Source organism: Methylobacterium oryzihabitans, assembly GCF_004004555.2.
GTDB classification, from domain to species: domain Bacteria; phylum Pseudomonadota; class Alphaproteobacteria; order Rhizobiales; family Beijerinckiaceae; genus Methylobacterium; species Methylobacterium oryzihabitans.
This window is the reverse complement of record NZ_SACP01000039.1, coordinates 1-55,394: the sequence shown is the minus strand read 5'-3', so window position 1 is coordinate 55,394 and position 55,394 is coordinate 1. Positions and strand designations below refer to the sequence as shown.

General features: G+C 72.9%; 48 protein-coding genes and 1 other RNA gene. 22 read left to right on the top strand and 27 right to left on the bottom strand.

Annotation, left to right across the window (positions count from 1 at the left end; translation table 11 throughout):
* Positions 1–439: 439 nt before the first annotated feature.
* The 3 genes from EOE48_RS25695 (at position 440) to EOE48_RS25685 (ending at position 3,194) form a co-directional block, all read left to right on the top strand.
* Positions 440–1,429, top strand: a complete 990-nt coding sequence (locus EOE48_RS25695; RefSeq protein WP_187371551.1) for a helix-turn-helix transcriptional regulator — start codon at positions 440–442, stop codon at positions 1,427–1,429.
* Between the two features lie 139 nt (positions 1,430–1,568).
* Positions 1,569–2,519 carry a ring-cleaving dioxygenase gene (locus EOE48_RS25690; RefSeq protein ID WP_127733728.1) on the top strand — a complete coding sequence of 317 codons (951 nt, stop codon included), beginning with the start codon at positions 1,569–1,571 and terminating at the stop codon, positions 2,517–2,519.
* 45 nt (positions 2,520–2,564) lie between these two features.
* Positions 2,565–3,194, top strand: coding sequence for an alpha/beta hydrolase (locus tag EOE48_RS25685; RefSeq protein ID WP_127733727.1), 630 nt, complete (start codon positions 2,565–2,567; stop codon positions 3,192–3,194).
* 179 nt (positions 3,195–3,373) lie between these two features.
* On the opposite strand, the gene EOE48_RS25680 is transcribed toward EOE48_RS25685, so the two are convergent.
* From EOE48_RS25680 to alaS, 16 genes are all read right to left on the bottom strand, one after another.
* Positions 3,374–5,029 carry an inorganic phosphate transporter gene (locus EOE48_RS25680; RefSeq protein WP_127733726.1) on the bottom strand — a complete coding sequence of 552 codons (1,656 nt, stop codon included), beginning with the start codon at positions 5,027–5,029 and terminating at the stop codon, positions 3,374–3,376.
* 270 nt (positions 5,030–5,299) lie between these two features.
* The gene (locus tag EOE48_RS25675) at positions 5,300–5,959 is read right to left on the bottom strand and encodes a flavin reductase family protein (protein ID WP_127733725.1); all 660 of its coding nucleotides are present in this window, start codon (positions 5,957–5,959) and stop codon (positions 5,300–5,302) included.
* 26 nt (positions 5,960–5,985) lie between these two features.
* Complete coding sequence (gene truA / locus EOE48_RS25670) at positions 5,986–6,762, bottom strand: tRNA pseudouridine(38-40) synthase TruA (protein ID WP_127733724.1); 777 nt, start codon at positions 6,760–6,762, stop codon at positions 5,986–5,988.
* 3 nt (positions 6,763–6,765) lie between these two features.
* On the bottom strand, positions 6,766–7,698 hold the full coding sequence (fmt, locus tag EOE48_RS25665; protein WP_127733723.1) for a methionyl-tRNA formyltransferase: 933 nt from the start codon (positions 7,696–7,698) through the stop codon (positions 6,766–6,768).
* 9 nt (positions 7,699–7,707) lie between these two features.
* Positions 7,708–8,229, bottom strand: coding sequence for a peptide deformylase (gene def / locus EOE48_RS25660; protein ID WP_127733722.1), 522 nt, complete (start codon positions 8,227–8,229; stop codon positions 7,708–7,710).
* 310 nt (positions 8,230–8,539) lie between these two features.
* Positions 8,540–9,145: a recombination mediator RecR gene (recR, locus tag EOE48_RS25655; RefSeq protein WP_127733721.1), complete on the bottom strand. Its 606-nt coding sequence runs from the start codon at positions 9,143–9,145 to the stop codon at positions 8,540–8,542.
* A 73-nt stretch (positions 9,146–9,218) separates the two neighbouring features.
* On the bottom strand, positions 9,219–9,542 hold the full coding sequence (locus EOE48_RS25650) for a YbaB/EbfC family nucleoid-associated protein (protein WP_127733720.1): 324 nt from the start codon (positions 9,540–9,542) through the stop codon (positions 9,219–9,221).
* A 75-nt stretch (positions 9,543–9,617) separates the two neighbouring features.
* Positions 9,618–11,456 carry a DNA polymerase III subunit gamma/tau gene (locus tag EOE48_RS25645; protein WP_127733719.1) on the bottom strand — a complete coding sequence of 613 codons (1,839 nt, stop codon included), beginning with the start codon at positions 11,454–11,456 and terminating at the stop codon, positions 9,618–9,620.
* 45 nt (positions 11,457–11,501) lie between these two features.
* An RNA gene (gene ffs / locus EOE48_RS25640) (signal recognition particle sRNA small type) lies at positions 11,502–11,598 on the bottom strand.
* Between the two features lie 229 nt (positions 11,599–11,827).
* The gene (gene rfbA, locus EOE48_RS25635; protein ID WP_127733718.1) at positions 11,828–12,718 is read right to left on the bottom strand and encodes a glucose-1-phosphate thymidylyltransferase RfbA; all 891 of its coding nucleotides are present in this window, start codon (positions 12,716–12,718) and stop codon (positions 11,828–11,830) included.
* Positions 12,715–13,626, bottom strand: coding sequence for a dTDP-4-dehydrorhamnose reductase (gene rfbD / locus EOE48_RS25630; RefSeq protein ID WP_127733717.1), 912 nt, complete (start codon positions 13,624–13,626; stop codon positions 12,715–12,717). The genes rfbA and rfbD overlap by 4 nt, the downstream gene beginning before the upstream one ends.
* Before the next feature lie 7 nt (positions 13,627–13,633).
* Complete coding sequence (gene rfbB, locus EOE48_RS25625) at positions 13,634–14,683, bottom strand: dTDP-glucose 4,6-dehydratase (protein WP_127733716.1); 1,050 nt, start codon at positions 14,681–14,683, stop codon at positions 13,634–13,636.
* 26 nt (positions 14,684–14,709) lie between these two features.
* Positions 14,710–15,264 (bottom strand): dTDP-4-dehydrorhamnose 3,5-epimerase, encoded by a 555-nt coding sequence (rfbC, locus tag EOE48_RS25620; RefSeq protein WP_127733715.1) that lies wholly within the window; start codon positions 15,262–15,264, stop codon positions 14,710–14,712.
* 233 nt (positions 15,265–15,497) lie between these two features.
* Positions 15,498–16,838 carry a tetratricopeptide repeat protein gene (locus tag EOE48_RS25615; protein ID WP_127733714.1) on the bottom strand — a complete coding sequence of 447 codons (1,341 nt, stop codon included), beginning with the start codon at positions 16,836–16,838 and terminating at the stop codon, positions 15,498–15,500.
* 218 nt (positions 16,839–17,056) lie between these two features.
* Positions 17,057–18,310, bottom strand: coding sequence for a hypothetical protein (locus EOE48_RS25610; protein ID WP_127733713.1), 1,254 nt, complete (start codon positions 18,308–18,310; stop codon positions 17,057–17,059).
* A 338-nt stretch (positions 18,311–18,648) separates the two neighbouring features.
* Positions 18,649–21,312 carry an alanine--tRNA ligase gene (alaS, locus tag EOE48_RS25605; protein ID WP_127733712.1) on the bottom strand — a complete coding sequence of 888 codons (2,664 nt, stop codon included), beginning with the start codon at positions 21,310–21,312 and terminating at the stop codon, positions 18,649–18,651.
* A gap of 411 nt (positions 21,313–21,723) precedes the next feature.
* Between alaS and EOE48_RS25600 the strand changes: the two genes are divergently transcribed.
* From EOE48_RS25600 to EOE48_RS25560, 9 genes are all read left to right on the top strand, one after another.
* A complete protein-coding gene (locus EOE48_RS25600) occupies positions 21,724–22,119 on the top strand; it encodes an MAPEG family protein (RefSeq protein ID WP_127733711.1) in 396 nt (131 codons plus the stop codon).
* A gap of 450 nt (positions 22,120–22,569) precedes the next feature.
* Positions 22,570–23,541, top strand: a complete 972-nt coding sequence (locus EOE48_RS25595; RefSeq protein ID WP_127733710.1) for an NAD-dependent epimerase/dehydratase family protein — start codon at positions 22,570–22,572, stop codon at positions 23,539–23,541.
* Positions 23,538–24,299, top strand: coding sequence for an SDR family oxidoreductase (locus EOE48_RS25590; RefSeq protein WP_127733709.1), 762 nt, complete (start codon positions 23,538–23,540; stop codon positions 24,297–24,299). Before EOE48_RS25595 ends, EOE48_RS25590 begins: the two co-directional genes overlap by 4 nt.
* A gap of 8 nt (positions 24,300–24,307) precedes the next feature.
* Complete coding sequence (locus EOE48_RS25585) at positions 24,308–25,696, top strand: NAD(P)-binding domain-containing protein (RefSeq protein WP_127733708.1); 1,389 nt, start codon at positions 24,308–24,310, stop codon at positions 25,694–25,696.
* 106 nt (positions 25,697–25,802) lie between these two features.
* Complete coding sequence (locus EOE48_RS25580; RefSeq protein ID WP_246154876.1) at positions 25,803–27,377, top strand: ABC transporter substrate-binding protein; 1,575 nt, start codon at positions 25,803–25,805, stop codon at positions 27,375–27,377.
* A gap of 8 nt (positions 27,378–27,385) precedes the next feature.
* On the top strand, positions 27,386–28,450 hold the full coding sequence (locus EOE48_RS25575; RefSeq protein ID WP_127733707.1) for an ABC transporter permease: 1,065 nt from the start codon (positions 27,386–27,388) through the stop codon (positions 28,448–28,450).
* 7 nt (positions 28,451–28,457) lie between these two features.
* A complete protein-coding gene (locus tag EOE48_RS25570; protein WP_127733706.1) occupies positions 28,458–29,318 on the top strand; it encodes an ABC transporter permease in 861 nt (286 codons plus the stop codon).
* The gene (nikE, locus tag EOE48_RS25565; RefSeq protein ID WP_127733705.1) at positions 29,315–31,000 is read left to right on the top strand and encodes a nickel ABC transporter ATP-binding protein NikE; all 1,686 of its coding nucleotides are present in this window, start codon (positions 29,315–29,317) and stop codon (positions 30,998–31,000) included. Before EOE48_RS25570 ends, nikE begins: the two co-directional genes overlap by 4 nt.
* Before the next feature lie 34 nt (positions 31,001–31,034).
* The gene (locus EOE48_RS25560; protein ID WP_127733704.1) at positions 31,035–31,961 is read left to right on the top strand and encodes an N-carbamoyl-D-amino-acid hydrolase; all 927 of its coding nucleotides are present in this window, start codon (positions 31,035–31,037) and stop codon (positions 31,959–31,961) included.
* Between the two features lie 289 nt (positions 31,962–32,250).
* Here EOE48_RS25560 and EOE48_RS25555 read toward each other — a convergent pair whose 3' ends face one another.
* A complete protein-coding gene (locus EOE48_RS25555; RefSeq protein WP_127733703.1) occupies positions 32,251–32,907 on the bottom strand; it encodes an aspartate/glutamate racemase family protein in 657 nt (218 codons plus the stop codon).
* A 56-nt stretch (positions 32,908–32,963) separates the two neighbouring features.
* Between EOE48_RS25555 and hydA the strand changes: the two genes are divergently transcribed.
* Both hydA and EOE48_RS25545 read left to right on the top strand, forming a co-directional pair.
* Positions 32,964–34,352 (top strand): dihydropyrimidinase, encoded by a 1,389-nt coding sequence (gene hydA, locus EOE48_RS25550; protein ID WP_127733702.1) that lies wholly within the window; start codon positions 32,964–32,966, stop codon positions 34,350–34,352.
* A 102-nt stretch (positions 34,353–34,454) separates the two neighbouring features.
* Positions 34,455–35,564 (top strand): type II asparaginase, encoded by a 1,110-nt coding sequence (locus EOE48_RS25545; protein WP_127733701.1) that lies wholly within the window; start codon positions 34,455–34,457, stop codon positions 35,562–35,564.
* 109 nt (positions 35,565–35,673) lie between these two features.
* On the opposite strand, the gene EOE48_RS25540 is transcribed toward EOE48_RS25545, so the two are convergent.
* Positions 35,674–36,003: a hypothetical protein gene (locus EOE48_RS25540; protein ID WP_246154874.1), complete on the bottom strand. Its 330-nt coding sequence runs from the start codon at positions 36,001–36,003 to the stop codon at positions 35,674–35,676.
* 149 nt (positions 36,004–36,152) lie between these two features.
* On the opposite strand from EOE48_RS25540, the gene EOE48_RS25535 reads away from it, so the two are divergent.
* Positions 36,153–37,055, top strand: coding sequence for a GGDEF domain-containing response regulator (locus tag EOE48_RS25535; RefSeq protein WP_127733699.1), 903 nt, complete (start codon positions 36,153–36,155; stop codon positions 37,053–37,055).
* Positions 37,056–37,136: 81 nt separating this feature from the next.
* Positions 37,137–38,105, top strand: coding sequence for an extensin-like domain-containing protein (locus EOE48_RS25530; RefSeq protein ID WP_127733698.1), 969 nt, complete (start codon positions 37,137–37,139; stop codon positions 38,103–38,105).
* On the opposite strand, the gene EOE48_RS25525 is transcribed toward EOE48_RS25530, so the two are convergent.
* From EOE48_RS25525 to EOE48_RS25515, 3 genes are all read right to left on the bottom strand, one after another.
* On the bottom strand, positions 38,099–38,533 hold the full coding sequence (locus tag EOE48_RS25525; protein WP_187371550.1) for a hypothetical protein: 435 nt from the start codon (positions 38,531–38,533) through the stop codon (positions 38,099–38,101). The genes EOE48_RS25530 and EOE48_RS25525 overlap by 7 nt on opposite strands.
* 166 nt (positions 38,534–38,699) lie before the next feature.
* A complete protein-coding gene (locus EOE48_RS25520) occupies positions 38,700–38,939 on the bottom strand; it encodes a GCG_CRPN prefix-to-repeats domain-containing protein (RefSeq protein WP_127733697.1) in 240 nt (79 codons plus the stop codon).
* Positions 38,940–39,052: 113 nt separating this feature from the next.
* Entirely contained in the window at positions 39,053–39,811 is a 759-nt protein-coding gene (locus EOE48_RS25515; protein ID WP_127733696.1) for a lysophospholipid acyltransferase family protein, read from the bottom strand.
* Between the two features lie 453 nt (positions 39,812–40,264).
* Here EOE48_RS25515 and mdeB point away from each other — a divergent pair, with 453 nt between their 5' ends.
* Entirely contained in the window at positions 40,265–42,997 is a 2,733-nt protein-coding gene (mdeB, locus tag EOE48_RS25510; RefSeq protein WP_127733695.1) for an alpha-ketoglutarate dehydrogenase, read from the top strand.
* 269 nt (positions 42,998–43,266) lie between these two features.
* On the opposite strand, the gene EOE48_RS25505 is transcribed toward mdeB, so the two are convergent.
* Together EOE48_RS25505 and EOE48_RS25500 are read right to left on the bottom strand one after the other, a co-directional pair.
* Positions 43,267–44,619: an ATP-binding protein gene (locus EOE48_RS25505; RefSeq protein ID WP_127733694.1), complete on the bottom strand. Its 1,353-nt coding sequence runs from the start codon at positions 44,617–44,619 to the stop codon at positions 43,267–43,269.
* A gap of 41 nt (positions 44,620–44,660) precedes the next feature.
* Positions 44,661–45,386 carry a response regulator gene (locus EOE48_RS25500; RefSeq protein WP_127733693.1) on the bottom strand — a complete coding sequence of 242 codons (726 nt, stop codon included), beginning with the start codon at positions 45,384–45,386 and terminating at the stop codon, positions 44,661–44,663.
* A 208-nt stretch (positions 45,387–45,594) separates the two neighbouring features.
* Here EOE48_RS25500 and EOE48_RS25495 point away from each other — a divergent pair, with 208 nt between their 5' ends.
* The 5 genes from EOE48_RS25495 to EOE48_RS25475 all read left to right on the top strand — a co-directional run bounded on the left by EOE48_RS25495 (position 45,595) and on the right by EOE48_RS25475 (position 49,316).
* Positions 45,595–45,900, top strand: a complete 306-nt coding sequence (locus EOE48_RS25495) for an accessory factor UbiK family protein (RefSeq protein WP_127733692.1) — start codon at positions 45,595–45,597, stop codon at positions 45,898–45,900.
* Between the two features lie 332 nt (positions 45,901–46,232).
* Positions 46,233–46,736 (top strand): type III secretion system chaperone family protein, encoded by a 504-nt coding sequence (locus EOE48_RS29645; RefSeq protein WP_210249601.1) that lies wholly within the window; start codon positions 46,233–46,235, stop codon positions 46,734–46,736.
* Between the two features lie 44 nt (positions 46,737–46,780).
* Positions 46,781–47,548: a pyrroline-5-carboxylate reductase gene (proC, locus tag EOE48_RS25485; protein WP_210249602.1), complete on the top strand. Its 768-nt coding sequence runs from the start codon at positions 46,781–46,783 to the stop codon at positions 47,546–47,548.
* Between the two features lie 94 nt (positions 47,549–47,642).
* Complete coding sequence (locus tag EOE48_RS25480) at positions 47,643–48,449, top strand: TetR/AcrR family transcriptional regulator (protein WP_127733689.1); 807 nt, start codon at positions 47,643–47,645, stop codon at positions 48,447–48,449.
* A 288-nt stretch (positions 48,450–48,737) separates the two neighbouring features.
* Entirely contained in the window at positions 48,738–49,316 is a 579-nt protein-coding gene (locus EOE48_RS25475) for a cytochrome b (protein WP_127733688.1), read from the top strand.
* Positions 49,317–49,328: 12 nt separating this feature from the next.
* Here the strand turns inward: EOE48_RS25475 and EOE48_RS25470 are convergent, their stop codons facing one another.
* The 4 genes from EOE48_RS25470 to EOE48_RS25455 all read right to left on the bottom strand — a co-directional run.
* Positions 49,329–50,594, bottom strand: a complete 1,266-nt coding sequence (locus EOE48_RS25470) for a 2-oxo acid dehydrogenase subunit E2 (protein ID WP_127733687.1) — start codon at positions 50,592–50,594, stop codon at positions 49,329–49,331.
* Between the two features lie 390 nt (positions 50,595–50,984).
* Positions 50,985–52,574 (bottom strand): heme biosynthesis protein HemY, encoded by a 1,590-nt coding sequence (locus tag EOE48_RS25465; protein ID WP_127733686.1) that lies wholly within the window; start codon positions 52,572–52,574, stop codon positions 50,985–50,987.
* Between the two features lie 154 nt (positions 52,575–52,728).
* Positions 52,729–54,891 carry a COG4223 family protein gene (locus EOE48_RS25460; RefSeq protein ID WP_127733685.1) on the bottom strand — a complete coding sequence of 721 codons (2,163 nt, stop codon included), beginning with the start codon at positions 54,889–54,891 and terminating at the stop codon, positions 52,729–52,731.
* 122 nt (positions 54,892–55,013) lie between these two features.
* The coding region (locus EOE48_RS25455) for a uroporphyrinogen-III synthase (RefSeq protein WP_187371549.1) at positions 55,014–55,394 on the bottom strand (381 nt) is incomplete at its 5' end.

Here is a 55,394-nt window from a genome sequence, read left to right as displayed (position 1 = left end):
CTGGCGCGGCACCGAGCAGCCCGGCCGGATCCTGATCCGGGATGCCGGCGGCCAGGAGGTGACGATCCCGCTCTCGTGGCGCGGCCTCGCGCCCGCCCTCGACGCCCTCGCCCGGGAGCGCACCTGAGGACGCGTCCTCGCCCCTGCGGGACAGGCCCTCGCGGACCATCCGCACGAAACGCCTCGACGGTGTGGCTGACGCGCGGAGCCCTTCGGCGGCCGCCAGGGAGGCTGCCCCGTGGCCGGCATCGGGGGGATCGCGCCGGCCCCGCGCGGCCGCGGCCGCAGCGCACCACCGCCGCGCGGCCGCGGCAGGCTGCCGCGGAACGCGCATCGGGCGTCGCCGTCCCGGATTCGATGCTGATACGGTGCCCGCTGGAGCAAGACCATGCGCGCACGGCCCGGCGGCATGGCCCATCGAACGGGCGCCGTCTCAGACATGCCGCTACAGGATCGACGCCGCGAAGACATCTGGTTCCCGCAATCCTTCTTCCGGCTCCGCATCGCCTCGGCGCGCCAGATCGACGAAGTCAACGCCTCGGGCGGGATCGCGGTCAACTTCTCCCGGACCGGGAGCGGCGCGGCCGATATCGAGATCGAGGGGACGCAGACCGCGAGCCTGAGCTTCTGGTCGACCCGGTCGTCGAGCGGATTCCTCACGGTCCCGAAGTTCAACGCCGACCTCCTCACGCTTCGCTTCGTCGAGAGCGGGCGGATGATCCGGCGCGACAGCGGCCGGGAGCATCTCGGCAGCGGCGGCTACGCCATGCTGGTGGCGTTCGAGGAGATGCGCAACGAGGAGGCGTCGGGCGACTTCGCGGCGGTCAGCGGGACGATCAGCCGGGCGAGCCTCATGGCGAGCTACGAGGTGCTCGAAGGCGCTCCGCACGGCGCGTTCCCGCAACTGGAGCCGGTCGCGCCGATGGACACCCCGCCGATGCGCGCGCTCCACTTGAGCTTCCGGGCGCTGCAGGCACGCCTCCGGCGGGCCGGCATCCAGAGCGACCTGTTCCGTACCCTGCTCGAGGAGATTCTCAGCTACCAGCTCCTCACCGCCTGGCCCGGGAAGAAGCCGCACCGGGAGGCGAAGCGGGTGTCGCGCCACTCGCACCATCTCGGGCGGGCGCTGGACTACATCGACGGCCACCTGTCGCAGCTGCTCCGGCTCTCCGACATCGCGGCCGCCGCCGGCATCAGCGTCCGGTCGCTCCAGATCAGCTTCCAGGCCGAGCTCGGCCGCACGCCGACGCAGGTCATCGCCGACCGGCGCCTCGACGCCGCGCATCGCGACCTCGCCGGCGGGTCGGACGACGCCGTCGGCGCGGTCGCGCGGCGATGGGGCTTCACCCACATGGGCGATTTCGGCCGGCGCTACCGGGAGCGGTTCGGCTGCACGCCGACGCAGACGCGCCGCGGCCGCGGGTCCTGAGGGCGGCCGCCCCCGGCCCGAGCGCCAGAAACGGAAACGATGCTTTTCGATCGTTTCCGTTTCGCCGGAGCGGGGGACGGCGCACATTCCTCCCAACGACGGCGCACCCGCCGCCGTCCCCCTGGGAAGGATCCTCGCCATGACCCGCCACGGCCTCCACCACGTCACCGCCCTCTCCGGCCCGGCCGCCCGCAACGTCGGCTTCTACACCACGGTGCTCGGCCTGCGGCTGGTCAAGCGGACCGTCAACTTCGACGATCCCGGCACCTGGCACCTCTATTACGGCGACGAGGCCGGACAGCCCGGCACGATCCTGACCTTCTTCCCGATCGCCCACGCGGCGCCGGGCCGGGTCGGGATCGGCGAGACCCAGGAGACCGCGTTCCGGGTGCCGCGTGCCTCGATCGGCTGGTGGACGCACCGCTTCGTCGAGAAGGGCGTGGCGCACGAGGCCCTGGTGCGGGCCTTCGGCGAGCCGGTGCTGCGGTTCCGCGATCCCGACGGGATGATGCTCGCCCTCGTCGGCACCGACGAGGCCGGCGGCGAGCCCGGCTGGACGGCCGGCGGGGTGCCGGAGGAGGCGGCGATCCGCGGCTTCCACGGCGTCACCCTGCTGCTGCGCGAGGCCGAAGCGACCGCCGCGATCCTCACCGACGTGCTCGGCTTTTCCGAGACCGGCCGCGAGGGCTCGGCGATCCGCTACGGCAGCGGCGCGGTCCCGGGCGGGTTCGTGACCCTGCGGGCGGTGGGCGAGTTCCTGCCCGGCCGCACCGGCGCCGGATCGGTCCACCACGTCGCCTTCCGGGCCGCCGACGACGCCGCGCAGGCGGCGATGGTCGAGCGGCTGCGGGAGCGGCACGGGCTGGCGGTGACCGAGCAGCGCGACCGCAACTACTTCCGCTCGGTCTACTTCCGCGAGCCCGGCGGCGTGCTGTTCGAGATCGCCACCGACGCCCCCGGCTTCGCGGTGGACGAGCCCGCCGACAGCCTCGGGCAGGCGCTCAAGCTGCCCGCCGGCCTGGAGCGCCACCGGGCCGAGATCGAGGCGGTGCTGCCGTCCCTCGACGCCCCGGACGTGCGCGCCGCCTGACCCCCACGAGCCGGGTCCCCTCGGGGACCCGGCGGGAGACCGATCATGACCAGCCTGTCCCTGATCCACCGCTTCGTGCCGGCGAGCCGGCCGGGGCGCCCTCCCCTGCTGCTCCTGCACGGCACCGGCGGCGACGAATCCGACCTGCTCGGCCTCGGGCAGACGGTGGCGCCGGGCGCGGCGCTGCTGTCGCCCCGCGGCCCGGTGAGCGAGAACGGGATGCCGCGCTTCTTCCGCCGCCTCGCCGAGGGCGTGTTCGACGAGGACGACATCCGGGTTCGGGCCGACCAGCTCGCCGGGTTCGTCGCCGAGGCGCGGGCCGAGTACGGCCTGCCGGCGCCGGTGGCGGTCGGGTTCTCGAACGGCGCCAACATCGCCGCGGCGCTGCTGCTGCTGCGCCCCGAGACCCTCGCCGGGGCGGTGCTGCTGCGGGCGATGCGGCCCCTCGCCGTGCCGCCGCGGCCCGACCTCGCCGGGCGGCCGGTGCTGATGCTGTCGGGGAGCCTCGACCCGATCGCGTCGGACGCGACCGCGACGGCGCTGGCCGGCGACCTCTCCGCCGCCGGCGCCGCGGTCGAGCACCGCCGGCTGCCGGCCGGGCACGGCCTGTCGCAGGCCGACGTCGCGTTGGCGCGGGCGTGGCTCGACGGGGCGGTGCCGGCCGCTGCGGCCTGATCGCGCGTCGACGCAAGGTTCGGACGTTGTTTTCGGGACCTTGCGTCGTCCTCCATTCAGCGTGATTTTCTTCAGATTCAGGAATTTCGATGAGGCGCAGGGTCCCCTCTCCCACTCGGGAGAGGCGACCCTGCGCTTGAATTTCTATAGTACTTCCAATTGGATCAGGTGCAGAAAACTCAAAACACCTGCCGCAGCGCCGCGTAGAGCAGGCCGGCGAGCAGCATCGCCGCCGGCAGGGTGAGCAGCCACGCGGCGGCGATGTTGCGCACCGTGCGCCATTGCAGCCCCGAGCCGTTCGCCGCCATGGTGCCGGCGACGCCGCTCGACAGGATGTGGGTGGTCGAGACCGGCAGGCCGTAGACCTCGGCGAGGCCGATCGTGCCGGCCGCCACCATCTCGGCCGAGGCGCCCTGCGCGTAGGTCAGGTGCTGCTTGCCGATCCGCTCGCCGACCGTGACCACGATGCGCTTCCAGCCGACCATCGTGCCGAGGCCGAGCGCGAGGGCGACCGACACCTTGACCCAGGTCGGGATGTAGCGGGTGCCGTCGTTGAGGCTGTGCTCGTAGGACTTGAGCGTCTTCGTCTCCGCCTCCGGGAAGGCGCCCTCGCGCCGGGTCAGGATGTGGATCGCGTCCGAGGCGAGGTACATGTCGTTGCGCAGGTTCGGCGTCGCCCCGGCCGGGACGTGGCGGATCGCGCCGTAGCTCGTCACCTGGGTCGCGATGTCGGCCGAGAGGGCGGCGAGGGCGGCGTGGATCTCGGGCTTGTCGAGGTCCTTGCTGCGCAGGGCCTCGCCGACCCGCGTCCGCGCCTGCGCGGCGTCGGGCATCGCGCCGCCGCCGGCGTGGCCGCGGAAGATGCCTTCCGCTTGGCGAGAGACCTGCACGAAGGCGGGCGTGGCCGATTCCTCCATCGTCCGGTTGAGGGCGTAGGCGGTCGGGGCGGCCCCGATCAGGATCAGCATGATGAGGCCCATGCCCTTCTGCCCGTCGTTGCCGCCATGGGCGAACGAGACGCCGGTGCAGGTGAGAATCAGCAGCCCGCGGATCCACAGCGGCGGCGGCGTGTCGCCCTCCGGCGCCCGATACAGCGCCCGGGTGCGGATCAGCGCCTTCATCGCCAGCAGCAGCAGCGCGGCGAAGACGAAGCCCATCAGCGGGCTGACCAGCAGGGCGCGCAGCACGCCGAGCGCCTGCCCCCACTCCACCCCGGAGGTGCCGTGGCCGTCGGGGGAGGCCGCGAGGAGCTGGTTGGCGAGGCCGACCCCGATCACCGAGCCGATCAGGGCATGCGACGACGAGTTCGGCAGGCCGAAGGCCCAGGTGCCGAGGTTCCAGACGATCGCGGCGATCAGCAGCGCGAAGATCATCGCGTAGCCGGCGCCGGACCCGACCTGGAGCACCAGTTCCACCGGCAGCAGCGTGACGACGCTGTAGGCGACCGCTCCCGAGGAGACCATCACGCCGAGGAAGTTGAACAGGCCCGACCACACCACCGCCACCGCCGGCGGCAGGCTGTGGGTGTAGATCACGGTCGCGACCGCGTTGGCGGTGTCGTGGAAGCCGTTCACGAACTCGAAGCCCAGCGCGATCAGCAGCGCGAGGCCCAGCAGCGCGAAGGCGCCGATGGCGAGCGGCGGCTGCCCGGCGGCGTGCATGTCGGAGACGAGGCTGTAGAGGGCGTAGCCGAGGCCGCCGACGAGCAGCAGCACGAAGGCGGCGATGCCGGCCGGGTGGATGCCGTGGTCGAGGCGCGGCCCGCTCCGGCGGGCCTCCGGGGCGGCCGGACCCGGGCCGGTCAGGCCGGCGGTGCCGGAGAGCGTATCGGGCATGAGGACCTCGCGGGATGAGGCGCGACGGGGGAACGCCTCCCCCTCCGGGCGAGGCGGGACGGATCAGTCGAAGGAGGGGAGCCGGATCCGCGCCGTGCCGACGTGCCGCTGCATCGGATCGAACCCTTGAGCCGTGCCGAGTCAACGGGCCAGGCGAGCTGAGCCTTGGCCCGGCCGTTCAAGCGTTTTCATCCGGTTTCGTTCCGTGAATTTTTCATGACACCGCGGAGCGACGACCCAGGGTCAGGCAAGATCTCGCCGGATGCCGGGTCAGCCCTTGGCCGCCATCCACTCCTCGAGGCTCGGCGCCACCATGTCGAAGCGGTCGCGGATGGTGCAGCAGGTCGCGCCGCCGAGGCGGGCGACGGCGTCGAGTTTTTCCGGATCGATCCGCAGGCGCTCGGCGTCGACGAGGTCGGCGTGGTAATGCGCGTGCAGGATCTCGCCGAGCACGATCTGGCGCGAGCGGCCGAGTTCGAGGGTGGTGTGGCGGCGGCACTCGAAGGCGGCGGGCGCCTCGGCGATGCGGGGCGCGGCGATGGCGGTGCCCGGGACCGCGGTCAGCCCGGCCTCGACCAGTTCGTCGGTGCCGGTCGGGAACGCGATGGCGCAGACGTGCATCGCCTCGGCGATGGCCCGGCTGACGATGTTGACGCAGAAGACCTCGGTGAGCCGGATGTTGCTCGCGGTGTCCTTGAACGACAGGTCGGCCCTGGTCTCGACGCCGAGCGCCAGGATCGGCGGGTCGTGCGACAGGCAGTTGAAGAACGAGTACGGCGCCGCGTTGACCCGGCCCTGGAGATCGACCGTGGTCACGAGGGCGATCGGCCGCGGCACGATCGAGCCGATCATCAGCTTGTAGCGGTCCCGCGGCGGCAGGGTGCGGAAATCGAAGGCGACGCCGCCGGCCGGCGGAGGAGAGGTGGTCATCGGGATCCCGGGCTGGTGCTGCTCCGTCAGGGATCCTGCGAGGCGCGTGCCACCTCCGGTTGATCGGGATAATCGACCCCGACCAGGGTCAGGCCGGCCGACGGCGCGAGGGGACCGCAGCGGGCGCGGTCGCGGGAATCGAGCACCGCGCGCACGCCCGCCGGGGTCAGGCGGCGGCCGCCGGCGAGCATCAGGGTGCCGACCATGCCGCGGACCTGATGGTGCAGGAACGAGCGCGCCGCGGTCAGCACCACGATCTCGTCGCCGGACCGGGCGACGTCGAGGCGGTCGAGGGTGCGCCAAGGGCTGTTGGCCTGGCACTCCGCCGCCCGGAAGGCCGAGAAGTCGTGGCGGCCGAGCAGTCCCTGCGCCGCCTCGTGCATCAACGCGGTATCGAGGGCCCAGGGCACGTGCCAGAGCTGCGCGCGGTCGAGGGCCGGCGGGCTGCGGCGGTTGAGGATGCGGTAGCGGTAGTGCCGCTTCACCGCCGAGTGGCGGGCGTCGAAGTCGGGTCCCACCACCTCGGCGGCGACCACCGCCACCGGCTCGGGGCGCAGATGGGCGTTGGCGGCGTCGCGCACCGTGTCGGTGCGCCAGTCGCGGTCGAGATCGAGATGCACGACCTGATGGGTGGCGTGGACCCCGGCATCGGTGCGGCCGGCGCAATGCACCCGCACCGGCGCCGAGACGAAGCGGGCGATCGCCTCCTCCAGCGCCTGCTGCACCGAGCGGTGGGTGGCCTGACGCTGCCAGCCCGCGAAGGCGGTGCCGTCGTACTCCACCACGAGCTTGTAGCGCGGCATGGCTCAGCCGAGGCTCTGCCCCGGCTCCAGGCGCCGGCCGCGCAGGAAGTCGGCGATGGCCATGGCGGGCTTGCCGGCGGGCTGCACCCGCAGGAGGCGTAGCGCCCCCTCCCCGCACGCGACCGTGCCGTCCTCGTCGAGGAGCGTGCCGGGGGCGCCGGAGCCCGCGGCCGGCGCGGCCTTGAGCACCTTCACCCGCTCCGGGCCGCGGCCGAGATCGGCGAGCACGAAGGCGCCGGGGAACGGCGACAGGCCGCGGACGTGGTCGTGCAGGGCTCCCGCCGGCCGCGCCCAGTCGATGCGGGCCTCGTCGTTGGCGATCTTGCGGGCGTATTCGACTCCCGCCTCGGCCTGCGGCGTGAACATCAGGCCGCCGCGCTCCAGGGCGCCGAGGGCCCGCACCATCAGGTCGGCGCCGAGCGGCATCAGCCGGTCGTGCAGTTCGCCGGCGGTCATGTCGGGGGCGATCGCCACCCGCTCCAGCATCGCGACCGGGCCGGTATCGAGGCCGGGCTCCATCCGCATCACCGCGACGCCGGATTCGGCGTCGCCGGCCATCACGGCGCGCTGGATCGGCGCCGCGCCGCGCCAGCGCGGCAGGATCGAGGCGTGCAGGTTGAGGCAGCCGAGGGCCGGGGCGTCGAGGATCGCCGGCGGGAGGATCATGCCGTAGGCGACCACCACCGCCACGTCGGCGCCGTGGGTGCGGAAGGCGGCCGCCGCCTCCTCGGTGCGCAGGGTCGCGGGGGTGAGCACCGGCAGCCCGAACTTTTCCGCCAGCGCCTGGACCGGCGAGGGCCGCAGCGCCATGCCGCGGCCGGCGGGTGCGGGCGCGCGGGTATAGACCGCCACGACCTCGTGGCCGCCGCCGACGATGCCGGCGAGCGTCGGCACCGCGAAATCCGGGGTGCCCATGAACACGACCCTGAGCGCCATGATCGGATCTCAGGCCGCCTCGGGGCCACGCTTGGCGGCCTTGGCGAACTTCTTCACCACGCGGTCGCGCTTGAGCTTCGACAGGTGGTCGATGAACAGCACGCCGTTGAGGTGGTCGATCTCGTGCTGGAGGCAGGTGGCGAGCAGCCCGTCGGCCTCCTGCTCGACGACCTCGTTGTCGAGGGTGCGGAAGCGGACCCGGACGCGGTCGGGGCGGACCACCTCGGCGTAGTATTCGGGGATCGACAGGCAGCCTTCCTCGTAGCCGCGGGTCTCCTCGGAGGCCCAGACGATCTCGGGGTCGATCAGCACCAGGGGGTTGCGGGCGTTCTCGTCCTTCGAGGTGTCGACGGTGACGATGCGGGTCGGCTCGCCGATCTGGATCGCCGCGAGGCCGACGCCGGGGGCGTCGTACATCGTCTCCAGCATGTCGGCGGCGAGCTTCTTCACCTCCCCGGTGATCGTGCCGACCGGCTCCGAGGTCGCGCGCAGGCGCGCGTCCGGCAGGATGACGAGGGGACGGATGGTCATGGGTGTGGAAACCAAGGCGCAGGGGCGCCCGCGGCGCCGTTCATCGTGCCCGCGGAGATAGGGATTCGCGCCGTGACGGTCAAATGAAGGGGGTCAGAACGCCAGGGCAATCGCTTCAGAGCGATTGCCCTGGTTTCCCGCTTGGCCTCAGGCGCCGGCGGCTGCATCCGCAGCCTTGGCTTTCGCTCCGCTCTGTGTTCGAGCGGACATTCGTCCCCTCGAACCCGCTCCGCGGGGGCGCTCTTCGCGCCCGCCATGCAGCGTCGCCCTGCGGGCGACCGCAGGACAATCGCTGAAGCGATTCCCCTGGTCAGAACGCCGTGCGCCGCTGGATCGCCGCCGAGAGGGTGCCCTCGTCGAGGTAGTCGAGTTCGCCGCCGACCGGGACGCCGTGAGCGAGCCGCGTCACCGTCAGGGACAGGTGGGCCAGCAGTTCGGTGACGTAGTGGGCCGTGGTCTGGCCGTCGACGGTGGCGTTGAGCGCCAGGATGACCTCGCGCACGGCCGGATCGCCGGCGCGCTCGACGAGGCGGGCGAGGTTCAGGTGCTCGGGGCGCACGCCGTCGAGGGCCGAGAGCACGCCGCCCAGCACGTGGTAGCGGGCCTTGACGGCGCCGGAGCGTTCCAGGGCCCAGAGGTCGGAGACGTCCTCGACCACGACCAGCATCGTCGGGTCGCGGGTCTCGTCGCGGCAGATGGTGCAGGGATCGGTGGTGTCGACGTTGCCGCATTCGTGGCAGACGACGATGCGCTCCACCGCGACCCGCATCGCGTCGGCGAGGGGGGCGAGCAGGCTCTCGCGCTTCTTGATGAGCTGGAGGGCGGCACGGCGGGCCGAGCGCGGCCCGAGGCCGGGCATGCGGGCGAGAAGCTGGATGAGCCGCTCGATCTCCGGCCCCGCAACGGCGTTCGGCATGGACGTCCCGACAAAGAAGGGGGTCCCGGGGTCTTTACCCCGGGCGGGTGCGGGCGGAGCCCGCCGCCGCAGGCTAGAACGGCAGCTTCATGCCCGGCGGCAGCGGCAGGCCCTTGGTCAGTTCCTCCATCCGCTCCTGGGCGGCGCGCTCGGCCTTGCCCCGGGCATCGTTCATCGCGGCGACGACGAGATCCTCCAGGATCTCCTTCTCGTCGGGGACGATCAGGCCGGGATCGAGACTGACGGAGCGGACCTGTCCCTTGGCGGTCATCGTGACGGTGACCGAGCCGCCGCCGGCGGTGCCGGAGACCTCGACGGTGTCGAGTTCGCTCTGCAGGTCGGCCATCTTCTGCTGCATGGCCTGGGCCTGCTTCATCAGCCCCATGATGTCGCGCATGCGTCGTCCTCGCGTGGTGGTGTCGGAAACCGGGTCGTGTCTCGTGCCCAATGTGGGGCACCGGGGGCGCCGGCGCTACAGGTCCGGTCCGTCCTCGTCGGGTTCGGGCGGCGCATCGCCGGATTCGGCCTCGGCGGCGCGCTCGCGCACGTCGACGATCTGGGCGCCGGGAAAGCCCTTCAGCACCGCCTGGACGAGGGGATGGGCGGCGGCGCCCTGGTGGCTGCGCTCGACGGCGGCGCGGGCGCGGGCGGCGAGCGTCGGCTCGCCCTGCTCCTTCGACAGGGCGACGACCCAGCGCCGGCCGGTCCAGTCGAGCAGCGCCCGGGCGAGGTCGGCGGCGAGCGTCGGGCGCCCGCCCTCGGCGAGGCGGAACTCGACGTGGCCGTCGGCGAAGCGGACGAGGTGGGCGTCGCGCTCGAGGGCGATCTTGAGGGTGATGTCGCGCCTGCTCTCGGCGAAGGCGACGATGTCCTCGAACCGGCCGAGGCGGGGGCCGGCCGGCTCCGCCGGGGGCGGCGCGGGGCGCGGGGCGGGCGCCGGCACCGGCGGCGCCTCGGGCACGGGCGGAGGCGGCGCGGGGCGGGCCGGCGGAAGGGCGCGGGAGGCAGCGGCCCCGCCGCCGGCGCTCACGCGGGCGGGGCCGTCAGCGGGGGGGAGGGTGGACCCTCCGGGCGGCGGGGACGCCCCTCCCCGGGCGCCCTCCTTGAGCTGGCGCAGCACCTCGTCGGGGGTGGGCAGGTCGGCGGCGTAGATGAGGCGCACCAGCGCCATCTCGGCGGCGGCCAGCGGCCGGGGCGCCGCCTGCACCTCGGGGATGGCCTTGAGCAGGATCTGCCACGCCCGCGACAGGGCGCGGACCGAGAGCCGGTCGGCGAAGTCGCCCCCGCGCTGGCGCTCGATCTCGCTCAGCGCCGTGTCGGCGCGGGCGGTGTCGGGGGCGAGCTTGAGGCGGGTGACGAGGTGGGTGAACTCGGCGAGGTCGGAGAGCACCACCGCCGGGTCGGCGCCGGCCTCGTGCTGGGCGCGCAGCTCCGAAAAGCTCGCCGGGGCGTCGCCGCGCATGGCGGCCTCGAACAGGTCGATGACCCGGGCGCGGTCGGCGAGCCCGAGCATGTCGCGCACCGTCCCGGCGCTCACCGTCCCGGCGCCGTGCGCGATGGCCTGATCGAGGAGCGAGAGCGAATCGCGCACCGAGCCCTCGGCGGCGCGGGCGATGGCGGCCAGGGCTTCCGGCTCGACGGCGACGCCCTCGGCGTCGCAGATCTTCTGGAGATGGGCGATCAGCGTCCCGGCCTCGACCCGGCGCAGGTCGAAGCGCTGGCAGCGCGACAGGATGGTGACCGGAACCTTGCGGATCTCGGTGGTGGCGAAGACGAACTTGGCGTGCGGCGGCGGCTCCTCCAGCGTCTTGAGGAAGGCGTTGAACGCCTTCTCGGACAGCATGTGGACCTCGTCGACGATGTAGACCTTGTAGCGGGCCGAGACCGGCGAGTAGCGGATGCCGTCGATGATCTGGCGGACGTCGTCGATGCCGGTATGCGAGGCGGCGTCCATCTCCAGGACGTCGATGTGGCGCGATTCCATGATCGCGGCGCAGTGCAGGCCGAGGCCGGGCATGCGGATGGTCGGACCGGCCTTCGGGTCTTCGGCGAGCGCGTAGTTGAGGCCGCGGGCGAGGATGCGGGCGGTGGTGGTCTTGCCGACGCCGCGCACGCCGGTGAGCATCCAGGCCTGCGGGATGCGGCCGGCCTCGAAGGCGTTGGCGAGGGTGCGCACCATGGCGCCCTGCCCGATCAGGTCGTCGAAGTCCTTCGGGCGGTACTTGCGCGCCAGCACCCGGTAGGGGGTCGCGGAGGGCAAACCGGGGAGACCCGGCTCGTCGGTCGAGGGCGTGCCGGAGGTCTCGTCCATGCGGTCGCGACGGGGCGCGGCGGAGTGCGCGCCGGAGGGTGATGAGGTGGGAGGCTGGACGAAAACCCGCTCGGTCTCGTTAGGGCTGCTTCCTTCCGGACCTGACCCGGTTGGCGAGTGAAACGTCCCTCGCCAACCTCCCGGGCGCTATATGAGCGGCGCCCGCCTGAAACGCAAGCGGGTTCGAGCTTCTTGCTTGGCCTCAGGCGCCGGCAGTCGCGTCCGTGACTTCGGCTTGCGCTCCGCTTACGCGTTCGGGCGGACCTTCGTCCCCCCGAACCCGCTCCGCGGGGCGCTTCTCGCGCCCGCCAAGAGGCGTCGCCCTTCGGGCGACCGCGGGACCATCGCAGACGCGATGGCCCTGCACCGTTTCAGAACGGCTTGTCGCCGACCCGCTCCTCGCGGGCGAGCCGCAGCAGGTTCTGGCCGTAGGCGGTCTTGGAGAACATCTCGCCGCGGGCGACGAGCTGCTCGCGGCCGATGAAGCCCTGGAGGTAGGCGATCTCCTCCAGGCACGCGACCTGGAGCCCCTGCCGGCGCTGGAGCACGCGGACGAACTCGCCGGCTTCCAGCAGGCTGTCGTGGGTGCCGGTGTCGAGCCAGGCGTAGCCGCGCGACATGCACTCGACGTGCAGTTGCCCGCGGTCGAGATAGGCCTGGTTGACGTCGGTGATCTCCAGCTCGCCGCGGGGCGAGGGCTTCACCGCCGCGGCGATGTCGAGCACTTGGTTGTCGTAGAAGTACAGGCCGGTCACCGCCCACGTCGATTCGGGGGTCTTGGGCTTCTCCACCAGCCGCACCGGCTTGCCGGCCCGGTCGAGGGTGACGACGCCGTAGGCCTCGGGGTGGTCGACGTGGTAGGCGAAGACCGTCGCGCCCTCGGCCCGGCCGCGGGCTCGGGCGAGCAGGTCCTGCATGCCGGCGCCGAAGAACAGGTTGTCGCCGAGGATCAGCGACACCGAATCGTCGCCGACGAAGTCGCGGCCGATGATGAAGGCCTGGGCCAGACCCTCGGGCCGGGGCTGGAGCGCGTAGGAGAACTGCACCCCGAACTGCTCGCCGGTGCCGAACAGCCGCTTGTAGTTGTCGAGGTGCTCCGGAGACGAGATCACCAGGATCTCGCGGATGCCGGCGAGCATCAGCACCGAGACCGGGTAGTAGATCATCGGCTTGTCGTAGACCGGCAGGAGCTGCTTGTTGATCGACAGCGTCGCCGGGTGGAGGCGGGTGCCGGACCCGCCGGCGAGTACGATCCCCTTCATCGGGTGGCCTCCTCAGGCGCGTGGGCGGGACCGATGAGCTGGTCCAGGATGTCGTCGAGGGCGCTCCGCCACGGCCGCGGCGACAGGCCGAAGTCGCGGGTGAGCGTCGCGGTGGAGAGTTCGGAATTGGCCGGGCGCTTCGCGGGGGTCGGGAAGGCCGAGGTCGGGATCGGCGTCACCGGCACCGCGCGGGCGCCGCGCGCCGCCGCGCCGTCCATGATCGCCCGGGCGAAGCCGCACCACGTCGTCGCGCCGGCATTGACGCAGTGATAGGTGCCGGTCGGGGCGGACGGATCGGTCGCGAGCCGCAGCGCGACGGCGGCGAGCGCCGCCGCGAGGTCGCCGGCCGAGGTCGGGCAGCCGTGCTGGTCGTCGACCACCGTGAGGCGGTCGCGCTCGCCGGCGAGGCGCAGCATCGTCTTGACGAAGTTGCCGCGGTGCGGGCTGACCACCCAGGCGGTGCGCAGAATCGCGTGGCGCGGGTTGGCGGTGCGCACCGCCATCTCCCCCGCCGCCTTGCTGGCGCCGTAGACGCTGGTCGGGTTGACCGGCGCGTCGGGGGCGCAGGCGCCCTGCCCGGTGCCGTCGAAGACGTAGTCGGTCGAGACGTGGACGAGGGGGATGCCGGCCCTGGCGGTCGCCGCCGCGAGATAGGCCGGCGCCAGGGCGTTGAGCCGCCACGCCGCCCCGACCTCGGTCTCGGCCTTGTCGACCGCGGTATAGGCCGCGGTGTTGACGACCGCCGCCCACGGCTCGGCGGCGACGATTCTCTCCACCGCGGCCTCGTCGGTGATGTCGAGGGCGTCGCGCGCGGGGGCCGAGACGGTGACGCCGTCGGGCCAGGCGTGGCGGGTGAGTTCGGTGCCGACCTGCCCGCCGCCGCCGAGGATGAGGATGCGCTGGCTCATGGCACCCTCACCCGGTCAGGCCGAGGCGCTCGCCGGAATAGCGGCCCTCGCGGATCGGCCGCCACCAGCCCTCGTTGGCGAGGTACCAGCGCACGGTCTCCTCCAGCGCCCCCTCGAAGCTCTTGGTCGGCGTCCAGCCGAGCTCGGCCTCGGCCTTCCCCGGATCGATGGCGTAGCGCCGGTCGTGGCCCGGGCGGTCGGCGACGAACTGGATCAGGCGCTCGTGCGGGCCCTGCTCCGGGCGCACCCGGTCGAAGATCGCGCACAGCGTCCTCACCACGTCGAGGTTGTTGCGCACGGCGCGCCCGCCCAGCAGGTAGGTCTCGCCGACCCGGCCCCGGGTCAGGGCGGCGACGAGGCCGCGGGCGTGATCCTCGACGTGGATCCAGTCGCGCTCGTTCTGGCCGTCGCCGTAGACCGGAAGATTTTTTCCGTCCAGGGCGTTGAGGATCATCAGCGGGATCAGTTTCTCCGGGAAGTGCCGCGGCCCGTAATTGTTCGAGCAGTTGGTCAGCACCACCGGCAGGCCGTAGGTCTCGTGCCAGGCCCGGGCGAGGTGGTCGGAGGCCGCCTTCGAGGCCGAGTAGGGCGAGCGCGGGTCGTAGCGGCTCTCCTCGGTGAAGAAGGCGCCCGGCGGCAGCGAGCCGTAGACCTCGTCGGTGGAGACGTGGTGGAAGCGGAACGCGCCCTTGGCCTCGCCGGAGAGGCCGTTCCAGTAGCCGCGGGCGGCCTCCAGCATCACCTGGGTGCCGACGACGTTGGTCTGCACGAAGGCGGCCGGGCCGGTGATCGAGCGGTCGACGTGGCTCTCGGCGGCGAGGTGCATCACCGCGTCGGGACGGAAGTCGGCGAACAGCCCCGACACCCGCTCGTGGTCGCAGATGTCGGCTTCCTCGAACCGGTGGCGGTCGTTGCCCTTGAGGGGCATCAGCGAGATCGGGTTGGCGGCGTAGGTGAGGGCGTCGAGGGTGAGCACCTCGTGGCCGAGATCCTGGACGAGGTGCAGGACGAGGGCCGAGCCGATGAAGCCGCAGCCCCCGGTGACGATGATGCGCATGCTGGCAGGACTCCGTGGGCGCCGGTTCAGAACAGGGGCGGCAGGTCGGCGAAGCGGGGCGCGACCTTGTCCTTGTCGGACAGGACCGCCGTCTCGGCGGTGACCGGCCAGTCGATGCCGAGATCGGGGTCGTTCCACCGCACGGCGCCGTCGTGCTCGCGGCTGTAGACCCCGCCCGCGACCTTGTAGGCGACCATCGTGTCGGGTTCGAGGGTGCAGAAGCCGTGGCCGAAGCCGACCGGGATGTAGAGCTGGTGGCCGTTCTCGGGGTCGAGCCGCACGGCGACGTGGCGGCCGTAGGTCGGCGAGTCCCTGCGCAGGTCGACCGCGACGTCGAGGATCGCGCCGGCCAGCACGCGGACGAGCTTGGCCTGGGCGAAGGGATGACGCTGGAAGTGCAGGCCGCGCACGGTGCCGACCGGGGCCGAGAACGACTGGTTGTCCTGAACGAACGCCTCGTCGACCCCGGCCGCCGCCATGAGGTCCGCCCGGAAGGTCTCGGCGAACCAGCCGCGGTCGTCGCCGTGCCGCTTGGGCACGACGAGCTTCAGGCCGGGGATCTCAAGGTCGGTGATCTGCATGCGCGGAGCCTCTCTGGCGCCCCCGGTAGCCCCATCGAAGCGCCCTTGTCCAGTGATGCGACAGGCAAACGCTAGGTCGCCCGCGCGCAAGAAGCACAGCCAAAGGCAAAGCTGATTTTTTGCAACGGTCCCGTATGCGGGCCAGGCAAGATGGAATGGACTATGTCCGGACTGTTCGCCTCGCGAAGCCCGACACAAGCAGGCGAAGGCGGCATGGACCTGCCGTCCCAGCCTCACGAGGCCTTGTCGTCGATCTCGAACATGGCCGAATAGAAGGGGCGGCTCGCCATCTTCATCCAGCCGTCGACGATCGATCCCAGATCGAGGGCGACGCCGCCGTGGCGCTTGATGATGGCCGCGTAATACTTCCCGAAGGTGCCGGCTGCGATCAGGAACACCCGCCCGTGATGCGGCTGCGACAGCGTCGCCACGATGTCCCAGAACACGAACGGAAAGTGGGGCCTCGCCGGCTTCTGCACCTTGCCAGCCAGATGAGGCGCATAGTCCTCGCTCGGCACCTTGATGAGGTCGACGTCCGCCACGCCGAACATCTCCCGGATCTTGGCGTCGAGCCCGTCGAGGCAGGAGATCACCGTAAGGGATGTCACCTCACGCATGATCTCCGCCAGCAGACCAGTGCGGTGCAACTGGAGATGCATGTCCTGATTGCACAACGTGACGTGCCGGACGTTCTCCATGACAGCCCTGTTGATACTCAACAGACAAGGGATCGTACGGTCCGCCGCAATCGAATACTCGTAGTCGATCCACTCCCAGTAGGCCACGCCGAGGATGTCGGCCTCCGTGGCGAAATCGAGCAGCCGGTCAGTGAGGCCGAGATACCCGGTCCAGGTCGGATCGAAGGTCTCGCCGAGCAGGAACGTGATCCAGAACCTGCGGTGGTGGGCGTAGAGATGACGGTACGCGGCTTCGTCGCGGTCGTTGACCCGGATGAAGGTCCCCTCGCCGTCGCCGAGGCGGATCAGAGCGAATCCCCGCCGCTCCCTGATCGCGGCGCGGATCGCCTCGGCGACCTCGCGCACCTCCATCCAGTAGTGGCGCTCGCGGATGGACCGGGTGATGTAGCGGGCGCGATCACGGGGGAACTCGCGCAGGTAGGCGCCGAACTCCCTCATCGCCAGGGATTCGCGGCATTCGAGGTCGGTGGACGACGGCAGCGCGTCGAGGACGGCATCGCCCTCGTCCCAGCAGGCGTTCGCGTAATACATGTGCGCCTGGAACAGGCCGTAGCCGTGATGGCCGGGCGCCAGAGCGGCGGCCTGGGAGGCCCGCTTCAGGGCCTCGTCGAGGCGCCGCTGGAAGCGATGAACGACCGCGAGCTCGTAGAAGGCGGGGGCGAAGGACGGGCTCCGCTCGACCAGCCGCCGGAAGATCTCCTCGGCGACTTCGAGGCCGCCGGTCTCCCAGGCAGCCTCCTTGCAATCGACGCCGGCGGACAGCACGACGAGGTCGTCGAAGTCCCGGAGGTCGAGCGCGCGGCTTCGCTCCCGCGCCGCAGACGCGTCGCGCTTCGTGAGGTTGACAAGGTCTTGCAGGCCGGAACTCGACATCATGCACACTTCCCAGCGACCGCCGTGGCGGTCTCGGCTCCCGGTCGGGACGCCGGCTCCAACGGGGCAGTCCGGACGGGGCGCCGCATGGATCCGACCGCGACCGCCACCGACGACAGCCGCTCATCGCTGCCTTGGTCGCACGGGAGTTCCCTCCCGGTTCGATCGCACGATCTCCCTACGCGGTATCCAGACGCAGTTCAACGGATCCGGCCGAACAGTCAGGGGGCGCCGTTCTGAAGCACTGCGCCCTTGAGGATGAGATTGCCATTGTCATCAATGGCGAACTTGACCTCGCCATTCACTTTGTAGCGGAGCCGGTGCGCTGCTGCGTCGTAGAAGAGGCAGCGGTTACCACCCTCGAAACAGATGTCCTGTCCCGCCTTGAGGACGATCCCATGGCCGTCCACCGCCACGTCGGCCCCCTGGAGATCGATCGCCGCATGGCCGTAGGCGCCCGACAATTCCAGTCCGGTGCGGGACGTGGTGAGATCCCGGATCGTCGCCGTCGCATGCCGTGCCCCACGCCCCGCGGTCTGGCCGAAGCCGAGACCGATCGCGCCCGACGCGTCGTCGGCGATGTCGGCGTCCTTGGCGACGTTGCCGCCCTGCGCCGCCTGAATCCACATGCCGAAGTAGTTGGCGTAGATTCCGGCCGGAGCACCAGTCGACAGCACGAGATGCGCCGTGCTGGTCTTGAGGGTATTGCCGTACAGCCAGAGATTGACACAGAAATGCCTGCCGTCGATCGGGCAGTTTTCCGAGTAGTTCGTCAAATCGCTCTCATATCCGACCACGAAGTTCGTTGGGGCACCGGGTCGCAGCACGGTGTTGGTGGTCATCGCCCAGACGTTGCCGGAACCGGGCATCGAGGTGGCGGTGAAGCCGGCCGCGATCTTGGCATCGCATTGGTCGGCACAGCGATACTCCCAGACGACCGAGCCGTCCGTGATCGCCTTGCCGTCGCCCGAGGGACCACCGCCCTTCGCCGCCGAGGTGCCCCCGCGCGCCGCCCGATAGACGTTTCCATTCGCCTTGGCGAGGGTGCCGGCCGCGTAGGCCTTGCGCAGCGACCAGGGCTCCACCCGGGACGGCGTCGCCAGCATGTCGACGAACAGCGGGTACTCCGCGACGTCGCCGGGAGCCGTGGTGGTCGAGCGGATGTAGACCTGCGACCGCTGCCGGTCGCCGTCGCCCGAAAAGTCCCGGTCGAGCGGTTCGAGGGCATGAGCCTGGAACGGTACGTAGGCGATACCGTTCCAGGTCGTGGCGAACACCCCGCTGGCGGGCATGTTGCGGTACAGCGGCAGGACCTCGCCCGGCCGGTCTGCAGCCTCGGGGCGCCCGATCCGGAGCAGATCCGCTCCGACCTCGCGAGACCCGCCCGAAGGCGGAGTGCCGGGATCGAGGGCGCGCGCCGCGGGCCCCGGCGCCAGAACCGCCCCCAGGGCGAGACAGAGGGCCGTCAGTCGCATCGGATCCTCGCGTCGAGTGGCACCGGCCGTCTGGAGGCGGATGATACGGCTTCTGATACCAATGGCCCAAGATGCTGACGCATCGACTTCGATCTCGGGCAAGCCCGAGATCGACAGGGCTCTTGATCCATCTCGAATTTTCGATGCCAAGCCCAGACGTTCAGGACCTTGGGCTTGACGAAAATCCGAGAACGGAACCAAGGGTCGTTTTCAACGACCGTTGGTATGACTGATCGCTTCGCGATATAGAACCCGGCTTCGCTCATGCGTGTGGAGCCTCCGGCTCCATCGCGCGGACTGGCGATACGAAATCCGGAAGCAATCTTCCGGATTTCGTATCACTCCCCCGCCATCGCCGCCTGGATCGCCTCCAGCGCCGCCTCGGCGGCCGCGCCGTCGGGGCCGCCGGCCTGGGCCATGTCGCGGCGGCCGCCGCCGCCCTTGCCGCCGAGGCGCTCGGAGCCGGCGCGCACCAGCGCGACGGCGTCGAAGCGCCCGGTCAGGTCCTCGGTGACGCCGACCACCAGACCCGCCTTGCCGTCCGGCGCCACGCCCACGATCGCGATCACGCCGGAGCCGAGGCGCTTCTTGCCCTCGTCGGCGAGGCTCTTGAGGTCGCGCATCTCGACGCCCTCGACCGTGCGGGCCATGAGCTTGACCCCGCCGACGTCGCGCACCGGGTCCTCGCCCGCGCCGCCCCCGCCCATGGCGAGCTTGCGGCGGGCCTCGGTCAGTTCGCGCTCCAGGCGGCGGCGGTCCTCGATCAGGGCGGCGAGGCGCTCGGGGGCGTCCGCCGCCGGCACCTTGAGCAGGGCCGCGACCTGGGCGAGGCGGCGGCTCTCCTCGGCGGCGTGGCGGCGCGCGCCCTCGGCGGTCATCGCCTCGATGCGGCGCACCCCGGCCCCGACCGCGCTCTCGCCGAGCACCGCGACGGTGCCGATGTCGCCGGTGCGCGCGACGTGGGTGCCGCCGCACAGCTCCACCGAGAAGGTGCGGGGCCTCTCCCCCGCCTCGGCCTCGCCGAGGCCCATCGAGACGACCCGGACCTCGTCGCCGTACTTCTCGCCGAACAGCGCGCGGGCGCCCGACGCGATGGCGTCGTCGACCGCCATCAGCTTGGTCACCACCGGCCGGTTCTGGAGCAGGACGCGGTTGGCGATCGCCTCGACCGCCGCGACCTCGTCCTCGCTCATCGGCTTGGGATGGCTGAAGTCGAAGCGCAGGCGGTCGGGGGAGACCAGCGAGCCCTTCTGGGCGACGTGGTCGCCGAGCACCTGCCGCAGGGCCTCGTGCAGCAGGTGGGTCGCCGAGTGGTTGGCCCGGATCGCGCCGCGGCGGGCGTGGTCGACCTTCAGCTCGATCGCCTGACCGACCGCGAGCCGGCCCTCCTCCACGCTCACGTGATGGACGAAGACGTCGCCGAGCTTCTTCTCGGTGGCGGTCACCCGGACCTTCAGGCCCGGCCCGGCGACGAGGCCGGTATCGCCGACCTGACCGCCCGACTCGCCGTAGAACGGGGTCTGGGTCGCGACGAGCAGGCCCTCCTGGCCGGCCTCCAGCGCCGCGACCTCGGCGCCGCCCGTCACCAGCGCGGCGACGACGGCCTCGGCCTCCTCGGCCTCGTAGCCGAGGAACTCGGTGGCGCCGACGCGCTCGCGCAGGGCGTACCACAGCGTCTCGGTGGCAGCCTCGCCCGAGCCCGACCACGCCGCCCGGGCGGCGGCGCGCTGGCGCTCCATCGCGGCCTTGAACGTCTCGGTGTCGACGCCGATGCCGCGGGACTTCAGCGCGTCCTGGGTCAGGTCGAGGGGGAAGCCGTAGGTGTCGTAGAGGGTGAAGGCGGTCTCGCCGGAGAGGTTCTGGCCCTCCGACAGGTCGCGGGTCTCGGCGTCGAGGATCGACAGGCCGCGCTCCAGGGTGCGGCGGAACCGGGTCTCCTCCAGTCGCAGGGTCTCGGAGATCAGGCTCTCGGCCCGCACCAGCTCGGGGTAGGCCTGCCCCATCTCGCGCACCAGGGTCGGCACGAGGCGGAACATCATCGGGTCGCGGGCGCCGAGGAGCTGGGCGTGGCGCATGGCACGGCGCATGATCCGGCGCAGCACGTAGCCGCGGCCCTCGTTGCTCGGCAGCACGCCGTCGGCGACGAGGAACGACGCGGCGCGCAGGTGGTCGGCGATGACCCGGTAGGAGGCGGTGGACGCGCCCTCCGGCGCCCGCCCGACCCCGTGCGCCACGGCGTCGATGAGGCTGCGAAAGAGGTCGGTGTCGTAGTTGCTCTTCACGCCCTGGAGGATCGCCGCCATGCGCTCCAGGCCCATGCCGGTGTCGATCGAGGGCCGCGGCAGGCCGACCCGGTTGCCCGGCTCGATCTGCTCGTACTGCATGAACACGAGGTTCCAGAATTCGAGGAAGCGGTCGCCGTCCTCGTCCGGGCTGCCGGGCGGGCCGCCCCACAGCTCCGGCCCCTGGTCGATGAAGATCTCCGAGCACGGCCCGCACGGGCCGGTGTCGCCCATCTGCCAGAAGTTGTCGGAGGTCGGGATGCGGATGATGCGGTCGTCGGAGAAGCCCGCGATCTTGCGCCACAGCGCCGCCGCGTCGTCGTCGTCGGCGTAGACCGTGACCAGCAGCCGCTCGGGCGAGAGCCCGAATTCCCTCGTGACGAGGTTCCAGGCCAGTTCGATCGCGTGCGGCTTGAAGTAGTCGCCGAACGAGAAGTTGCCGAGCATCTCGAAGAAGGTGTGGTGGCGCGCCGTGTACCCGACGTTGTCGAGGTCGTTGTGCTTGCCGCCGGCGCGGACGCATTTCTGCGCCGTGGTGGCGCGCTGATAGGGCCGTTTCTCGACGCCGGTGAAGACGTTCTTGAACTGCACCATGCCGGCATTGGTGAACATCAGGGTCGGGTCGTTGCGCGGCACCAGCGGCGACGACGGCACGATCTCGTGCCCCTGCTTGGCGAAGTAGTCCAGGAAGGTGGACCGGATCTCGTTGACGCCACTCATCGGATAACGACTCTGCGGATCTCGGGGGGCTCGGAAAGCCGGGAGCGCGCAAACAGCCCCAAGCGACGCCCGCTGTCTTAGTCACGCGATACTTCCCTGTCGAGGCAGCAGGGCAATCGGGTGAAACCCGATTGTCGATCCCGCGGGCGCGGTGCGCTCTGCGCCCGAAGAGCGCCCCGCGCAGCGGGTCCGGGAGGACGAATGTCCTCTCGGACGCAGAGCGGAGCGAAAGCCAAAGTCACGGCGACACGACGTGTCGCGCGTGACTGCCGGCGCTTGAGGCCAAGCAACAAACCCAGAGCAATCGGGTTCACCCGATTGCTCTGGTCGAGGCAGGGCTTTCGCGGCCCCCCGCGGCCCCTATCTCCGCCGGCATCGCATCGCCCCGACAGACTCCGCGAGAGACCCCGCATGCCCATCGAGATCAGCCTGCTCGCCATCGCGGTGGTGCTCGGCTTCGTTCACATCATGGCCGCATCGGCCGCCGGGTTGCAGCAGCGCGGCGGCCTCGCCTGGGCGGCGAGCAACCGCGAGGCGCAAGCCGCGCCGATGCAGGGCGCCGCCGGCCGGCTCGAGCGGGCCTCGAAGAACTTCTTCGAGACCTTCCCGCTCTTCGCCGCCCTGGTGCTCGCCGCCGCCGCGACCGGCCGGCTCGACACGACCACGGCGCTCGGCGCCCATCTCTACGTCTGGGCCCGGCTCGCCTACCTGCCGATCTACGGCTTCGGCGTCCCGGCGGTGCGCACGCTGGTCTGGGGCGTGGCGATGGTCGGGATCGGGTTCGTGCTCGCCGGGCTGGTGCTGTGACGACGTAAAGTGATGGTGGATGCAAGTAGCTGATCTTGCTGTTAAATTTCTAGCACGGGATCCCCTCTCCCGAGTGGGAGAGGGGTAGGGGTGAGGGTGGCTCGGGTTCAGGATCAAGCACCAACGGGCGAGCCGCGCAACTCAACCGTTCGGGGTCTTTGCGAAATCGTCTCCACCCTCACCCCTGTCCCCTCTCCCACTCGGGAGAGGGAGACCCGCGCCAAGTCGTAGGCCGCCTGCGACGGGTGCAGAACACGACCGCTTTCCCAGGCGACTGTAGGGTCGGCGAAGGGGATCCGTGGAAAGACGACGGAGCCCGTTTCGGACGCCGATGCCCGAGCCCTCGCCGCACCATCCGGCCCGCTTCCTGCATCCGCGGCCCCGGCCGGACCCTCCCGGCACCTGTCGTGGAGAGCCGATGCCCCGCCGATCCGCCGAAGCCGGACTCCGATGAGCGTCGCCATCCTGGGCGGGGCCGGGTTCGTCGGGCTCAACGTGGCGCAGGCGTTGCTCGCGCGCAAAATTCCGGTGCGGCTCCTCGACCGCGCCGCCCCGCCGCCCGCGGCGTTGCGCGCCCTCGGCGCCGCGCCGGACGCGCTGTCGCTGGTCGTCGGCAGCGTCGCCGATCCGGCGGCGCTGGCGGAGGCGATTCCCCATGGCACCGACGCCGTGGTGCTCGCCGCGGCGATCACGCCCGACGCCGCGCGGGAGGCGGCCGATCCCGCCGGCATCCTGGCGGTCAACCTCGATTCCCTGGTCCCGGTCCTCGCCCGCTGCCGCGCGACGGGCGTGCGCCGGGTGGTCAACCTGTCCTCGGCGGCGGCCTACGGCGCGGCCCCCGCCCCCGTCCTCGCCGAGACGGTGCCGGCGGAGCCCGCGACGCTCTACGCGGTGACGAAATTCGCCTCCGAGCGGGTGCTGGCCCGGCTCGCGGCGTTGTGGGGCCTCGACGGCGTCAGCGTGCGGCTGAGCGCGGTGTTCGGCCCGTTCGAGCGGGCGACCGGCCTGCGCGACACGCTGAGCCCGCAGGCGCAGATCGCCGCCTGCGCCGCGGACGGGCGCCCCGCCCTGCTGCCGCGGGAGGGATGGCGCGACTGGCTCTACGCCCCCGATGCCGGCGAGGCGGTGGCGCGGCTGGTGGCCGCGCCGCGCCTCGCCCACCTGCTCTACAACGTGTCGTCGCCGGAGGTCTGGCCGGTGCTCGCCTGGGGCGAGCGGCTCGCGGCGCTGCGCCCGGGCCTCGTCTGCCGGCTGGCCCGGGACGGCGAGGCGCCGACGATCCGGCTGCACGGCGACGCCGACCGCCCGCCGCTCGCGACCGGGCGGCTCGAATCGGACCTCGGCTGGCGCGCCGCCCACGGGCTCGCCTCCTCGGCCGGACATTACGCGGAGTGGTTGCAACGATGGGGCGGGACGGCGTGAGGCTTCCGGGCAAGGTCGCGGTGGTGACCGGCGGGGGCTCGGGCATCGGCGCCGCCACGGCGCGGCTGTTCGCCCGCGAGGGCGCCCGGGTGGCGCTGGTCGACCGCGACGCGGACGGCGCCGAGGCCTGCGCCGCGGCGATCCGGGCCGAGGGCGGCGCGGCCCTGGTGCGGGTCTCGGATGTCGGCGACCCCGACACCTCGCTCGCCGACGCGGCCTTCGTGGCGGAGGCGTTCGGCGGGATCGACGTCGTGGTGACGGCGGCGGGCTTCTCCTGCGGCGGCACCGTCGAGACCACCGCTCCGGCCGACTGGGACGCGGTGTTCCGGGCCAATGTCGGCGGCACCTGGCTGTGGGCGCGGGCGGCGCTGCCGCATCTGCGGGCCCGGGGCGGCGGCAGCCTCGTCACCGTGGCGTCGCAGCTCGCGCTGGCCGGCGGGCGCGGCAACAGCGCCTACATCGCCGCCAAGGGCGCGATCCTGAGCCTGACCCGCACCATGGCGCTGGACTTCGCCCCCGACCGCATCCGGGTCAACGCCCTGGTGCCGGGGGCGATCGAGACCCCGATGCTGGCGCGCAGCTTCCGGCGCAACCCCGACCCGGACGCGGCGCGCGAGGCGTCGCGGGCGCGCCATCCCCTCGGCCGCCTCGGGCTGGCGGAAGAGGTGGCCCGCGCCGCCCTGTTCCTCGCCGGCGACGAATCCTCCTTCACCACCGGCACGACCCTTGCAGTCGACGGCGGCTGGCTCTCAGCATGATCCCGGACATGACCCTCGACGCCCTCAAGGCCCGCATCCGCGACGACCTCGACCGCACCGCCCATCCCCGTGCGCCCTGGCTGGTGCCGCGCGCCGCGCCCGACGGGCGGCCCGCCCACGACGTGGTGGTGGTCGGCGCCGGCCAGTCCGGCCTCGCCGTCGCCCATGGGCTGATGCGGGCGCAGGTGACCAACATCCTGGTCCTCGACCGGGCGCCGGAGGGACTGGAAGGGCCGTGGCTCACCTACGCGCGGATGCGCACCCTGCGCAGCCCGAAGGACTTCACCGGCCCCGATCTCGGCCTGCCGAGCCTGACCTACCAGTCCTGGCACGAGGCGCGCTACGGCGCCGAGAGCTGGGAGCGCCTCGACCTCATCGCCCGCGAGGACTGGGCGGCCTATCTCGCGTTCGTGCGCGAGGTCACGGGCGTGCCGGTGCGGAACGGTGTGGCGGTGACGGGAATCGCGCCGGCCGGCGGCCTGCTCGCCGTCACGACGGAGGGCGGCGGGACGATCCACGCCCGCAAGGTGGTGCTGGCCACCGGCCAGGAGGGCGCCGGGCGCTGGGCAATTCCCGAGGCCCTGCGCGGCCTGCCGCGCGACCGCTTCGCCCAGGCCGCCGAGCCGATCGACTTTGCCGCTCTGGATGGCCGGCGCGTCGCGGTGATCGGCATCGGCGCCTCGGCCCTCGACAACGCCGCGATGGCGCTGGAGGCCGGCGCCGCCTCGGTCACCGTGCTGTGCCGGCGCGCCGAGCCGCAGGTGATCCAGCCGTATCGCTGGCTCACCTTCGCGGGCTTCCTGCGCCATCTCGGCGACCTCGACGACGCCTGGCGCTGGCGCTTCATGCGGGCGGTGCTGGAGCTGCGCGAGGGGTTTCCGCAGGCGACCTGGGACCGCTGCGCCCGCCATTCCGGCTTCCGCTGCCTGAGCGGCGCGCCGGTGCGGGCGGCGGGGGTCGAGAACGACGCCGTGACCCTCGAGACCCCGGCCGGCCCGGTGACGGCGGATTTCGTCATCGCCGGAACCGGAATCGAGATCGACGTCTCCGCCCGGCCCGAACTCGCGGCCTTCGCCCACAACATCGCCAGTTGGGGCGACCGCTACGCCGCCCCGCCGGGCCAGGAGAACCCGCGCCTCGCCGCCTTCCCGTATCTCGGCGACGACTACGCCTTCACCGAGCGCGAGCGCGGCCTGACGCCGTGGATCCGCGACGTGCACCTGTTCGGCATCGCCTCGACGATGAGCCACGGCGCGTCCGGCTCATCGATCAACGCCATGACCACGGCGGTGCCGCGGCTGGTCTTCGGCCTCACCCGCGGGCTGTTCGGCGACGACGTGGAGCGGCTGTGGGCGGAGTTCTCGGCCTACGACGTGCGGCAGGCGGTGATCGGATGACCGCGCTGCCAAGCTGGAACGCCCCTTGCTTAGGGCTCGCCATGATGCGCAGGAAGGATGCAGCGTGACGCCAACCACCCTCACCCGAGCCCTCGCCGCGGCGGCCGTGGCCGCGACGGTCCTCGGCGGCACCGCCCCGGCCCGCGCCCAGAGCCGGGCCGAGACCCTGCGCTACGTCACCGGTGCGACGGTCAACACCCTCGACCCGACCATGCCGGGCACCACCCGCGAGGCGTTCGCGATCAGCCTGAGCACCTACGACCGCCTCGTCACCTTCGGGCGCAAGCAGCTCGACGGCAACTGGGTGTTCGACCTCGACGCGATCCGCGGCGAGTTGGCCGAGCGCTACGAGGTCAGCGCGGACGGGCTCACCCTCACGTTCTTCCTGCGCAAGAACGCCAAATTCCAGGACGGCACCCCGGTCACCGCCGAGGACGTGAAGTGGTCGCTCGACCGGGCGGTGTCGGCGAAGTCGCTCGCGGCGCCGCAGCTCCTCACCGGCTCGCTGACCAGCCCCGACCAGTTCAAGGTCCTGGACGCGCACACGATCCAGGTCACGCTGCCGAAGCCCGACCGGCTGGCGCTGCCGAACCTCGCCACCGTCTACGCCATCATCATCAATTCCAAGGCCGCCAAGGCGCACGCGACGCCGGAGGATCCCTGGGCGCAAGCTTGGCTGAAGGAGAACGCGGCCGGCAGCGGCGCCTACGCCGTCGACGTGTTCAAGCCCGGCGAGCAGGTGGTGCTGCGGCGCAACCCCGACTGGACCGGCGCCGCCCCCGACAAGCCGGCGGGCTTCAAGCGGGTGATCGCCCAGACCATCCCGGACGCCGCCACCCGCGCCAACCTCGTCGAGAAGGGCGATGCCGACATCGTCATCGACCTCCAGGCCAACGACGCCCAGGCGCTCAAGGAGCGCGGCAAGCTGACGGTGACCGCGACGCCGCAATTCAACGCGGTGACCTTCGTGTCCTTCAACACCCGGATGCCGCCCTTCGACAAGCCGGAGGTGCGCCAGGCCATCGCCGCGGCCCTGCCCTACGACGCGCTGTTCAAGGCCGCCCTGTTCGGCCGCGGCAAGCCGCTGTTCGGCGCCACCTGGGGCGAGGGCGACCCGGCGCCGACCTTCCCGGTGGCGCAGCCGGTGAGCCTCGACCTCGCCAAGGCGAAGAAGCTCCTCGCCGAGGCCGGGCTGCCGGACGGCTTCTCGACCACCTTCAGCTTCAATGTCGGGCAGGCGGCCACCGCCGAGCCGATGGCGGCGCTGATCCGCGAATCGCTGGAGAAGATCGGCATCAAGGTCGAGATCCAGAAGCTGCCCGACGCCCAGATGTCGACGCTCGTCAGCGAGAAGAAGGTGCCGTTCTTCACCGAGGGCATCGTCGCGTGGCTGCCCTCGCCGGACTACTTCTACCGCAACTTCTACACCGGCAACCAGCGCTGGAACTACAGCTCGATCGACGACCCGGAGATCAACCGGATCGCCGGCGAGGCGCGGTTCGAGCGCGATCCGGCGAAGTACGCCGACGCGGCGCGGGCGCTGAATCGGCGGGCGCTGGCGCTGATGCCGCAGATCCCGCTGTGGCAGGCCAACCAGGACGCCGTGATGCTCCCGACCGTCGCGGGCTACACCTACCAGTTCCACCGGCAGGTCGATTACCGCGACCTGTCGCGCAAGTAGCCGGCGGCATGGCCGCGTCCCGTCCGGCATCGTCCCGTCCGGCGTCTCCCTGGGCCGGCATCGCCCGGCGCGCCGGGCGCCGGCTCGCCTCGTCGCTGCCGGCCTTGCTTGGGGTCCTGGTGCTGACCTTCCTGCTGATGCGGGTGCTGCCGGGCGACCCGGCGGTGTTCTTCGCCTCCGGCCCCAACGCCGGCAAGGCCGAGATCGAGGAGGTGCGCCGGCAGATGGGTCTCGACCGGCCGGTGCCGGAGCAGCTCGTGCGCTACCTCGGCGACGTCGCGACCGGCCATCTCGGCCGCTCGATGACCACCGGCCAGCCGGTGCTGACCGACCTGCGGCGGCGCCTGCCGGCCTCGCTCGAACTGACCTTCACCGCGCTCGCCATCGCGCTCGCGCTGGCGATTCCGCTGGGCATCGCGGCGGCGCTGCGGCCGGGCTCCCTGGTCGATCACGGCGTGCGCTTCCTGTGCGCGCTCGGGGTCTGCGTGCCGACCTTCGTCTCGGGGCTGCTGCTGATCTACGTGTTCTACTACCTGCTCGGCCTCGCGCCCGATCCGACCGGGCGCATCGACGTGTTCGCCGCGACCCCGCCGGACATCACCGGGTTCCTCCTCGTCGACTTCGCCCTCGTCGGCGATGGGGAGGGCTGGCGCAACGCCGCCTCGCAGCTCGTGCTGCCGGCGCTGACCATGGCGCTGTTCGTGCTGGCGCCGCTCGCCCGCATCACTCGCGCCTCGATGCTGGCGGTGCTCGGCTCGGACTTCATCCGCACCGCCCGCTCGCTGGGCCTGCCGCCGCGCCGGGTGGTCGTCACCTATGCCCTGCGCAACGCGATCCTGCCGGTGCTGACCATCGCGGGCATCGTGTTCTCGACCATGCTCGGCGCCAACGTGCTGGTCGAGAAGGTGTTTTCCTGGCCCGGGGTTGCCTCCTACGCCCTCGACGCGCTGCTCGCCTCGGACTACGCGCCGGTCCAGGGTTTCGTCCTGCTGATGGCGAGCCTGTTCGTGCTCGTGAACCTGACGGTCGACGTGCTCTACGGCCTCGCCGATCCGCGCATCTCGGTCGAGTGAGGCGCCGATGACCACGCTCGCCGCCGGCGCCACCCTGCGCCACGCCGCCTGGATCCTGCGCGGCAACCCGCTCACCGCCGTCGCGGCGGCGGGGGCGCTGATCCTGTGCCTCGTCGCCGCGTTCAGCCCGTGGCTGGTGCCCTACGATCCGGTCGCCTCGGACGTGAGCGTCGCGCTCCAGCCGCCGAGCGCGGCGCACTGGGCCGGCACCGACCAGCTCGGCCGCGACCTGCTCAGCCGGATCGTCGCGGCGACGCGGCTCGACCTCGCCATCGCGCTCTCGGCGGTGCTCTTGTCCTTCGCGGTCGGGGCGGTGATCGGCGCGGTCTGCGGCTATGCCGGCGGCCGGCTCGACCGGGTGGTCGGGCGGGTCGTGGACGTGCTGATGGCGTTTCCGCTCTTCGTCCTCGCCATGGCGCTGGTGGCGGCGCTCGGCAACCGGGTCGAGAACATCGTCGTCGCCACCGCCATCATCAATCTGCCGTTCTACGTCCGCTTCGCCCGGGCCGAGGTCAACGTGCGGCGCGAGGCCGGCTACGTCGAGGCGGCGCGGGCCGGCGGCGAGGGCCACCTCGCGGTGGTGCTGAAGTTCCTGCTGCCCAACGTGCTGCCGGCGATGGCGGTGCAGATCTCGCTCAACCTCGGCTGGGCGATCCTCAACGCCGCCGGCCTGTCGTTCATCGGGCTCGGCGTGCGCCCGCCGACGCCGGAATGGGGCATCCTGGTCGCCGAGGGCGCCCGCTTCATCACTACGGGCAAATGGTGGCTCGTCGCCTTCCCGGGCCTCGCCCTGATGCTCGCCGTGTTGTGCTTCAACCTGCTCGGCGACGGCCTGCGCGACATCCTCGACCCGCGGATGCGGACATGATCCACGCCTCCCCTCCGGCGCCGCCGCTGCTGTCGATCGAGGATCTGCGCGTCGCCTTCGCGACCCGCGCCGGCACCGTCGAGGCCCTGCGCGGCGTCTCGCTCGCGGTGGCGCCGGGCGAGAGCCTCGGCCTCGTCGGCGAATCCGGCTCCGGCAAGTCGGTCACCGCCTTCGCGGCGGCCCGCCTGCTCGACCGGGCCGGGCGCATCACCGGCGGACGCATCCGCTTCCGCGGCCAGGACGTGACCCGGCTCTCCGCCGCCGACCTGCGCGATGCGCAAGGATCGGCGCAAGGCTCGGCGATCGGGATGATCTTCCAGAATCCCCGCGCGGCGCTCAACCCGATCCGCCCGGTCGGGCTCCAGCTCGCCGACGTGCTGCGGGCGAACGGACATTCGCGGGCCGCGGCGCGCGACAAGGCGCTGGCGGCGCTCGAGGCGGTGCGGATCCGCGACGCCGCCCGGCGCCTCGACGCCTACCCGCACGAACTCTCCGGCGGGATGTGCCAGCGGGTGATGATCGCGCTGGCGCTCGCCGCCGAGCCGGCCCTGCTGATCGCCGACGAGCCGACGACCGGCCTCGACGTCACCACCCAGAAGACCGTGATGGACCTCGTCGCCCGGCTCACCGCCGAGCGCGGCATGGCGCTGATCCTCATCACCCACGATCTCGGGCTGGCGGCGCAGTATTGCAGCCGCATCGCCGTGATGGAGGCCGGGCGCCTCGTCGAGGAGGGCGCGCCCGGCGCGCTGTTCTCCTCGCCCCGCCACCCCTACACCGCCCGCCTCGTCGCCGCCTCGCCGACCCCGACCTCGACGCTCGCCGATCTCACCCCCGGGGCGCCCCCTCCCCCGGCGCCGGCGCGCCCGAATCCGCCCGCCGGCACCCCGGCGCTGCTGGAGGTGCAGGGCATCGGCAAGCGCTACGGCGACGCCGCGGCGGTCGAGGACGTGTCGTTCGCGATGCGGGAAGGCGAGAGCCTCGGCCTCGTCGGCGAATCGGGCTCGGGCAAGAGCACCCTGTCGCGGCTGATCTGCCGGCTGATCGACCCGAGCGCCGGCGAGATCCTGTTCGAGGGCGGATCGATCGGCGCCATCCCGGCCCGCGACTTCCACCGCTCGCCCCTGCGGCGGGCGATCCAGATCGTGTTCCAGGACCCGGACGGCAGCCTCAACCCGCGCTTCTCGGCCTTCGACAGCATCGCCCACCCGGTGCGGCGTCTCACGGAACTGCGCGGCGAGGCGTTGCGGCGGCGGGTGATCGAGAGCGCCGGCCGGGCCGGGCTCGGCGCAGACCTGCTCGGGCGCTTTCCCCACCAGCTCTCCGGCGGGCAGAAGGCCCGGGTCGGCATCGCCCGGGCGGTCGCGGTGCGCCCGCGGCTGCTCGTCCTCGACGAGCCGACCGCCGCCCTCGACGTCTCGGTCCAGGCCGGCGTGCTGCGCCTGCTCGACGACCTGCGCCGCGAGGACGGCCTCGCGTTCCTGTTCGTGAGCCACGACCTCAACGTGGTGCGGATGATGTGCGAGCGCACCGTCGTGCTCCAGGCCGGCCGCGTGGTCGAGGCGGGCGACAGCCGCGACCTGTTCCAGGCGCCGCGCACCGCCTACACGCGGGAGTTGCTGGCCGCGATCCCGCACTTCCGGCCCGGAGCCGCCCGTGAACCGGCCGAGCCGGTGGCCTGATGTTTTCCGTTTCGCGTAACCCGAGGACATCCCCATGCGCGTGATCCGCACCGCCGCCGCCCAGCTCGGGCCGATCCAGAAGGCCGAGGACCGCGACAGCGTCGTCGCCCGGATGATCGCCCTGATGGACGAGGCCAAGCGGCAGGACGCCGACTTCATCGTCTATCCCGAGCTCGCCCTGACCACGTTCTTCCCGCGCTGGTACCACGAGGACCGGGCCGAGGCGGACCGCTGGTTCGAGCGCGAGATGCCGGGGCCGGCCACGGCGCCGCTCTTCGCCCGCGCCCGCGAGCATGGCATGGCGCTGTCGTTCGGCTATGCCGAACTCACGCCGGAGGGCCGGCACTTCAACACCTCGATCCTGGTCGACCGCGAGGGGCGGATCGTCGGCAAGTACCGCAAGACCCACCTGCCCGGCCACGCCGAGTACGATCCCGAGCGCACCCACCAGCACCTCGAGAAGCGCTATTTCGAGCCCGGCGACACCGGCTTCCCGGTCTGGCGGATGCTCGGCGGCCTGCTGGGCATGTGCATCTGCAACGACCGGCGCTGGCCCGAGACCTACCGGGTGATGGGGCTCCAGGGCGTCGAGATGGTGGTGCTCGGCTTCAACACGCCCTCGGTGAACGCGCAGCGCAACGGCGAGGGCCTGGAGCAGCGGCTCTTCCACCACCGCCTCTCGGTCCAGGCCGGCGCCTACCAGAACGCGACCTGGGTGGTGGCGGTGGCCAAGGCCGGCAACGAGGACGGCCACCCCCTCACCGGCGGCACGCTGATCGTCGACCCGAACGGATTCATCGTCGCCGAACTGCCGGGCGAGGCGGACGGCGTGATCGTGCATCCCTGCGACCTCGACGAGACCCGGTTCGGCAAGGAGACGATCTTCGACTTCGCCCGCCACCGCCGGATCGAGCATTACGGCCGCATCACCGCCCAGACCGGCGTGATCCTGCCGGAGTGAGCGGGCTGGTGGCCGGCGTCGCTGTCCGTGTACAGAAAGAGTCGCGTCTCCCCTCTCCCGAGTGGGAGAGGGGCCGGGGGTGAGGGTGGCTCGGCTTCAGAACAATACACCCAGCGTTGAACTGCAAAGCTCAACTTTCGGTGCTCTATTCTGCACCCGAGCCACCCTCACCCCTACCCCTCTCCCACTCGGGAGAGGGGATTCCGCGCTTGACTTTACAAGAAATTTTCCTCGGATGCCACTGCGCAAGCGGGGCGAGGAGACCGCGCACGAACCCCGGCGATCATCCTCACCCCACAGCGACCATGCCGAGCGCCATCGCGACCGCCGCCTGGGTCGGGTCGATCACCGGGAGGCCGAGCTCCGCCTCCAGCGGTCCCCGGTGGGCCGCCATGCCGGCGCAGCCCATCACGATCGCCCCGGCCCCGTCGCGGTCGCGCAGCTCGCGCCCGACCGCGATCATCCGGGCGAGGGTGTCGCCGCCGCTCGCGGTCTCGGCCACCGACATCTCCAGCGCCCGCTCGCCGGCGCAGCGCCCGATCACGCCCATCCCGCGCAGGGCGCGCTGGTGGCGCGGGATCGAGCGCCGGCTGATCGCGATGACGCCGAAGCGGTCGGCCCGGGCGAGCGCGGTCAGCACCCCGCATTCGGCGATGCCGAGGACCGGCCGGTCGGTCGCCTCGCGGCAGGCGTGCAGGCCGGGATCGGAGTAGCAGGCGATGACGGTGGCCGCCGCCTGCTCGCGCAACACGAGGTCGCGCAGGGGCAGCGCCACCCGCTCGACATCGGCCTGGCTCTCGATGCCGAACGGCCCCTCGGCGAGGGTCCGGCAGTCGATGGCCGGACCGCCCGGCCGCGCCAGGGGCGCCAGCGCCGCCGCCAGCCCGCGGGTGACCGCGTCGTTGGAATTGGGATTGATGACGAGGATGCGTTGGGGTGCCGGCATGGGGTCTCTCCCGGGTCGTCCGGCCACCCTGCAAGTTCCGGACGAGGAAGCGAACCATGACCGACCCCGCCTTCGACACCGTGATCCGCGGCGGCACCGTCGCCACCGCCACCGACGTGTTCCGCGCCGACCTCGGCATCGCCGGCGGCAAAGTCGCGGCGCTCGGCCTCGACCTGCCGCCGGGGCGCCGGGAGATCGACGCGACCGGCCGGCTGGTGCTCCCGGGCGGCGTCGACAGCCACGCCCATATCGAGCAGCTCTCGGCCAACGGGCTGATGAACGCCGACACCTGGGAGAGCGCCACCCGCTCGGCGGCGCTCGGCGGCACCACCAGCGTCATCGCCTTCGCGGCCCAGCATGTCGGCATGGACCTCGCGCAGGTCGTGGCCGACTACCAGGGGCTGGCCGAACGCGGCTCGCTGATCGACTACGCCTTCCACCTCATCATCGCGGACGCGACCGAGAAGGCGGTGCGGGAGGACATCCCGGCTTTGGTGCGGGCCGGGCACACCTCGCTCAAGGCGTTCATGACCTACGACCGGCTGCAACTCGGCGACGAGGCGCTGCTCGAGGTGATGGCGGCGGCCAAGGAGGCGGGCGCCCTGGTCTGCGTCCACGCCGAGAACCACGGCCTGATCGCCTTCGCGAGCCGCCGCCTGCTGGCGGAGGGCAGGACCACCCCGAAGTATCACGCCGCGAGCCATCCGCGCCTGTCGGAGAGCGAGGCGTTCGAGCGGGTGGTGCGGTTCTCGCAGTATCTCGACCAGCCCGTGATGGTGTTCCACGTCTCGACCCGGGAGGGCGCCGCGATCCTGCGCCGGGCCCGCGGCGAGGGGATCCCGATCCTCGCCGAGACCTGCCCGCAATACCTGTTCCTCACTGAGGCCGACCTCGACCGGCCGGGCCTGGAGGGCGCCAAGTGGATGTGCTCGCCGCCCCTGCGCGAGGCGGGCGACCAGGAGGCGCTGTGGCGGGCGCTCGATCTCGGCGACCTCCAGACCGTCTCGTCGGATCACGCGCCCTACCGCTACGACGAGACCGGCAAGCTCAAGGCCGGCCCGGGCGCGACCTTCAAGCAGATCGCCAACGGCATGCCGGGGCTGCAGATGCGGCTGCCGCTCCTGTTCGACGCGATGGTGTCGGGCGGGCGGCTCGGCCTGAGGAAGTTCGTCGAGCTGACCGCGACGGCGCCGGCCCGGATCTACGGCCTTGCGGGCAAGGGCAGCGTCGCGGTCGGGGCCGATGCCGACCTCTGCCTGTGGGACCCGGAGCGGCGGGTGACGCTCGCCGACGCGATGGTCGCCGACCGGACCGGGTTCACGCCCTATGCCGGCCGCACCGTGACCGGCTGGCCCGAGACGGTGCTGCGGCGCGGCGAGGTGATCGTGGCCGAGGGCGAGGTGCGGGCGACGCCCGGCACCGGGCGCCGCATCGCGCGCGGATGAGGCGCAAGCCTTGCAGAGGACGCCGCCGCGGAGCAGGGTCCCGCCGGGTTCGCGGGACGCCGCCGCACGAACCCGTTCCGTCCGTTTCACAAGGCTGAAAGCATGCGCCACCTCGCCTCCTGCCGTGCCGTCCTGGGCGCGCTCCTCCTCGGCAGCGCCCTGCCGCTCGCCGGTGCCGCCACCGCCCGGGAGATGCCCGCGGCCGGCACCGAGGCGGCGGCGCGCAAGGCCAATGTCGTCATCCTGGCGACCGGCGGCACCATCGCGGGCGCCGGGGCCGATGCCAGCAACAGCGCCACCTACCAGGCCGCCAAGGTGCCGGTGGACAAGCTGCTCGCCGCCGTGCCGGACCTGAACCAGCTCGCCAATGTCCGCGGCGAGCAGGTGTTCCAGATCGCCTCGGAGAGCTTCACCAACGCCCAGCTCGTCCAGCTCGCCAAGCGGGTCTCGGCGCTGCTGAAGCAGGACGACGTCGACGGCGTGGTCATTACCCACGGCACCGACACCCTCGAGGAGACCGCCCTGTTCCTCGACCTCGTGGTGAAGTCGGACAAGCCGATCGTCGTCGTCGGCTCGATGCGGCCCTCGACCGCGATGTCGGCCGACGGCACGCTCAACCTCTACGACGCGGTCGCCACCGCGGCGAGCCCGGCCTCGAAGGGCAAGGGCGTGCTCGTCACCATGAACGACGAGATCCAGTCCGGCCGCGACGTGACCAAGCGCGTCAACATCAAGCCGAGCGCGTTCTCCAGCCAATGGGGCCCGCTCGGCATGATCGTCGAGGGCAAGACCTACTACTTCCGCGCCCCGATCAAGCGGCACGGCACCTCGTCCGAGTTCGACATCGACGGCATCGAGACGCTGCCCGAGGTCGCGATCGTGTACGGCTCGGGCAACATGAACCCGGCGCCCTACGCCGCCGCGGTGCAGGCCGGCGCCAAGGCGATCGTCCATGCCGGCACCGGCAACGGCTCGGTCGCCGGCTACCTCGTCGACACCCTCAAGGACATCCGCGGCAAGGGCGTGCTGATCGTGCGCTCGTCGCGGGTCGGCGACGGCTTCGTGCTGCGCAACGCCGAGCAGCCCGACGACAAGTACGACTGGGTGGTGGCGCACGATTTCAACCCGCAGAAGGCCAAGATCCTCACCGCGGTCGCGCTCACCAAGACCAGCGACACCAAGGAATTGCAGCGCATCTTCTGGGAATACTGATAGGGTTTTCGGACGATTCGTTCCGAAAACCCTATCACCAGCCCGCGCGGCGTTTGAGCGAAGACGAGATCCGCATCGCGATAGCGACTGCAACGCAGTCGCCGAGCGATCATTCGGATTTCGTATGATCCTGCGCGGCGAACCACGCCGCGTAGGGCGTCGTGCGGGCCCTATGCCGGTTGTAGTCGGGGGCGCCGTCGGTCCACCAGGGCGGGCCGCGCTCGCCGAGGCCGCGCTTGGCCGCGTCGACCGCGGCGCGCGCCCGCGCCAGGGCCGCGCCGCCCTCCGGCTTCGCGGCCTTGACGGCGCGGCGCGCCGCCATCAGGTCGCGCACCAGCCGCTCGCGCTCAGGCTCCGGCAGATGCGGGTTCGTCCGCCGCCACAGGCGCCCGCGCACCACGAGGTAGCGTCCGTCGGGGGTCGTCAGCGGAGCGTTCACCTCGTCTCGCCTTTTTCCCGCCCGCACCGGCATCGGCCCGCCGGGCTTGAGGCGCCGTTAAGTGGCGCACGATTTCAATGGTGCCAAGAACGGCCGATGCCCGAACCGCCTCTCGGCGCCGCGGCCTCGCCTCACCCTCGGGGGGCTCCATGCACATCGTCGTCGTCGATCCGAGCCGGGTGGTCCTGAAGGTCATCGGCGGCCTGCTGACGCCTCGCGGCCACACGGTGGACACCTTCACCGATTCCCGCGAGGCCCTGGCCTTCGTCACCGACAACGCCTCGGTCACGGCGCTCATCACCAGCCTGGAGGTGCAGCCGATCACCGGGCTCGAACTGTGCTGGTCGGCCCGGCTGCTCGCGGACGCGCACCGGCCACTCTACATCATCACGATGTCGGCGGCGCGCAACGCCCGCAACCTGTCGGAGGTCCTCGACAGCGGCTCGGACGACTTCATCGACAAGCCGCCGAGCCCCGAGGAGCTGTTCGCCCGCCTGCGGGCGGCCGAGCGGCTGACCGGGATGCAGCAGGAGCTGATCCGCCTCGCCGAGACCGACTCGCTCACCGGGCTGCTCAACCGGCGCGCCTTCCTGCACCATGTCGGCGAGGCGACCGACCGCGCCGGCCCGCACGGCCGCCTCGCGCTGGTCCTCGCCGACATCGACCACTTCAAGGCGATCAACGACCTGCACGGCCACGACGTTGGCGACGTCGCGATCAAGGGCGTGGCCGGGGCGCTGGCGACCGAGCCCGGCGCCCTGGTCGGGCGGATCGGCGGCGAGGAATTCGCGGTCGCGCTGCCCGGCCGCACCCTGGAGGAGGGCGAGGCCGCCGCCGGCCGCCTGCGCCTGCGCTGCACGCAACTGCGCTTCAAGGGCAGCCGCGGCCCGGTCCAGCTCACGTCGAGCTTCGGGGTCAGCGCGTGGTCCGAGGGCGAGACGGTCGGGGGCCTGCTCAAGCGCGCCGACATCGCGCTCTACGAGGCGAAGTCGACCGGGCGCAACCGCGTCGTCTCGGCCGCCACCGACCTCGTCCTCGCCCGGGCCGGTTGAACCCGCCGTCCCGCATCGGGGCAGGGCGGCGCGCGCCAGGGTTGACGAACCCTTCACGCAATACGGCGCAGTCTCGCGGTCATGCGTCGTGGACTCGTTGCGTTCTCGGCCCTCACGCTATTCGGCCTGGGGCTGTCCGGATGCGCGCTCAACCGGTTTGAGCAGCGCGAACCCTGGCGGGATCAGGCCGAGGAGGCCTGCCTGTCGCGCAAGCTCGTGCAGGCGAGCGAGGACGTGGTCCCGATCAAGGAGATCGACGGGCCCGGCGTCTGCGGCATGCGCCAGCCGTTTCGGGTCACCCGCCTCGCCGGCGGCAGCGTGACCCTCAAGCAGCGCATGACGCTCGCCTGCCCGATCATCCCGGAGGTCGAGGCGTGGCTCGCCGGCACGGTGCAGCCGGCGGCCCAGATCTATTTCGGCCAGCCGGTGGTCGAGATGAATTCCGGCTCCTACGCCTGCCGCGGCCGCAACAACCAGGTCGGCGCCAAGCTGTCGGAGCATTCCTTCGGCAACGCCGTCGACGTCATGTCCTTCCGCTTCGCCGACGGGTACGTGGTCACGGTGAAGGGCGGCTGGCACGGCACCGAGGCCGAGCAGGGCTTCCTGCGCGAGGTTTTTCTCGGGGCGTGCAATCACTTCACCACGGTGCTGGCGCCGGGATCGAACGTCTACCACTACGACCACCTGCACCTCGACCTCGCCCGGCACGACCCGCGCGGGCTGCGCCGGATCTGCAAGCCGCTGATCAAGTTCCAGCCGCAGGTGCCGCCGCCGGGCTCGGCTTCGTCGCCGGTCCGCCGCAAGCCGCCGGCTTGGCAGCCCGCCCCCGATCCGGCGCCGATCGACGTCGAGGAGGACGACCCCGGCCGGACGGTGCCGATGAGCGCCCGGCCCTCGCCGACGAGCGTCGCCCGCAACCCCGCCCCCCTGCCGCCGGTCGTCCGCCAGGCGCCGGTCCAGGCCTATGCGGCGCCCCCGCCGCGCTCCTACCCCGAGCCGCTGCCCCTTGGCGGGCCGGCGCAGACCTGGACCTCGGGGCCGATCTACTGAGCCCGGACCTCGCCGCGTAGATCCGCCACCACCGCCCGGCGCTCGGCCTCGCCCTCCGCCAGCCGGTGGACGTGCATCTCGGTGGCGCCGCGGGCGCGGGCGCGGGTCATCCAGCCGCGCTGGAGGCGCTCCCGCGGGCTCTCTCCGGCGGCCGTGACGTCGAGGAGTTCGGCGACGCCGGCGCCGTCGCGCCGGACCGCGATCACCACCGCCTCGCCGAGTTCCGCCGGATCGTCCTCGACGCCGTGGATGCCGACGACGTAGCGCCGGCCCGAGCGGCCGCGCCACGCGCTCAGCGGCAGCCCCGGGGCGCCGCGCAGGTTCATCGTCGTCCGGAGCCGTTCCTCGCGCACGTCAGACCTCCTCGACCGCTCGTTCTCCAGGTCACGCATCGCCGTCGACCAGGACAGGGCTCGTTTGTTCGCCATTTGTTCCAACCTAGCAGGGATCGGAGATGCGTCAACCGGCGATCCGCCTCAGGAACAAAGTGGCAACGAACACCCTCCCGCGCAAGGGGCGGGAGGGTTTCGCGGGGGCGGAAATCGGTCCCCCGACGGCTCGAAATCGTGCGTCGGCCCGCCCGCCGATCACCCGCTACCCGAAACGGTGCCAGTGCCAGTGCGTGTGCCAGGTATAGTGGCGATGCCAGTGCCACGCGACGGGCCGGAAGACCGGACCGCCGAAGAAGGCCGGCCCGCCGAGATTGGGTCGGCAGGCGCCGTAGACGCCCTGGTGGAAGCCCGGGCCGCAGCCGTCGCGGGCCTCCGCCATGGTTCCGGTGCCGACGAGTGTACCGAGCGCGAGGATCGCGGCTCCTGCCATCTTCCAGCGCATTGTCGTCTCCCACGTCCCTGTGGACACCACGCCATCGTGGATGCAGGGAAAACGCGCAGGAAAATCAGATCGTTGCGGGATTACCGAGAGTTCATCCGGCGGTCAGCCGACGCTCATCCGGCGGTCGCCGGCCCGCGGGCGGCCCCCTGCGGCGCCGGCCGCGGGAAGCCCGGCGGCAGCAGGGCGTCGGAGGCGGCCTCGATCCGGTCCTGCACCTCCTGGAAGAAGGCCGCCCGCGGCAGGCCCGGCGGGATCGGCGGCAGGAACTCGATGATTGCGGTGCCGGGATGGCGCGCCAGCCGGTTGCGCGGCCAGAACAGGCCGGTGTTGAGGGCGACCGGCAGGCACGGCACCCCGAGCCGGTCGTAGAGATGGGCGACGCCGAACTTGTAGGCCGGGGCGGCGCCGGCCGGGCGGCGGGTGCCCTCCGGGAAGATGATGAGGCGGCGGCCGTCGCGCATCGCCCGCGCCGCCTCCTCGTTCATCAGCACCAGCGCCCGCGAGCCCTTGGAGCGGTCGATCGCCACCATCTCGCTGCGGCTGAGGAACCAGCCGAACAGCGGCAGCCACAGCAACTCGCGCTTGAGGATGTAGGCGAAGTTGTCGAGTACCGCGACGAGCGCGATCGTCTCCAGCGCCGACTGGTGCTTGGCCGCCACCAGGACGCCGCCCGGCGGGATGTGCGCGAGCCCGCGGAACTCGACCCGGATGCCGCAGATCGCCCGCAGCAGCACCAGGGTCGCCCGCGCCCAGGTCCGCGCCGTCCACAGCACGCCGCGGCGGCTCGCCAGGGTCGGCAGGCCGGCGATCATGATCGCGGCGGTCATGAGGTAGAAGGCGAGGTTGAACAGGAGCGAGCGGACGAGAAGCATGACGGTCCCTGGGGCGCGGCCCCCGCGCCGGCGCGGGCGGGGCCGTAAAGCCGTGGTGGCGGCCCGTCCCATAGCGCGGCGGGCCGGCGGCGGCCACTGCGGGGCAGCTTGCGGCCAGGGCAATCGCTCTGGAGCGATTGCCCTGCGGGCGCCCGCAGGGCGACGCTCGATGGCGGGTGCGAAGAGCACCCCGCGGAGCGGGTTCGAGAGGACGCATGTCCGCTCGAACGCAGAGCGGAGCGAAAGCCAAGTGAGCGAATGCGAACGCCGGCGCTTGAGGCCGAGCAAAAAGCCCAGGGCAATCGCTTTTAAGCGATCACCCTGGGCCTGCGGCATGTTCCGCCGCCGGGGCGGGGCGGCGCGGGCGCGGATTGCGCGACCGGCCCGGTTGGCGGCAGATGGAGGCAACGACCGCGCGCCGCAGGCGCGCCGACGACCTGGGAGGACCGACCGATGACCGCGAGCGCCAAGCCCAATCCCGGTTCGCAGCCGGAGGCCGGCGGCCCGGTGCCGGCCAACGCCAACCGGCCGGTGACGGGCCCGCGCGGGATCGCCGATCCCGACCCGGTCGAGACCGCCGACTGGCTCGCCTCGCTCGAATCGGTGCTGCGCCAGTCCGGCGCCGCCCGCGCCCGCTTCCTGCTCGACCAGCTCGACCGGAAGGCCAAGGAGATCGGCGTCGTCGACGAGGCGCCGCCCTACTCGCCCTACCGCAACAGCATCCCGCTGGAGAAGCAGCCGCCCTATCCGGGCGACCTCGACACCGAGGAGCGCCTGACCTCGATCATGCGCTGGAACGCGCTGGCGATGGTGGTGCGGGCCAACATGGCCTACGGCGAGCTCGGCGGCCACGTCGCCAGCTACGCCTCGGCGGCGGAGCTGTTCGAGGTCGGGTTCAACCACTTCTTCCAGGGCGGCGGCGAGAGCGGCAACGGCGACCTCGTGTTCTTCCAGCCGCATTCGGCGCCCGGTGTCTACGCCCGCGCCTTCCTCGAAGGGCGGCTGTCCGAGACCAACCTGAAGCACTACCGCCAGGAGATCGCCGGCGAGGGCCTGTGCTCCTACCCGCATCCGTGGCTGATGCCCGACTTCTGGCAGGTGCCGACCGGCTCGATGGGGATCGGGCCGATCAACGCGATCTATCAGGCGCGCTTCATGCGCTACCTCGACGACCGCGGGCTCGCCGACACCGCCGGGCGCCACGTCTGGGGCGTGTTCGGCGACGGCGAGATGGACGAGCCGGAATCGGTCGGCGCCCTGACGCTGGCGGCGCGGGAGAAACTCGACAACCTCACCTTCGTCATCAACTGCAACCTCCAGCGCCTCGACGGGCCGGTGCGCGGCAACGGCCAGATCATCCAGGAACTCGAGAGCGTCTTCCGCGGCGCCGGCTGGAACGTCGTCAAGGTGCTGTGGGGCTCGGAGTGGGACGCGATCTTCGCCCGCGACACCAACCACTCCCTGCTGCGCCGCTTCGCCGCCACCGTCGACGGCAAGTACCAGACCCTCGGCGCCAAGGACGGCGCCTACAACCTCGCCCACTTCTTCGGCGAGGACGACGAGGTCAAGGCGCTGGTCGCCCACATGTCCGACGTCGAGGTCGACCGGCTCAAGCGCGGCGGGCACGACTTCCGCAAGCTCTACGCGGCCTTCGCGGCGGCCAAGGCGACCAAGGGCCGCCCGACCGTGATCCTGGCCAAGACCAAGAAGGGCTACGGCATGGGCGGCGCCGGCGAGTCGCGCATGACCGCCCACCAGGCCAAGAAGCTCGACCTCGACGCCCTCAAGGCGTTCCGCGATCGTTTCGCCCTGCCGCTGACGGACGGGCAGGTCGAGGCGCTGGACTTCTACCGGCCGGCCGAGGACAGCCGCGAGCTGCGCTACCTGCGCGAGCGGCGCGAGGCGCTAGGCGGTCCGCTACCGCGGCGCCGGCGCACCGCCCCCCACGTCCCGGTGCCGGCGCTGGAGAGCTATGCCGGCTTCGCGCTCGACGCCGCCGGCAAGGAGATGTCGACCACGACCGCGGCGGTCCGGGTGCTCGGCGCGCTGCTCAAGAACCGCGAGCTCGGCCCGCGGATCGTGCCGATCGTCGCCGACGAGGCCCGCACCTTCGGCATGGCCAACCTGTTTCGGCAGGTCGGCATCTACTCGCCGGTCGGCCAGCTCTACGAGCCCGAGGATGCCGGCTCGATGCTGTACTACAAGGAGGCCCGCGACGGGCAGTTGCTCGAGGAGGGCATCACGGAAGCCGGCGCGCTGTCGTCCTGGGTCGCGGCGGCGACCGCCTACAGCGTCCACGGGCTGGCGATGCTGCCGGTCTACATCTACTACTCGATGTTCGGCTTCCAGCGGGTCGGCGACCTGATCTGGGCGGCGGCCGACCAGCGGGCGCGCGGCTTCCTCATCGGCGCCACGGCGGGCCGCACCACCCTCGGCGGCGAGGGCCTCCAGCACCAGGACGGGTCGAGCCACCTCGTCGCCTCGACGATCCCGAACTGCCGCGCCTACGACCCGGCCTTCGCCTACGAGATGGCGGTGATCCTCGACCACGGCGCCCGGGCGATGATGGAGGAGGACCGGGACGAGTTCTACTACGTCACGGCGATGAACGAGAACTACGCCCAGCCCTCGATGCCGGAGGGCGCGCGGGACAGCATCATCCGCGGGATGTACCGCTTTTCCGGCTACGGCGAGGGCGAGGCGGCGGTGCGGCTGCTCGGCTCCGGGGCGATCCTGCCCGAGGTGATCGCGGCGGCGGGGCTGCTCGCCTCGGACTGGGGCCTCGCCTCCGAGGTCCACAGCGTCACGAGCTTCAGCGAACTCGCCCGCGACGCCCGCGAGGCCGAGCGCGCGGCGATGTTCGAGGCGTCGCCCCGGCGCAGCCTCGTCGCCGAGGCGCTGGCCGGCCCGGCCCCGGTGGTCGCCGCGACCGACTACGTCCGCGCCTACCCGCAGCTCATCGCGTCCTACGTGCCGGCGCGGTTCGTGGCGCTCGGCACCGACGGCTTCGGCCGCAGCGACACCCGGAGCGCCCTCCGGGCGTTCTTCGAGGTCTCGCGCCACCACGTCGTGGTCGCGGCCCTCGCGGCGCTCGCCGAGACCGGCACGATCGAGCGCCACCGGGTCGGCGAGGCGGTGGCCCGCTACGGCCTGCGCACCGACGCCCCGGCGCCGTGGACGGTGTGAGGGGCGGGGCCGGGGCATCTCGCTGCGCGCTCGGCGCGAACCCTCCCCCCTCTGCGGGGGACGGTGGCGAACGGAGTGAGCGCAGCGGGACGAAGTCCCGCCGAGAGGGGAACCAAGGCTCCGGAGAGATCGCGACCGTCATGAAACCTACCTCATCCTGAACCGTCGCGGTCCCCTCTTGCGGGACTTCGTCCCGGCCCGCCCGGCCTCCGCCGGGCACTCTCCCCCGCGGAGGGGGGAGGGTCTGGCGGTAGCGCCCGGCCTCCGCCTCACCCCCCGCGGGGCGCCGGCGCCACGGCAGGCAGCCGCAGCAGCGCCCGCAGCCCCCGCGGCGTGCGGTTCTCCAGCACCAGCCGGCCGCCATGGGCCTCGGCGATGGCGTGAGCGATCGCCAGTCCGAGGCCGAAGCCGCCGGTGCCGCCGAGGGTACGGGCGCGGTCGCCGCGCACGAAGGGCCGGAGCATCGCGGCGCGCTCCTCCTCCGGGATGCCCGGCCCCTCGTCGAGCACCTCGACCGCGACCTCGCCCTCCCGCGCCGGGGCGAGGCGCACCACCGCGCCGCTGCCATACTTCACCGCGTTGTCGACGAGGTTGATGAGCGCCCGCTGCAGCGCCTCGGCCGAGCCCCGGGTCAGGGCCGGATGCAGGTCCTCGGCGCGCACGTCCTGGCCGATGTCCGAGAAGCCGTCGCACACCGTCTGGACCAGCGAGGCGAGGTCGACGAGCGCCGAGCTGGTGCGCGGCCCGCCGTCGCGCACGAAGGACAGGGCGGCATCGACCAGGGCGTTCATCTGGGCGAGGTCGGCCAGGATCTGACCGCGCAGCACCTCGTCCTCCAGGAACTCGGCCCGCAGGCGCAGGCGGGTGATCGGCGTGCGCAGGTCGTGGCTGATCGCCGCCAGCATGTGGGTGCGGTCGTCGAGGAGGCGGCTGACCCGGGCCCGCATCCGCCCGAGCGCCCGCGAGGCCGCCAGAACCTCCTCGGGGCCGGATTCCGGCAGCGGCGCGGGATCGGCCTCGCGCCCGAACGCCTCGGCGGCGTGGGCGAGCCGGCCGAGCGGCGCGGTGAGGGCGCGGGCGGCCCAGACCGAGAGCAGCGCCAGCGAGAGCGCGAGAAACGCCAGGGTGCTCAGCACGAAGCCGGTGATCGGCGGGCGGCGGTGGCGGGGCGGCGGCAACTGCGCCTCCACGCGCAGGTCGTCGGGACCGACGATGCGCAGCCGCATCGGCGCCGGCGGCGGCTCGCCGGGCTCGGCCTCGACGGTGTAGCCGTCGCCGAGGGCGGCGCGGATCTCGGCGACCTCCGGGGGCTCCGGCGGCCACGGCGAGGGGGTCGGCTCCGGCGGCGGCACGTCGTGCGCCAGCAGCGCGAGGTCGACCGCCGCGACCCCGCGCTGGGCCGCCGCGACGAGGAGCGGGCGCTGGTCCGCCGGCGCCGCCGCGATGACGTGGACGAGGGCGACGAGGCGGTTGCCGGGCGCGCCCGGGCGCTCGTCGAGGGCGCGGGCATCCGGCCGCAGCAGCAGGAACGGCACCCACAGCAGCAGGTGGGCGACGACGATCGAGGCCACGACCAGGACGGTGATCTGCCCGGCGATGCGCCGCGGCAGCAGCCGGCGCAAGGCGGTCGCGCCGGATCCCGGACCCGGAGGCGCGGCCTCTCTCACGCCTCGGCGAGGCCGGCGGTGACCGCCGGCGTGAACAGGTAGCCGCCCGAGCGGATCGTCTTGATCATCTCTGGGTTGCGCGGATCGCGCTCGATCTTCTGGCGGATGCGGCTGACGAGCACGTCGATGCTGCGCTCGAACGGGCCCGGCGCCCGCCCCTGGGTCAGGTCGAGGAGCTGGTCGCGGGACAGGACCCGGCCCGGGCGCAGGCACAGCGCGTGCAGCAGGTCGAACTCGGCGCCGGTGAGGGAGACCTGGGCCCCGTCCGGGTCGAGGAGCTGGCGCAGGCCGGAATCGAGCACGAAGCCGCAGAAGCCGAAGCGCCGCACGCCGTCGTCGAGCCCGGCCGGGCCGCCGCCCCGGCGCAGGATCGCCCGGATGCGGGCGAGCAGCTCGCGCGGGTTGAACGGCTTGGCGAGGTAGTCGTCCGCGCCGATCTCCAGCCCGACGATGCGGTCGACCTCCTCGCCCTTGGCGGTGAGCATCAGGATCGGCACCGACGAGATCGCCCGCAGCCGGCGGCAGATGCTCAGCCCGTCCTCGCCGGGCAGCATCAGGTCGAGGACGATGAGGTCGACCCGCGCGTCGGCGAGCACCCGGTCCATCTCGCGCCCGTCGCCGGCCTGCGACACCCGCAGGTCGTTGCCGCGCAGGTAGCGCGCGACGAGGGTGCTGATCTCCCGGTCGTCCTCGACGACGAGGATGTGGGGGCTGGCCGTCATGGGTTGCGCGGGCTGCCGGGCGGAGGGGTGTCCGGGCCGGGACTATGCCGCAGCCGCGCCGCCGCTTGAAGGCGCGAAAGTGATTCCGGTTGTTGCTGCCGCGGAAGGCCCCGGCTGGATCGCGGCGGCCGGGCGGGTTACCCGTGGGCGGCGAGCGCGGGCCGTAGAGCCCGCACCGGGCATCCGCCCGCCACCCTGGAGACCCGCCATGCAGAGCCAGAACCGGCTGTTCGACGACTTCGCCCGCCTGATGACCGACGCCGCCGGGGCCGCCCAGGGGGTGCGCCGCGAGGCCGAGACGATGGTCCGGGCCCAGATGGAGCGCGTGCTGCGCGACCTCGACGTGGCGACCCGCGAGGAGGTCGACGTGCTGCGCGACCTCGTCTCCGCCCTGCGCACCCAGAACGAGGCCCTGGCGGCCCGGGTCGCGGCCCTGGAGGCGGCCGGCGGCAAGGTGGATGTCAAGCCGGACACCAAGCCGACCCGGGCCCGGGGCACCACCGCCGGCGCCTGACCCGGACGCGGGAATCCCGACCCCGCGCGGGATCCCGCACGGACGTTCCGTCGACGTCCCGGAGGCGGGCCGGCCATGCACAGGAAGCTTCGGTGGATAGACCCCCCTCCCGCGGTGCCGGGCCGGGGTTTCCGCTTTGAGCCGGCGGAGTCGCCCGGGCTATAGTGGGTCACGCCCTGATTCGCCCCCCGCTCGTGGAGAGACGTCGTAGGCTTAAGCTTGTCGCTGATCCGCGCACGAGGTGCGAAGATTTCGATCGGCCCGAGACCGGCACGGCTCATCGCCGCATGACGCATCGCTCTCCTGCCCGGACGAGCCAAGTTTGGACCGCCATGAACCCTCTTCAGATCGACGATCCGGACCGTGCCGAGCATCCGCTCGACGTCGTCGAACGGCTCGCCTCGGGGCAGGACTGGGCCTTCGACCGCGCCGAGGCGGACGAGATGTCGATCAGCGTGGCCGGCCAGTGGGCCGAGTACCACGTCGCCTATACCTGGATCGGCGACATGGAGGCGCTGCACGTCGCCTCGGCCTTCGACCTGCGGGTGCCGGAGCGCCGGCGCAACGAGGTGCTGCGGCTGCTCTCGCTCATCAACGAGCAGCTCTGGATCGGGCATTTCGACCTGTGGAACAGCGAGGACGTGGTGATGTTCCGCCACGCCCTGCTGCTCACCGGCGGCGCCGAGCCGACCCAGCGCCAGTGCGAGATGATGCTCAAATCCGCCGTCGAGGCCTGCGAGCGCTACTTCCAGGCGTTCCAGTTCGTGATCTGGGCCGGCAAGTCGGCCCGCGAATCCCTCGACGCGGTGCTGTTCGAGACCGAGGGCGAGGCGTGAGCCCCGCCCTGCCCGCCTCCCTCGTCCTGGTCGGGGCCGGCAAGATGGGCGGGGCGATGCTCGACGGCTGGCTCGCCGCCGGGCTGGAGCCCGCCCGCGTCACCGTGATCGATCCGGGCCTCCCGCCCGAGGCCGCGGAGGCCTGGGCCGCGCGCGGCGTGAGGCTCGACCCCGCCGGCGCGGGCGAGCCCGACGCCGTGGTGCTCGCGGTCAAGCCGCAGGGCCTCGACGCCGCCGCCGGCGCGGTGGCGCCGCTCGCCGGGCCCGGCACCCTCGTGGTCTCGGTCCTGGCCGGCAAGACCATCGCCGACCTGAAGGGCCGCCTGCCGCGGGCGCGGGCGGTGGTGCGGGCGATGCCGAACCTGCCGGCGAGCATCGGCCGCGGCGCCACCGGGGCGGTCGCGAGCCCGGAGGTGAGCGCGGACCAGCGCCGCACCGCCGACGCGCTGCTCTCGGCCAACGGCCTCGTCGAATGGGTCGTCGACGAGGGGCTGATCGACGCCGTGACGGCCGTGTCGGGCTCCGGCCCGGCCTACGTGTTCCTCCTCGCCGAGACCCTGGCCGAGGCGGGCGTCGCCGCGGGCCTGCCCCCGGAGACCGCCGCGCGCCTCGCCCGGCAGACCGTCGCGGGGGCGGGCGAACTGCTGGGCCGCAGCGCGGCCGAGGCGGCGGAGCTGCGCCGGAACGTGACCTCCCCCGGCGGCACCACCGCGGCGGCGCTCGGCGTGCTGATGGCCGGCGACGGCCTTGCCCCCCTGATGCGCGAGGCGGTGGCGGCGGCGCAGCGCCGGGCGCGGGAACTCGCGGGCTAAAGCGGGTCCTTTCGTCCCGCCCCCTGCCGGTTCCGCCCTCCCCTGCCTACATGACCGGCATGACGGACGGCCTGAAGCCAGCGGAGGCAGCCCCATGGTGACGACACCCGAGACGACGCCGGACCCGGTTCCCGACTCGAACTCCTCCAAGTCGGGTTCGGCCAAGGCGGACCCGGCCAAGACGAACTCGGCCAAGACGGACTCGTCCAACTCGAAGACGGGCCGCCCGCCCCGGGAGGCGATCGTCGAGGCGCTGATGCGGCTCGCCGCCGAGCAGCCGTGGAGCGACATCGAGATCACCGACATCGCCCGCGAGGCCGGGGTGAGCCTCGCCGAGTTCCGCGACGCCTTCCCGTCGAAGGGTGCGGTGCTCGGCGGCTTCGCCCGCATGATCGACGCCAAGGTGCTGGCCGAATCGAGCGACGACCTCGCCGACGAGCCGCCGCGGGAGCGGCTGTTCGACGTGCTGATGCGCCGCCTCGACGCGATGACGCCCTACAAGCCGGCCCTGCGGCGGATCGCGTTCGCCCTGCGCGGCGACCCGCTCGCCCTCGCGGCGCTCAACGGCGTCGCGCTCAACTCGCAGCGCTTCATGCTCGCCTCCGCCGGCATCGCCACCGAGGGACCGCTCGGCGGGCTCAAGCTCCAGGGCACGGTGATCGCCTTCGCCCGCACGATGGAGACGTGGCTCGACGACGACGACCCGTCGCTCGCCCGCACCATGGCGCGGCTCGACCGCGAGATCCGCAACGGCGAGCGGTTCATGGAGCGGGCCGACGACGTGCGCCGGTTCACCGCGCCGTTCCGGGCGCTCGGCCGCACCCTGATGGAACGCCGCCGCAATCCACGCCGGCGCGACCCCGAGGACGAGCAGGACCGCGATCCGGCCGCCGCGATCTGAGTCGTTTTCCGGAAGATTCCTTCCGGAAAACGACTCGCGAGCCCGCGCGGTGGAGCCGGAGGCTCCACACGCATGAGCGAAGCCGATTTTCGCATCGCGACAGCGATCCCGCAGGGAGCGCCGAGCGATCAATCGAAATCGTATGACGCGGAGCCGGTGGAAAGCGGGGGCGGTTTCGCCCCGGCACCCCTGCGGCCCGGGCCGCAGGCTCCCTTTTCATCGGAATCATCCTAGATTTGGAGGATGGCGGGATCGGGTTCCGCCCGTTCTCCCGGGAAGGTTCCCCAGATGCTCGACATGCCGCAGCGCCCGCCCCTGGCGCCGTCCCTGGCCGACCAGCCGCGCTACACCGCGACGGCGCAGGTGCTGCACTGGCTCACCGCCCTCCTCGTCCTGGCGGTGCTGCCCCTCGCCTGGGTGGCGGTCAGCCTGCCGCGGGACTCGGCCTGGAAGGGCTACGTCTTCACGATGCACAAGTCGGTCGGCATCACGATCTTCGCGATCGTCGCCGTCCGCATCCTGTGGCGGGCCTTCAACCCGGCCCCGCCCGAGGTCTACGTGCCGCGCACCCTCACCGTGCTCGGCCGCATCAACCACTGGCTGCTCTACGCGATCTTCCTCGCGATGCCGGTCAGCGGCTACCTGCTGTCGGCGGCGGCCGGCAACGTGACCCAGTACTTCTACCTCTTCCCGATCCCGGCACTGCCGAAGGACGAGGCGCTGTCGAGCGTCGCGCGGCAGATCCATCTCGCCGGCCAGTTCGCGGTCTACGCCCTGGTCGCTCTGCACGTGCTGGCCACCGCCTGGCACGTCGCGATCCGCCGCGACGGCCTGCTCGGGCGGATGCTGCCGCGCCAGGACGTGTAGCCGGGGCGCCGGTCAGGCCGCCCGCCGCACGTCCTCCAGCACCGTCGCGAGGTGGCGCAGGAAGCGGGCGGCGGCGGCGCCGTCGACCACCCGGTGGTCCCACGACAGGCTGAGCGGCAGGATCAGCCGCGGCTGGAACAGCGCCCCGTCCCAGACCGGCTCGATCCGGGAGCGGGCGGCGCCGAGGATCGCCACCTCGGGCGCGTTGATGATCGGCGTGAAGCCGTCGCCGCCGATGCCGCCGAGCGACGACACCGAAAAGCTCCCGCCCTGCATCTCGGCCGGCGCCAGCGTCCCGGCGCGGGCCTTCTCCGCCAGAACCGCCATCTCGTCGGCGATCTGGCCGAGCCCCTTGCGGTCGGCGTCGCGCACCACCGGCACCAGCAGCCCGCGCGGCGTGTCGGCGGCGAAGCCGACATGGACGTACTCGCGCAGGATCAGGTCGGCGCCGTCGAGAACGGCGTTGAAGCGCGGGAAGGCCCGCAGCGCCACCGCCGACGCCTTGATGAGGAAGGCGACCATCGTGATCTTGGCCGCCCCCGGCCGGGCGTCGCCGTTGAGGGCGACCCGGAGCGCCTCGGTCTCGGTGACGTCGGCGTGGTCGAAGTTGGTGACGTGCGGGATCTGGGCCCAGTTGCGCGCCAGCACGGCGCCGGAGATCTGCTGGATGCGCGACAGCGACTCGCGCCGCACCGGCCCGAACCGCGCCGGGTCGGGCGTCGGGGCCGCGGGTGCGGGCGGGACCGGCGCCGCCGGAGCGGGCGATGCCGGCTGGGGTGTAGGCGGTGCGTCGAAGGCGCCGCGCACGAAGGCCTGCACGTCCTCGCGCAGCACCCGTCCGGCCGGACCGCTGGGCCGGACCGCGTCGAGGGCGACGCCGAGTTCCCGGGCATAGGCGCGGACCGAGGGCGAGGCGTGGACCTCGCCGCCGGTGCCCGGCACCGGCGGGGCAGCGGCGGGCGGCGTGGCCGGGGCGGGCACCGGAATCGGCGGCTCGGGGGCGGGCGGGGCGGCGGGGACCGGCCCGGGCGCCTCGCCGGTCACGTCGACGGTCACGATCGGCGTGCCGGTCGACACCCGATCGCCGACCGCGACCAGCCACTCGGCGACGATTCCGGCGACCGGCGAGGGCACCTCCATCGTCGCCTTGTCCGATTCGATGCTGACGAGCAGGTCGTCGACGGCGATCCGGTCGCCGGGCTTCGCCAGGAGTTCGATCACCGGGACGTCCTTGAAGTCGCCGATGTCGGGCAGGGCCACCTGGAGGCGGGAGGTCATGGGAACCGGCTCTCGTTCGCGTCGCGGGGTCGGGTCGGGGACGAGGCCGCGCCGCGGGAGCCGCCCGATCCGCGAAGGGCGATCGGGACGGGGGCGCTGTCCTTCCCCGGAGCGCCGGCCCGTTGCGCGGCCGGTCGCGGGTGTCATCAGTTTTTTGAAGCAGGCCGTCCTACGCGCCGCGGCCGACCCTCCCCCCTCTGCGGGGGAGGGTGGCGAGCGAGGCGATCGCAGCGGGACGTAGTCCCGCCGAGAGGGGCGCCACGCTTCCGGAAGGTCGCGGCCTTGATGAAGAGCGCTACGTTCTGAAACGTCGCGTTCCCCTCTCCCGCCCGGCCTCCGCCGGGCACCCTCCCCCGCAGAGGGAGGAGGGTTCGGCCGGCACCGTCCGGCTCACACCGCCTTGCGGGCGGGCGCCGTCTCATCCGGCTTCTTCGGATGCGGCAGCACGACCGGGGTCGGCGAGGCCGGCTGGATCGGCGCGGTGCCGGCGGTCGCGGGCTTCGGACCGGCCGTGTCCTTGCCGTTCGCCAGCGGGGCCGCAGCCGGAGGCACGCTCGCCGCGGCGGGCGCAGGCGCCGGAGCCGGTGCGGGAGCGGCGGGAGCCGCCGGCGGCAGCGGCTTGGCCGGTGCCCCGAGAACCTCCGGCGCGGCGGGCTCCGGGTCGTGGTCGTGGTCGTCGCCGGGAACCGCGGCGAGGAGTTCGGGCGGGGTCTGCCACACGAAGGCGTCGAGCCGGCCCGAGACCGGCGAGACCGGCGCCCAGCGCTCCGAGACGAAGCCGTCGGCGCACCAGGCCGGATCGCGCTGGGCGTTGGCGGCGCGCGACTGCCACTCGCGGGCGCGGACGCTGCCGCGGCCGTTCTCGGCCTCCTCGATCTCGGCCATCAGCCGGTAGACGCGCCGTGTCGGGCCGTCGGTGAGGAGCGGCGCCAGCACGTCGCGGGCGCGGCCGAATTCCCGCGCCTCCAGGGCGGCCCGGGCGATGGCGAAGCGCGATTCCGGGTGCCACGACGACAGCCGCGCGAGGGTCTCGGCCCGGGCGAGGCGGTCGCGGCTCGAATCACCCGTCCGCAATTCGAGATAGACCTTGGCGAGGTCGGGATGCGGGTTGGCGCGCCACGCCGCCTCGACCACGCGGGCGCCGCGCTTGAGGTCGCCGCGGCGGGCGAGCAGGCGGCCGGCCACCGCCGCCGCCGGCACCAGTTCGGGGGCGAGCTTCGTCGCCTCGCGGGCCTGGGCGAGGGCTCGCTCCGGGTCGCCGGCCTCGCGGTCGAGGGCGCTGGCGGTGAGCAGCACCGCCCGCTGGCGCCGCGCCGCGGCCTTGTCGACGAGGCCGCCGGAGGTGCGGCGGGCGAGCTGGTCGAGGGCGCCGTCCCAGTCGCGGTCGGCGCATTGCGCCTCCAGCACCGCCTCGTTGGCCCAGGACACGCTCGGGGCGAGGCGCGCCGCCTCCAGGGCGTAGGCCCGGGCGGTGCCCTCGTCGTTCTGCCGCCGCGCCTCGACGAACAGGCCGCGCAGGCCGAGCACCCGGGTCTCCGGGTCGTCGACCATGCGCTGGAACGCCCGCTCGGCCCCGGCGCGGTCGCCGGAGATCTGCGCCGCCTGGGCCTTGAGCAGCAGCGCCAGCGGCTCGTGGCCGAGCAGGCGCTCGGCCTCGCCGGCGTGGCGGCGGGCCGCGATCGGGTCGCCGGAGCCGACCGCGACCATGCCGCGCGACAGGGCGGCGTAGCCGCGGGCCCGGCGCCGCTCGCGCCCGGCGCGGGTCATCCGCTCGGGCAGGTGCAGGACGCCGCGGACGATCGCCCAGACGAAGCCGAGGACCACCGCGAGGACCAGGACGCCGACCAGCGCCGCCGCGAGGCTGGTCGCCAGCTCGTAGCCGCCCCAGGTCACGGTCACGACGCCGGGGCGGTCGGCGAGCCAGACCGCCCCGAAGGCGGCCAGGGCCAGAAGGGCCAGGAAGGCGAGAGCGCGCCACATCGGTCGATCAACTCCTCAAGGTCTGCCCCGCCCGTCAGGGGCCGCGGGGCGGGGCAGCGGCCCCTGGATCCATGGTGCGCCGGACCGGGCGCCGACGGAGCGCCGCCGGTCCGGCCGTGCGGGGTGGTGCGAACGGAGCCGCAGGCTCCGCAGGTCAGCGGGTCGGCGTGCCGGTCAGGCCGCCGAAGGTCGAGGCCAGCAGCGAGCGGGCGGCGTCGCCGGCGGCGGCGCGGGCCTTCAGCCGCTTGCCGAACTCGGCGGCGGCGTCGCGGCTTGCCGCAGGCAGGGCGTCGAAGGCCTTGACCGCGTCGGGGATCGCGCCGCGGTCGAGCGCCTCCTGCACCCGCGCCACGCCGGTCTCCTCGGGGGCGGCTGCCGCGGACGCCCCGGCGCCGGGGGCGGGGCTGCCGACCTTGCGCACCGAGACGATCGACTCGGCCATGCTGGACAGGCGGTCGGTGAAGCTGCCGCGCTCGGCCACCGCCCGCTGCTGCGCCGCCTTGGCGTCGGCCTCGATCTTCGCCGCCACCGGCTGGAACTCCTGCGCCAGCCGGGCCGCGGTGGGCGCGCCGTTCGCCGCGTAGGGTTCGAGGGCGGCGAGGTTGGCGCCCGGCCCGGGATCGAGCTGCCTGAGCGCCGCGAGGGCGTCGGCGTAGGGGGTGCCGAAGGCGAGCGCCCCGGCGATCCGGTCGGCCGCGACCACCCGCAGGCCGGCCTTGAGCGCGCCGGCATCCGCCCGCCCGGAGACGTCCTTGGCGAGGTCGGCGAGGCGCTGGTCCTGCGCCTTGCCCTGGGCCTCGAGCGCCTGCTTCAGCCCGTCGAGGCGCTGGCCGAGCGCCTTGTCGGTCTCCTGGATCGCCGTCTGGTTGGCGCTGGCGCGGTTGCCGATCTCGGTCTGGAACGCCTTGAGGCCGCGGTCGAGCCCGTCGAGGCGGGTCCCCAGCCCGGCCGCGTCCGCGACCCGGCCCTGGAGCCCCGAGACCGCCTGGGACAGCCCGTCGAGCTTCGCGCGCAGCTCCGGATTGTCGATCCGGCCCTGCAGCTCGGCGAGGCGCTTGTCGAGGCCGTCGAACCGGGCCTGGAGCGCCGCCGAGGCGGGGGCGGCGGCCACAGGAGCCGGTGGCGTCGGGGCGGGCGCCGGAACCGGCGCGGGGGTGGGCGCCGGCACGGGAGCCGGCACCGCCTCGGCCTTCTTCAGGGCCTCGGCGGCCCGTTCGGAGGCGGCCTGGGCCGCGGCCTCGGCGCCGCGCACCGCGTCCGGCAGCGGCCGCAGGGCGGTCTCGGCGGCGGCGACCCGGCGGTCGAGGGCCTGGACGCTCTCGCGCGGCGCCAGCGCGGCGAGGCGCTGGTCGAGGGCGGCGAGACGCTGATCGCTCGCCGTCGTGTCGGGGGCGAGCGCCTTCAGGTTGAGGCCGTAGGCCGGCCCGTAGACGAGGGCGGCGTAGAGCAGGCCGGCGCCCGCGACCCCGCCGAGCAGCGAGGCGGCCAGCACCGAGCCGAAGCCGGGACCGCGGCGGACCGGGGCAGCGGCCGGGGTCGCGGCCTTCGGCGGGTCGGCCGGAAGGCCGGATTCGGTCTTCGCCGGTCCGGGCTTGCCCGGTTCGGCCTTGCCGGCAGCCGGGCCGGAGGCCGGCACCGTGGCGGGCTTGGGTCCGGTCGCGCCGGCCGGCACGGTGCCGCCCGGGGGCGTCGCACCGGTGGGCGGAACGCCGGGCTTGAGGGCCTCGCCGGGCTTGAGGGTTTCGCCGGGCTTGGCACCGGCCGGCGTCCCCGCCGGCGGCACGACGCCGGGCTTCGGCGCAATGGTCGAGGAGATGGACGACGAGGACGAGGCCGAGGAAGCGGCCGCGGGCTTGGGCGGCTCGCCCGGCTTCGGCGGGGTCGCGGCGGTCGCGCCCGGGGCCGGGGTGGCCGTGCCCGGCGTGCCCGTGCCCGGAGCGGGCTTCGGCGCGTCCTTGCCCGGCTCGGCCGGCTTGTCGCCGGGCTTCGAGGCGGCGGCTCCGGCGGTGGCCGTGGTGCCGAGCGGCGTGCCCGCCGGCCCGGTGGACGGCGCCGCGGCTGGCCTGCCGTCGCCGGGCCGCGTCTCGCCCGGCTTCGGCGGCGGGGCGCCGGGGCCCTTGCCGGCCGTTGCGGAGTCCGGCGCCTTGGCCGCCTCCGGACCCTTGGCGCCTGTCGGCGCGGGCCCGGCGGTCGCTCCCTTGGGCGTCTCGCCGATCCGGTTCGCCTTCAGGTCGATGATCGGTCCGTCGGCCGGGTTGTCGCCCCGGCCGCCGGGACGGTTGCGGGCATCCTTCGGGTCCTTGTCGGATGGGGTCACGGCCGAAGTTCCTCACGACTGCGTTGGGGCCGGGGGTCGGGCGACCGCCCCCCGGTCCGGTTGTGCCGCGGCTCGGGCGGACGGGGTCCGCCGGCGTCCGGCCGCGCTCTGATCCGTCGTCCTTAGCATCGCTGCCCGCCGGTGCGCGAGACCGGACGGACGACCGACATGCCGCGGCGGCCGGAGAACAGCGCGTCCAGAAGCGCGTCCTCCTCCGGCCTTGCCGCGACGACATGGGACGCCACGCCCGCGGCGACCAGGGGGGCGGCGACGTCCGCCGACAGGCAGGCATGGACCAGCCGGGCGAAGGCGGCGCCGTGCCCGGCGGCCTCGGCGAGGCCGAGCGCGACCGCGGCGCTGCGGCGGGAATAGTGCAGGACGGCATCGAGGCACCCGTCGCGCAGGGCGTCGGCGACCGCCTCCGGCAGGGCCGGCAGCGCCCGCGCCGCGTAGGCGGTCCAGGCCGCGACGCGGTAGCCGGCGGCCGCCAGCGTCGCCGCGGG

What these genes read in the sequence shown, in the direction of transcription:
- EOE48_RS25695 (WP_187371551.1), top strand. Translation starts at nt 440, where the DNA reads ATGCCGCTACAGGATCGACGCCGCGAAGACATCTGGTTCCCGCAATCC.
- EOE48_RS25690 (WP_127733728.1), top strand. Translation starts at nt 1,569, where the DNA reads ATGACCCGCCACGGCCTCCACCACGTCACCGCCCTCTCCGGCCCGGCC.
- EOE48_RS25685 (WP_127733727.1), top strand. Translation starts at nt 2,565, where the DNA reads ATGACCAGCCTGTCCCTGATCCACCGCTTCGTGCCGGCGAGCCGGCCG.
- EOE48_RS25680 (WP_127733726.1), bottom strand. Translation starts at nt 5,029, where the DNA reads ATGCCCGATACGCTCTCCGGCACCGCCGGCCTGACCGGCCCGGGTCCG.
- EOE48_RS25675 (WP_127733725.1), bottom strand. Translation starts at nt 5,959, where the DNA reads ATGACCACCTCTCCTCCGCCGGCCGGCGGCGTCGCCTTCGATTTCCGC.
- truA (WP_127733724.1), bottom strand. Translation starts at nt 6,762, where the DNA reads ATGCCGCGCTACAAGCTCGTGGTGGAGTACGACGGCACCGCCTTCGCG.
- fmt (WP_127733723.1), bottom strand. Translation starts at nt 7,698, where the DNA reads ATGGCGCTCAGGGTCGTGTTCATGGGCACCCCGGATTTCGCGGTGCCG.
- def (WP_127733722.1), bottom strand. Translation starts at nt 8,229, where the DNA reads ATGACCATCCGTCCCCTCGTCATCCTGCCGGACGCGCGCCTGCGCGCG.
- recR (WP_127733721.1), bottom strand. Translation starts at nt 9,145, where the DNA reads ATGCCGAACGCCGTTGCGGGGCCGGAGATCGAGCGGCTCATCCAGCTT.
- EOE48_RS25650 (WP_127733720.1), bottom strand. Translation starts at nt 9,542, where the DNA reads ATGCGCGACATCATGGGGCTGATGAAGCAGGCCCAGGCCATGCAGCAG.
- EOE48_RS25645 (WP_127733719.1), bottom strand. Translation starts at nt 11,456, where the DNA reads ATGGACGAGACCTCCGGCACGCCCTCGACCGACGAGCCGGGTCTCCCC.
- rfbA (WP_127733718.1), bottom strand. Translation starts at nt 12,718, where the DNA reads ATGAAGGGGATCGTACTCGCCGGCGGGTCCGGCACCCGCCTCCACCCG.
- rfbD (WP_127733717.1), bottom strand. Translation starts at nt 13,626, where the DNA reads ATGAGCCAGCGCATCCTCATCCTCGGCGGCGGCGGGCAGGTCGGCACC.
- rfbB (WP_127733716.1), bottom strand. Translation starts at nt 14,683, where the DNA reads ATGCGCATCATCGTCACCGGGGGCTGCGGCTTCATCGGCTCGGCCCTC.
- rfbC (WP_127733715.1), bottom strand. Translation starts at nt 15,264, where the DNA reads ATGCAGATCACCGACCTTGAGATCCCCGGCCTGAAGCTCGTCGTGCCC.
- EOE48_RS25615 (WP_127733714.1), bottom strand. Translation starts at nt 16,838, where the DNA reads ATGATGTCGAGTTCCGGCCTGCAAGACCTTGTCAACCTCACGAAGCGC.
- EOE48_RS25610 (WP_127733713.1), bottom strand. Translation starts at nt 18,310, where the DNA reads ATGCGACTGACGGCCCTCTGTCTCGCCCTGGGGGCGGTTCTGGCGCCG.
- alaS (WP_127733712.1), bottom strand. Translation starts at nt 21,312, where the DNA reads ATGAGTGGCGTCAACGAGATCCGGTCCACCTTCCTGGACTACTTCGCC.
- EOE48_RS25600 (WP_127733711.1), top strand. Translation starts at nt 21,724, where the DNA reads ATGCCCATCGAGATCAGCCTGCTCGCCATCGCGGTGGTGCTCGGCTTC.
- EOE48_RS25595 (WP_127733710.1), top strand. Translation starts at nt 22,570, where the DNA reads ATGAGCGTCGCCATCCTGGGCGGGGCCGGGTTCGTCGGGCTCAACGTG.
- EOE48_RS25585 (WP_127733708.1), top strand. Translation starts at nt 24,308, where the DNA reads ATGACCCTCGACGCCCTCAAGGCCCGCATCCGCGACGACCTCGACCGC.
- EOE48_RS25575 (WP_127733707.1), top strand. Translation starts at nt 27,386, where the DNA reads ATGGCCGCGTCCCGTCCGGCATCGTCCCGTCCGGCGTCTCCCTGGGCC.
- EOE48_RS25570 (WP_127733706.1), top strand. Translation starts at nt 28,458, where the DNA reads ATGACCACGCTCGCCGCCGGCGCCACCCTGCGCCACGCCGCCTGGATC.
- nikE (WP_127733705.1), top strand. Translation starts at nt 29,315, where the DNA reads ATGATCCACGCCTCCCCTCCGGCGCCGCCGCTGCTGTCGATCGAGGAT.
- EOE48_RS25560 (WP_127733704.1), top strand. Translation starts at nt 31,035, where the DNA reads ATGCGCGTGATCCGCACCGCCGCCGCCCAGCTCGGGCCGATCCAGAAG.
- EOE48_RS25555 (WP_127733703.1), bottom strand. Translation starts at nt 32,907, where the DNA reads ATGCCGGCACCCCAACGCATCCTCGTCATCAATCCCAATTCCAACGAC.
- hydA (WP_127733702.1), top strand. Translation starts at nt 32,964, where the DNA reads ATGACCGACCCCGCCTTCGACACCGTGATCCGCGGCGGCACCGTCGCC.
- EOE48_RS25545 (WP_127733701.1), top strand. Translation starts at nt 34,455, where the DNA reads ATGCGCCACCTCGCCTCCTGCCGTGCCGTCCTGGGCGCGCTCCTCCTC.
- EOE48_RS25535 (WP_127733699.1), top strand. Translation starts at nt 36,153, where the DNA reads ATGCACATCGTCGTCGTCGATCCGAGCCGGGTGGTCCTGAAGGTCATC.
- EOE48_RS25530 (WP_127733698.1), top strand. Translation starts at nt 37,137, where the DNA reads ATGCGTCGTGGACTCGTTGCGTTCTCGGCCCTCACGCTATTCGGCCTG.
- EOE48_RS25525 (WP_187371550.1), bottom strand. Translation starts at nt 38,533, where the DNA reads ATGGCGAACAAACGAGCCCTGTCCTGGTCGACGGCGATGCGTGACCTG.
- EOE48_RS25520 (WP_127733697.1), bottom strand. Translation starts at nt 38,939, where the DNA reads ATGCGCTGGAAGATGGCAGGAGCCGCGATCCTCGCGCTCGGTACACTC.
- EOE48_RS25515 (WP_127733696.1), bottom strand. Translation starts at nt 39,811, where the DNA reads ATGCTTCTCGTCCGCTCGCTCCTGTTCAACCTCGCCTTCTACCTCATG.
- mdeB (WP_127733695.1), top strand. Translation starts at nt 40,265, where the DNA reads ATGACCGCGAGCGCCAAGCCCAATCCCGGTTCGCAGCCGGAGGCCGGC.
- EOE48_RS25500 (WP_127733693.1), bottom strand. Translation starts at nt 45,386, where the DNA reads ATGACGGCCAGCCCCCACATCCTCGTCGTCGAGGACGACCGGGAGATC.
- EOE48_RS25495 (WP_127733692.1), top strand. Translation starts at nt 45,595, where the DNA reads ATGCAGAGCCAGAACCGGCTGTTCGACGACTTCGCCCGCCTGATGACC.
- EOE48_RS29645 (WP_210249601.1), top strand. Translation starts at nt 46,233, where the DNA reads ATGAACCCTCTTCAGATCGACGATCCGGACCGTGCCGAGCATCCGCTC.
- proC (WP_210249602.1), top strand. Translation starts at nt 46,781, where the DNA reads ATGGGCGGGGCGATGCTCGACGGCTGGCTCGCCGCCGGGCTGGAGCCC.
- EOE48_RS25480 (WP_127733689.1), top strand. Translation starts at nt 47,643, where the DNA reads ATGGTGACGACACCCGAGACGACGCCGGACCCGGTTCCCGACTCGAAC.
- EOE48_RS25475 (WP_127733688.1), top strand. Translation starts at nt 48,738, where the DNA reads ATGCTCGACATGCCGCAGCGCCCGCCCCTGGCGCCGTCCCTGGCCGAC.
- EOE48_RS25470 (WP_127733687.1), bottom strand. Translation starts at nt 50,594, where the DNA reads ATGACCTCCCGCCTCCAGGTGGCCCTGCCCGACATCGGCGACTTCAAG.
- EOE48_RS25465 (WP_127733686.1), bottom strand. Translation starts at nt 52,574, where the DNA reads ATGTGGCGCGCTCTCGCCTTCCTGGCCCTTCTGGCCCTGGCCGCCTTC.